Below are 57,173 nucleotides of genomic sequence, written 5' to 3' on the forward strand. Positions count from 1 at the left end.
AAGTGCGTCGTCATGCCGCCGGTGATGTCGAGGCGGCGATGGTGCGCGAGCAGGTCGTGTCCGTCGTGCACGAAGACCTCGCCGTCGAGCGGGAGGTGCAACGCACTGCGCGGCGTGAAGTCCTTCGGCGCGATGCGCAGTTCGACGCGCGTTTCTGCGCCATCGTCGTCGCGGGCCGGGCGGAACGTCGCGACATAACGCAGGTCGCCGAGCCAGGCGTCCGCGGAAAACGATGCGAACGGATTGAACACGACCAGCCTGCCCTTCGCCGGCAACGTGCGATTCGGCAAGGTGGCCAGCGACATCGTCGTCGAGTCGCCATTGCGATCGAGCCGCCGCTGCGAGAAGAAGCGGCCCTCGCGATCGAACAGCGTGAGTTCGAGCCCCGTCAGTTCCAGCGCCACGTCGCCGTCGTTGGCGAACACCAGGTCGAAGTTCAGATGCCGCGCATCGCGCATGCGTTCGACCAGCGGCTGCGACGGCAGCGTGGTGACGGTCGGTGCGGCGGCGGCCAGCGGCGCCACGCCCAGCAAACAAAACAGCAGCCAAACGCGCATGCGGACGCTCCTTCGACGGGTTCCCAGCGGATACGGCCGCGCGGCGCGCGGTTGCAGGCTTGCGGCGCTCCGGGACGCCGGCCGCACGATTCACGCAAGCCGGTCTAGGATGGCGGCCTGCGTCGAACCTTCCGGGCGACGCGGGCCATCCACGACCATCCCACGCGTGCAAGCCCCGACCATGCCCGACCGCATCGTTTCGCGATTCGCCATGTTGCTCCTCGCCGGCCTGCTCCTGGCGAGCGTGCCGTCGTTGCCGGCGCACGCCGAGGAGACGACGTACGCGCTCGACCCCGTGCACACGCGCGTGATGGTCGCGGTGAGCCACGCCGGCTTCTCCAACCCGATGGGCACGGTGTCCGGTTCGACCGGCACGTTCGTGTTCGACCCCGAGGACTGGTCGAAGGCGCGCGTCGAAGCGAAGGTACCGATCGACCGCCTCGACTTCGGCGACAAGAAGTGGAACGACGCCGTGCTCGGCCACAACTTCCTCGATGCGAAGGACCACCCCGAGGCGACGTTCGTGTCCACGCGCATCGAACCGATCGATGCGACGCATGCGACCGTGTTCGGCAACCTCACCCTGCGCGGCGTGACGCGCGAGGTGAAGCTGGATGTCGTGTTCCACCAGGCCAAGCGCCATCCGATGCCGCCGTTCCGCCGCACCGCGGGCTTCTCCGCGACCGGCACGCTGAGCCGCCGCGTGTTCGCGATCACCGCGTATCCGAACGTGGTCGGCGACGAAGTGGAACTGCGCATCGAAGCCGAAGGCGCGCGCACGCGCGACGGGATGCAGGAACCCGCGGCGCCTTCGAGCGTCCCATCTGCAACGAGCGTCGCGCCGCCGTCGAGTGTCGCGTTGCCCTCGCCCGCGACGGTCGCACCCGCGCCCGACATCGACACGCGACCGTAAACTCGCCACGATCCCGCACATGAGCGCCGCGATGCCCCTCGATCCGTCCCCCCGCCGGTACCGCAACGTCGAACGTTGGGGTCCGGTCAGCCAGGCGTTCCACTGGCTCATCGTCATCGGCATCGTCGTCATGGCGATCGTCGGCCTGACGATGACCGGAATGCGCACCAGCCCCGACAAGGTGCAGCTGTATGCGCTGCACAAGTCGATCGGCCTGACGATTCTCGCACTCGTTGCGCTGCGCGTGGTGTGGCGCCTGTTCGCCGGCGCGCCGCCACGCATCGAAACGATCCCCACGTGGCAGCACCGCATCGCCACGCTCGCGCACTTCGGGCTGTACGTGTTGTTGTTCGCGGTGCCGATCAGCGGGTGGGTGATGAACTCCGCGTCGGGCTTTCCGTTGTGGTGGTTCGGCCTGCTCCGCGTGCCCGCGATCGCCGGCAAGGACCACGACCTGCACGAACTCTCCGAGGACGTGCACGAGCTGTTGTTCTGGGCGCTGATCGCGCTCGCGCTCGTGCATGCGTCGGCCGCGATCTACCATCACCTGTTCCAGCGCGATGCCACGCTCGAGCGCATGTTGCCGCGCGGGTGGCTGCGCGTGACGGAGGACTCCCGCGATGTCTAAGTCCGTTCTTCGTCCGCTGCTGCTCGCGTGCGCGCTGGCCGCCGCGTCCTTCGGTGCGTTCGCCGGCGACTGGACGCAGGCCGCGGGTTCGAAGCTCGAATTCGCCGGCACGTACCAGGGCGATGCGTTCTCGGGCAGCTTCCCCGGCTTCGCCACGCGCATGCGCTTCGATCCGCAGCAACTCGCGGGTGCGCGCCTCGATGTCGTGATCCCGATGGTCAACGCGACGACCGGCACCGAGGATTACGACGTCGAAATGCGGGGCGCCGAGTTCTTCGACAGCGCCAGGTTTCCGCAGGCGCGCTACACCGCAACGAAATTCCGCGCCCTCGGCGGCAATCGCTTCGCCGCCGACGGCACGCTGTCGCTGCACGGCGTGAGCAAACCAGTGACGCTGACATTCACGTGGACGCCGGGCGCGAAGCCCGTGCTCGACGGCAAGGCCACGGTGAAGCGCCTCGACTTCGGCATCGGCGCGGGCGAATGGGCCGACACTGATTTGCTGCCCGATCCCATCACCGTGACGACGAAGGTCGTTTTCACGCCGAAGGGGTGACGGCGGAAAAAGGGGTCGAAAAAGGGGGTCAGAGCACCTTTTCCGTGAAAAGGTGCTCTGACCCCTTTTTCACGCGAGGAAGGCGCGGACCTTGTCTGCGTCAAAGGGCCAGTCGAGCTCAGCGTCGCGCGCCTCATCGCGCAGGACCGGCACGCGCGCGCCGTAGCGCGCTTCCAGCGCTTCGTCGTCGTCGATCCACACGGATTCGAAATCGGGCGTGCGGGCGGCGGCGAGGACCGCGAGGGCCTGGTCGCAAAGCGGGCAATCGTCGCGCTGGAACAGACGGATGCGCATGGTGCTGGCAGCAAGCTTCGGTTGGACGAGGGGCATAGAATAGGGATCTCTCCGCAGTCCCGCAGTCAGCACGCCCATGGCCGTCAGCACCTTCGACCTCTTCAAGATCGGCGTCGGACCGAGTTCCTCGCACACGGTCGGCCCGATGCGCGCGGCGTGCCGCTTCGCCGAGAAGTGGCTGGATGCGTCCGGCAAGTTGTCGCAGGTGGCGCGCGTGCGCTCGGAAGTGTTCGGCTCGCTCGCGCTCACCGGGCGCGGCCACGGCACCGACAAGGCGGTGCTGATGGGGCTGGAAGGCCACATGCCGAACCTGATCGACCCCGACATCATTCCGCCCGCGCTCGAGCGCATCCGCGGCACGAAGACGCTGCGCCTCCTGGGCAAGCACGAGGTCGCCTTCGACGAGAAGCAGGACCTGGTGATGAACAAGCGCCAGAAGCTGCCGTTCCACACCAACGGCATGCGCTTCTCCGCGTTCGACGCGGAAGGCAACGTGCTCGCCACGCGCGACTACTACTCGGTCGGCGGCGGCTTCGTCGTCAACCAGGATGAAGCAGCGGAAGACCGCATCGTCGCGGACACGACCGAGCTCGCGCATCCCTTCCACAGCGGCGCCGAGTTGCTCGCGCAGGCGGAAGCGACGGGGCTCAGCTTCGCGCAGCTGATGTTCGCCAACGAACACGCGTGGCGCGAAGGCGACGAGATCCGCGAAGGCCTGCGCGAACTCTGGCGCGCGATGCAATCGTGCGTGCAGCGCGGCATCCGCGAGAGCGGCACGCTGCCGGGCGGCCTTCACGTCGCGCGACGGGCGCCGGCTTTGCACGCGGAGTTGTCGTCGCGACCCGAGGCGGCGATGCGCGATCCGCTGACCGTGCTCGACTGGGTCAACCTCTACGCGCTCGCGGTGAATGAAGAGAACGCCGCGGGCGGTCGCGTGGTCACCGCGCCCACCAACGGTGCGGCGGGCATCATTCCCGCGGTGCTGCACTACTACGATCGTTTCTGCCCCGGCGCGACCGAACAGGGCGTGTTCGACTTCCTGCTCACCGCGGCCGCGGTCGGCATCCTCTACAAGGAGAACGCGTCGATCAGCGGCGCGGAAGTCGGCTGCCAGGGCGAAGTGGGCGTCGCGTGCTCGATGGCGGCCGCGGGCCTCACCGCCGCGCTCGGCGGCACGCCGGGCCAGATCGAGAACGCGGCCGAGATCGGCATGGAGCACAACCTCGGCCTCACGTGCGACCCGATCGGCGGCCTCGTGCAGATTCCCTGCATCGAGCGCAACGCGATGGGCGCTGTGAAGGCGATCAACGCCTCGCGCATGGCGCTGCGCGGCGACGGCAAGCACAAGGTATCGCTCGACAAGGTCATCAAGACCATGCGCGACACCGGGCGCGACATGCAGGACAAGTACAAGGAAACCTCGCGCGGCGGCCTCGCGGTGAATGTCATCGAGTGCTGATGTAACGACGGGGAAACGGGAAACTCGGGAACCGGGAAATCGGCCTTCACTTCGGCCGACGGACCCGTCGGCCGAAGTGGCCTGTCCCTCCCGTTTCCCGTGTTTCCCGTTTCCCGCTTTCCACCGCTTTGGCCCTACACTCGCCCCATGGCAGACGCCCTGGGGACGCTTCGCCGATTCCTGCTGCTGACCGGTCTCTATTACGCCGGCGCGGTCATGGCGTCGCTGTACCTGCGCACCCCCGAAGACATCACGCTGTTCTGGCCGAGCGCCGGCATCGGGTTCGCCCTCGTCGTCAGCTGGGGCAAGCGCTGGGCGGTGGTCGTGCCCTTCGCGGTCATCGCGCTGCATCTCACGGTCCTTCCGGTCCCCGAGACCTTCCTGCCCTATTCGATCGCGAGCAACACGATCGCGGCGCTCGTCGCCGGTTGGTACGCCGAACGCGCGCGACGCGGCGACGGCCTGCACCTGCGCACCGCGGACGGATTGATGTTGCTGCGCGGCGGCCTGCTGCTCGCCGCGACCAGCGCGACCATCGGCACCGCGGGCCTGCTGCACGCGGGCATCGTCGATCCCTCCCACACGTTGCGCGCCTGGGTGTTGTGGGCGATGGGCGACGCACTCGGCATCACGACATTCACGCCGGCCTTCTCGGTGCTGCTCGCCGACGGCGGATTGCGTGAAGGCCTGTGGCGCGATCGCGTCGGTCGCCGCGAACAGGTCGCGTGGGGCCTCGGCCTGATCCTCTCGCTCGCGGGCATCGTCACCGCGGGCAACAGCGGCAACCTCTACGCGCTCGGCCTCGTGAGCCTGCCGCTCGCGCTGCTGTTGTGGGCCGCGGTGCGGTTCTCGCCGCTGACCACGATGGTGGGCACGATCCTCGTCGTCACCTTCATCAGCCTGCTCACCGGGCTCGGGCTCGGCGGCTTCACCCGTCCGCTGACGCTGCTCGATTCGTCGGTGCTGATGCTGCTGCTGATCCTGATCTCCGTGATCCCGGTCCTGCTCGCGATCGCGACGTACGAACAACGCCACACCGCGATCGCGCTGTACACGCGCGCCACGCGCGATCCGCTCACCGGCTTGCTCAACCGCAGCACGTTCGAGGAGCGCGCGCGCGAAAAGCTCGCGGGCGATGCGCATCGCGACCTGAGCCTGCTGTACCTGGACCTCGACCACTTCAAGCTCGTCAACGATTCGGCGAGCCACGTCGCGGGCGACGACATGATCCGCACGGTGGGCGGGCTCGTGTCCGCGGAGTTCGGCGACGACGCGCTCGTCGCGCGCACCGGCGGCGACGAATTCGCGGTGCTCGTGCCGGTGACCGAATCGGCTGCGATCACCTGCGGGCGTCGCCTGCTCGCTTCGATCGACGGCCTGCGCATCGCGTGGCAGGACCAGATGCTCACCGCCGCGGCGAGCATCGGCATCGCGCACAGCCGCGCGCCGCACGGCGACTTCGACACGTTGCTCTCGCACGCCGACGCCGCGTGTTTCGCGGCGAAGGAATACGGCGGCAACCGCCTGGTCGCGGCCTCGCGCGAAGGCGACGAACTGAAGGTGCGCACCGCGTCGATGCGGTCGGCGCTGCAGGTGCGCGAAGCGCTCGACCAGCGTCGCTTCACGCTGTACTGCCAGCCCATCGTGCCGCTGGATCCGCTGGCGACGACGAAGCGCAACTTCGAGATCCTGCTGCGCTGGACCGATGCCGACGGCGCGCCGCGCGCACCGGCGGAACTGATCGCCGCCGCCGAACGCTATCGCCTCGGGCCGCGCCTGGATCGCTACGTGGTCGATGCGGTGCTGCACTGGCTCGAAACGCATCCCGAGTACGCGGACACCATCCACCACTGCGGCATCAACCTCGGCGGCGGCACGCTCGTGGACGAAGAATTCAGCGATTACTTCGCCGCACGCCTGCGCCGCAGCAGCGTACCCGCCGAACGCCTGTGCCTGGAAATCACCGAAACGAACGTCGTGCGCGATCGCACGCGCGCGCAGCGGTTCATCAAGCGCATGCGCGACCTCGGTTGCCGCTTCGCGCTGGACGACTTCGGCACCGGCTTCTGTTCGTTCGGCTACCTGCAGCACCTCGACGTCGACTATTTGAAGATCGACGGCAGCTTCGTGCGCGACCTCGGCAACTCGGAACTGGCGGAAGCGGTCGTGCGTTCGATCACGGAGATCGCGCACGTGCTCGACAAGCGCACCGTCGCCGAGCAGGCCGAAACCCGCGCGCAGCTCGACAGCCTGCGCGCGATGGGCGTGGATTACGCGCAGGGTTACGCGATCAGCCGGCCCCAGCCGATCGATGCGTTCTTCGAGGACGTCGCGACGCTGCGGATCGCCTGAGCGCCACGCAGCGCGTCGCGGATCGCCAGCACGTCGTCGAGCATCGCGGCCGCGGTGACGTCGGCGCCCGCGCCCGGGCCCTGGATGACGAGCGGCTGCCCGGCGTAGCGCGCGGAGCGGATCGCGACGCGGTTGTCGGTGCCCCCGCCTGCCGCGAGCGGATGGCCGGCCACGAGTGTTTCGAGGCCGACGCGTGCGACGCCGTCGTGCCAGCGCGCGACGAAATGCAGGCGGGCGCCGGTTTCGCGCGCGGCATCGAGGAGCGACTGCATCGGCGCATCGAGTGTCGCGAGCTGTTCGTCGATCGCATCCAGGTCGGCAGCCGCGAGTGCATCGGGCACCAGCGATTCGACCTGCACGGTGTCGGCCTCGAGCGCGACGCCCGCGGCACGCGCGAGGATCAGCAACTTGCGCCGCACGTCTTCGCCGGACAGGTCGATGCGCGGATCCGGTTCGGTGTAGCCGGCGGCGCGCGCTTCGCGCACGAGCGTCGAGAACGGCACGCGACCGTCGAAGTGCGCGAACAGCCACGCGAGCGAACCGGACAACACGCCCGCCACGCCGTGGATCGCATCGCCGCCCGCCCGCAGCGCGCGCAGGCTGCGCAGCAACGGCAGGCCCGCGCCGACGGTCGCGGCGTCGCCGTAGCGTGCGCCGCTGGCGATGCACGCCTGTTCGATCGCATCGGCGCGCGCGAGCGAGGCGCCGCGTCCGAGCTTGTTCGCCGTCACCACGTGCACGCCGCGCGCGAGCCACTCGGCGTGGCGCGCCGCGACGGTGTCGCTCGCGGTTGCGTCGAGGACGATCTGCGCCGCGTCCGCATCGAGGTCGCTCCATTCGTGGCGCGAGTTCTCCACGTGCACGACGACAAGCGACGCGTCGGCGAAGCGTTCGAGCCGCGCGAGCACCGCGCGACCCACCTGCCCCGTGCCGTACAGCGCGATGGGCAGCGGCGCGCTCACGTCGCGACCTCGCGGCGCGCTTCGCGCACCACCGCGTGCGCGCGTTCGAGCGCATCGCTGATGTCGGCGAGGAGGTCGTCCGCGTGTTCGATGCCCACCGACAGGCGCAGCAGGCCATCGCCGATGCCGGCGTTCGCGCGCGCTTCGGCCGACATCGCCGCATGCGTCATCGTGGCCGGATGCGCGACGAGGCTTTCGACGCCGCCGAGCGATTCGGCCAGCGTGAAGCAGCGCAGGCCGTCGAGGAACGCACGCACCGCATCGACGCCGCCATCGAGTTCGAGCGACAGCATCGCGCCGAACCCCGACTGCTGCCGCTTCGCGAGCGCATGGCCCGGATGGCGCGACAGGCCCGGATAGTGCACGGCGCGTACCGCCGGGTGATCGTCGAGCAATGCGGCGATCGCCTGCGCATTCTCCTGGTGCACGCGCAGGCGCGCGCCCAGCGTGCGCAGCCCGCGCAGAGTGAGGAAGCTGTCGAACGGCGCACCGGTCAAACCGAGCGCGTTGGCCCACCACGTCAGTTGCTGGTGGTCTTCCTGCGAACGCGCGACCACCGCGCCGCCGACGACGTCGCTGTGTCCGTTGATGTACTTCGTCGTCGAATGCACGACGACATCCGCGCCGAACGCGATCGGTTGCTGCAGCGCGGGCGACAGGAACGTGTTGTCGACCACCGCGCGCGCGCCGGCGCCGTGCGCGGCGTCGATCGCGAAGCGCAGGTCGGTGATGCGCAGCAGCGGATTGGAGGGCGTTTCGATCCACACCAGCGCCGGCTTGCGATCCAGTGCGGCGGTCAGCGCACGCGGGTCGGAGAGATCGGCGAGCACGAGTTCGAAGTGGCCCTTGCGTGCGAGCGCGTCGAACAGGCGCCAGCTGCCGCCGTATGCGTCATGCGTCGCGACGAGCACGTCGCCGGGGCGCAGGAACGCATGCAACACGAGCGTGATCGCGGCCATGCCGGTCGAAGTGACGACGCCGCCCGCCCCGCCTTCGAGCTCGGCGAGCGCGTCGGCGAGCAGGTCGCGCGTCGGATTGCCGCTGCGCGTGTAGTCGTAGCGACGCTTGTCGTCGAAGCCGGCGAAGCTGAAGTTCGACGACAGCACGAGCGGCGGCACGACCGCACCGAAGGCCTCGTCGCGATCGATGCCCGCGCGCACTGCCGCGGTGCTCGGATGCAGGGTGTGCAGATTCTGCCCGTCCGGAGGCAACGCGCTCATGCGCACACCTCCCGCTTTCCATCGAGCGCACCGACATCGAGCGCACGCGCGAGCACCTGCGCGATCGCGTCAGGCTCCTTGAGGAACCCGTCGTGCCCGTACTGCGAATGCAACACCTGCAGGCGCACCGGCGCGGCGATGCCGGCGGCGAGCGTACGGATGTCGTCGGGCGGGACCAGCTGGTCCTCGGCGAAGGCGACGAGCGTCGTCGGAATGCGCACCGCCGGGGGAGGGATGGCGTGCAGATCGATCGACTCCGACAGGCGCACGAACGCCGTCGCCGAGGTGCGGTTTGCCCAGGACGCGCCGCGTTCGGCGAGCCAGGCTTCGGAGGCGCAGCGTGCGCTGCCGCCGTCCAGGATGGGGGTGGCGTCGAAGCGCGCGCCGAATTCCTCCGGCGTGCGGTAGCTCAGCATCGCGATCTGGCGCGCGATCGACAGGCCCTGCGCTTCGTCGCACTGCAACTGGCCGAGCGCAACGACGCTGCGCTGCAGCGCGCGCCATGCGCTCGCGAAAGGATGCGGGCGATGCGCGCCGGCGATGGCGACGAGCTTTTGCACGCGCGAGGGATGCGCGACCGCGAACGCGAGGCCGACCATCGCGCCGTACGAGCAGCCGACGATCGCGTCGAGCGCATCGATATCGAGCGCGTCGAGCACCGCCGCGAGCGCCGCGGCCTGGTCGGCGGTGTCGATCGGCACGTCGAGCGCACCGTCGCTGCCGAGCCAGTCGATCGACAACACGCGGTGCGTCGCGAGCCAGCGTGCATCGGCCTGTGCGTCCCACCAGCCGCGTTCGCAGAACGCATCGCTCGCGGCGACGTGGCGATGCGCGGAGATGCCGCCGAGCACGGCGACGATGGGCAGGTGCGCGGCGCCGCGCACTTCCCAGCGCACGACGACGCGCTGCACGCCGGCATGGCGGAACGCGAGGGTCAGCGGGAACTCGCCGCGACACGCATCGGGCGTGTCGCCCGCGGCATCGACGTGGCGAACGGAAGGGAGAACTTCGAAGGATCGGGCAGCGGCGGCGGGCATCTCGCACTCCATGGTCGGTGGGCCGCCATCGAGCGCGCTGCGGGGGTTTCGTCAGATGCGAATCGAGCGCCGCGCAACGTCGCGCGGAATTCGATCCATCTGCCGGTGGGCACGGGGCCCCCGCAGGATTTGGCACCAATCGCCATCGCTTGCGCGATGTCGCGGTTGCCCCGGCGTCTGCGGGCCTGTCCCTCAGCCGGTCTCGATGGATGGCCGCAGGATGCCGCCGACCCGGCGGCTTGTCAATCGCTTTATCCGGATGAAGCGATTCGTTGTTGGGTGGGCGCGGTCCGCCCCCCATGTGCGCGGGTCGTGAGCACTCCGCATTCACGCTCGCGCATACTTGGCGCCATGCCATCCCACATCCGATTCCTCCCCCTGCTCCTGGGTTCGCTGCTGGCCGCTTCGTGCGCCACCGCGCCCGCCCCCGAAACCCCCGCTCCTTCCGCACCCGCACAGGCCTCCGCGCCTGAACCGGTGACCGTGGCCGAGCGATACATCACCGTGGAAACGCCCGCCGAAGAGCTCGATTCGCTCGCCACCTGGCTCGCCGACGACGGCATGACGTGGCTGATCGCGACGGGCAAGTCGTCGCATCGCCTCACCGTCTACGACGCCGAGGACGGCACGCGCCTGCGCGAATTCGGCGGCGAAGGCAGCGGCCCCGGCCAGTTCAATCGCCCCAACGGCATCGCGGTGTACGGCGACCACCTGTTCGTCGTCGAGCGCGACAACCATCGCGTGCAGGTGCTCAAGCTCCCCGACTTCCAGTTCGTCGGCACGTTCGGCGAGGAACAACTGCGCAGCCCCTACGGTCTGTGGGTCAACGAAACCGAACCGGGCGAACTCGAGGTCTACGTGACCGACAGTTTCATGTACGGCAAGCAGTTCGACGAAGTGCCGCCGCTCGACGAGTTGAGCCAGCGCGTGCGTCGTTATCGCGTGCAGTTCGACCAGGCCGGCCAGCTCCGCGCCAACTATGGCGGTGCGTTCGGCGACACGAAGGCCGACAGCGCGCTGCGCATGGTCGAATCGATCGCCGGCGACCGCGCGAACGACCGCCTGCTGATCGCCGACGAAGACCGTCGCCACGAATCGACGCTGCGCGAATACAGTTTCTCCGGCCAGTACACCGGCCGCAGCCTGCCGCAGGACAGCTTCGGCGCCGAGGCCGAGGGCGTGGTGCTGTGGACCTGCCCCGACGGCGGCGGTTACTGGATCGCGGTCGACCAGCTCGCGCCGCTGACGTTGTTCCACCTGTTCGATCGCGTGACGCTCGAACCGCGCGGCACGTTCCGCGGCAGCACCACCGCGCACACCGACGGCGTCGCGTTGCATGCCGCGTCGATGCCGCACTTCCCGGGCGGCGCGCTATTTGCGGTGCACGACGACAAGGCGGTGGCGGCGTTCGACCTGCGCGACGTCGCGAATGCGTTGAACCTGTCGAAGGATTGCGTCGACTGACTATGCGCGCTCACGTGCGATGGCTGGCGGTGGCTTGCGTGGCGCTCGCATGCGTCGCAATGGGCGCGCACGCGGGCAAGGTGTATCGGTGGGTCGACAAGAACGGCGTCGTGCACTACGGCGACCGTCCGCCGCCCGATGCGAAGCTCGAAGGCCAGCAGGTCCGCGTGATTCCCGTGCGCGCCGAGCCCGGCGCGATGGCGCGCCTGCGCCTGGAACGCGAGGAAGGCATGTCGCTCGCCTTCGCCGACAACGCGATCGCCGGCCCGGTCGAAGTGCTGCTGAAGTTCACCAAGTCGGTCAACACGCGCGGCGAACCCGAACTTCCCGCACGCGCCACCGTGCCGGCCAACGGGTCGGTACTGCTCGCGCGCCTGATGCCGGTTCGCGCGGGCGCCGGCGAGTTCGGCCTGGCGATGGAAGTGGTGCCCGGCGATCCGCGCGCGACGCCGGACGACATCGTGTACGGCCTGCCGATCCCGCGCGAGAAGCTGCGCGTCGAACAGGGCTTCAACGGCCGCTTCAGCCACACCGACACGCAGAACCAGTACGCGATCGATTTCCGCGCCGCGCAGGGCACGCCGGTGTTGGCCGCGCGCGCGGGCACGGTGATGCAGGTCGAGTCCGACTTCGACAAGGCCGGCCTGGACCTGGAGAAATACGGTGGCCGCGCCAACTACGTGCGCGTCCTCCACGACGACGGCACGATGGCCCTGTACGCGCACCTGCGCGAGGAAGGCGTGCTGGTCCGCGTCGGCCAGCGCGTGCGCACCGGGCAGCGCATCGGCCTGTCGGGCAACACCGGCTTCACCAGCGGGCCGCACCTGCATTTCGCGGTGCAGGTGAACCGGGGCATGAAGCTGGTCTCGATCCCCTTCCGCATGACGGGCGTGACGGATCGGCCCTGACCCGCCCGGTCCCGGCGTCCCGGGTTAAAATCGCCGCCTTTCCGACTCCCCCCGTGCGCGTTCGCGCACCGTCGCCATGTCCGATGTCTCCCTCGAAGCCGCGCGCCGGCGCACCTTCGCCATCGTGTCGCACCCCGACGCCGGCAAGACCACGCTGACCGAAAAGCTGCTGCTGTTCGGCGGCGCGATCCAGATGGCCGGTTCGGTGAAGGGCCGCAAGGCCGCGCGCCATGCGACGTCCGACTGGATGGCGCTGGAAAAGGAACGCGGCATCTCGGTCACCTCGTCGGTGATGCAGTTCCCGTACGAAGGCCGCATCGTCAACCTGCTCGACACGCCGGGCCACGCCGACTTCGGCGAGGACACCTACCGCGTGCTCACCGCGGTCGACTCCGCGCTGATGGTCATCGACGTCGCCAAGGGCGTCGAGGAACGCACGATCAAGCTGATGGAAGTCTGTCGCCTGCGCGACACGCCGATCATGACCTTCATCAACAAGCTCGATCGCGAAGGCAAGCCGCCGATCGACCTGCTCGACGAAGTGGAATCGGTGCTCGGCATCCAGTGCGCGCCGGTGACGTGGCCGATCGGCATGGGCCAGCGTCTGAAGGGCGTCGTGCACCTGGTCACCGGCGAAGTGCATCTGTACGAACCGGGCCGCAACTTCACGCGCCAGGATTCGACGATCTTCCCCTCGCTCGACGATCCGGGCGTGGCCGAGCGCCTCGGCGACGCGATGCTCTCCGAACTGCGCGACGAACTCGAACTCGTGCAGGGCGCTTCGCACCCCTTCGATCCGGCCGCGTATCTCGCCGGCAAGCAGACGCCGGTGTTCTTCGGCTCGGCCGTCAACAACTTCGGCGTGCAGTTGCTGCTCGACTTCTTCGTCGAACACGCGCCGCCGCCGAAGCCGCGCGCCACCACCACGCGCGAAGTGGGCCCGTACGAATCGCACCTGTCGGGCTTCGTGTTCAAGATCCAGGCGAACATGGACCCGCAGCATCGCGATCGCGTGGCGTTCATGCGCATCTGCTCGGGCAAGTTCACCGCGGGCATGAAGGCGATGCAGAACCGCACCGGCAAGGAAGTGAAGCTCGCCAATGCGCTGACCTTCATGGCGAGCGATCGCGAGATCGTCGAGACCGCGTATCCGGGCGACGTCATCGGCATCCACAACCACGGCACGATCTCGATCGGCGACAGCTTCAGCGAAGGCGAGGCGCTGTCGTTCACCGGCATCCCGAACTTCGCGCCGGAATTGTTCCGCCGTGCGCGCCTGCGCGATCCGCTCAAGCTCAAGCAGCTGCAGAAGGGCCTGGCGCAGTTGTCGGAGGAAGGCGCGACGCAGTTCTTCCGCCCGCTGATGTCCAACGATCTCATCCTCGGTGCGGTGGGCACGCTGCAGTTCGACGTGGTCGCCTATCGCCTGAAGGACGAGTACGGCGTGGACGCGACCTTCGAGCAGGTGCAGGTCGCGACCGCGCGCTGGATCCGCTGCGACGACGCGAAGAAGCTCGAGGAGTTCCGCGAGAAGAACGCGCTCAACCTCTCGCTCGACGCGGCCGGCCAGCTGGTCTACCTCGCGCCGACGCGCGTCAATCTGCAGCTGGCGATGGAACGCGCGCCGGCGGTGCAGTTCCTGGCCACGCGCGAGCACGCGCATGCGGTCGCCATCGACTGAAGCAAAAGCTCCAGTCGATGAGGGGATGCTCGGCGACATGCAGCCCGCCGAGCTCGCCCCCGACGTTCACGCGCGTGCCGTGCTCGCCGCCCGCGAAGAACGGGCCAGCGCGCTGACCCACGGCTTCGGCGCGGTCGCGGCGCTGGCCGGCGGCATCGTGATGATCACGCTCGCCGCACTGCGCGGCGATGGCTGGCAACTCGCCGCGGCCATCGTGTTCTCGGCGTCGATGCTGCTGCTCTACGTCGCCTCGACGCTCTACCACGCGGCTTCGCACCCGGGCACCAAGGCGCGCCTGAAGGTCTTCGACCACTGTGCGATCTACCTGTTGATCGCAGGCACCTACACGCCGTTCACGCTCATCGGCCTGCGTGGCGACATCGGGCGCAACCTCTTCATCGCGATCTGGTCGCTCGCCGCGGCGGGCATCGTGTTCAAGCTCTTCTTCACCGGGCGCTTCAAGCTGGTGTCGACGCTCGTGTATGTCGCCATGGGATGGCTGATCATCGTCGCGATCAAGCCGGTGTGGGCGGCGCTGGACGCCTGGACGCTCGGCTGGCTCTTCGCCGGCGGCCTCTCGTACACGCTCGGCACGGTGTTCTACCACCGGCCTTCGATGCGCTACTCGCACGCGGTGTGGCACGTGTTCGTCATCGCCGGCACGCTGTGTCATTACGTCGCGGTGATGGCGCAGGTGCTGCACACCGCGTGAGCGTGTCTTCACGTTCGCGTCGCTGAACCCCGCGCAACGCATTCACCGCGTTTCGACCGCGTCGCCGCAATCGTCGCGGGATGGAAGAGCCGCGCACACCGGCAACGCAACGCACGCGCCCCGAAGCGGTGGCCGTGCTCGCGCGGCATCCGTGGTGGACGACGCTCGGCGTTTTCGTACTCGCGATCGTCGTGTTGCTCGCGTTTTGGGACTGGAACTGGTTCAAGCCGCTGGTCGAGCGCCAGGTGGAAGCGCGCACCGGCCGCAGCTTCGAGATCACCGGCAACCTCGATGTCGACCGCTTCGGCTGGACGCCGCTCGTGCAGATCGGCGGCTTCCGTTTCGGCAACGCCACGTGGGCGAAGGAACCGACGATGGCGTCGGCCGACTGCCTGCAGATCGCGATCGAGCTCAAGCCCCTGCTCTTCCATCGCGAAGTGCGCATCCCCGAGATCCGCTTGCGCAAGCCACGCTTGCGCCTGGAATACGGCCCGCAGCGTGAAGGCAACTGGACGTTCGGCGAACCGTCCACGGGCACCACGCAGTACGGCGCGCTGTGGATCGACGATGGCCGCGTGCGTTTCATCGATGCCGCGAAGAAGACCGATATCGATGTCGCCGTGCGCAGCGACCTGCGCGATCCGACGTCGCAGGCACCGCCCATCCTCGCCAACGGCGGCGGCCGATGGGAAGGCCGCAAGTTCACGATGCACGGCCGCGGCGAATCGCCGATCGCATTGAAGGAAACCACGCGCCCGTATCGCATCGACGTGCACGCCACCGCGGGAAGCACCAAGGGCCACGTGCGAGGAACATTGCTCGATCCGTTCCGCATGCGCGGCTTCGACGTGAAGCTCGCATTGTCGGGACGCAACCTCGCCGAGTTGTATCCGCTGCTCGGCATCGCCGCGCCGGACTCGCCGCCGTACGCGTTCGACGGACGCCTCACGCGCGAGATCACGCCGACCGCGCGCACCGGCACCGACGAGACGGGCGACATCTGGCATTACGACGATTTCACCGGGCGCCTCGGCGACAGCGACCTGTCGGGCGACGCGAGTTTCGAGACCGGGCGCAAGCGCCCCATCCTCGTGGCGAACCTCGTCTCGAAGCGGCTCGACTTCGACGACCTCGCGGGCTTCGTCGGCAAGCCGCCGCAAGCCGGCGCGGGTGAATCGGCGACGCCGGAACAACGCACCGCGGCCGCGCGCGAAAACGCGCGCACGCGCCTGCTGCCCGATCATCCCTACGAACTCGACAAGCTGCGTTCGATGGACGCCGACGTGCGCTGGAAGGCGCAACGGATCAACGCACCGAAGCTCCCGCTCGACGACATGGACGCGCACTTGTTCCTCGATGCGGGATTGCTGCGCCTGGATCCGCTGAACTTCGGCGTCGCCGGCGGCGACGTCCGCTCGACCATCCGCATGGACGCGCGCGAATCGCCGATCCGCACGCGCGCCGACATCCGCGCGCGCGGGCTCGATCTCGGCAAGCTCATCCCGGAACCGGAGGTGATGAAGGACGCGATCGGCCGCATCGGCGGCGACGTTCGCCTCACGGGGACGGGCAACTCGATCGCGCGCATGCTCGGCACGTCGAACGGCGACGCGCAGCTCGGCATGGGCAAGGGTCAGGTCAGCAACCTGCTGATGGAATTCGCGGGCATCGACATCGCCGAAGCGCTCAAATTCCTGGTGCAGGGCGACAAGCGCATCCCGATCCGCTGCGCGTTCGGCGACTTCGCGGTGAAGGATGGCGTGATGACGGCGCGCTCGCTCGCGTTCGACACGACCGACACGCTCATCGTCGGCGAAGGCAACGTCAGCCTGCGCGACGAAACGCTCGACCTGAAACTGCGGCCGCGCCCGAAGGACCGCAGCCTGTTCTCCTTCCGCGCACCGCTCCTCGTCGACGGCACGTTCAAGGACCCGTCGTTCCGCCCCGACATGGGCCGCGTGACCTTGCGCGCGGCGCTCGCGTTCACGCTCGGCAGCATCGCCCCGCCCGCGGCGCTGCTCGCGACGCTCGAACTCGGCCCGGGCGACGACGCGCAGTGCGGCGGCAAATACGCGAAGTAGCCTCTCTGGCGAAGTGGCCTCTCTGGTGGAGTAGCCCCTTTTAGTAAAAGGGGCGCGCGTCAGCGGGGGATATTGGCATGCATGCCTCGGGGCCCGAAGTTTGCGTAGCAAACTTTGGGCAGCAGCGGTACATCGCGTCGATTACGACGCGATGTACCGCTGCAGCTGGTCGATTTCTATTTGCTGATCTTCGATCACGGCCTTGACCAGGTCGCCGATCGAGATCACGCCCAGCACCGCATCGCCATCCACCACCGGCAGGTGGCGGATGCGCTTGTCGGTGACGATCTGCATGCAGTGGTCGGCGGTGTCGGCGAGGCCGACGCGCACGACGTCGCTGGTCATGATGTCGGCGACGGGCGTGCTCGCGGACGAGCGTCCCTGCAGCACGACCTTCCGCGCGTAATCGCGTTCGGAAATGATTCCGACGAGCTTGCCGGCCTGCATCACCAGCAGTGCGCCGATGCGTTTCTCGGCCATCAGCTTGATCGCATCGAGGACCGGCTGGTCGGGCCCGATCGCGAAGACTTCAGGCGCTTTCGATTCGAGCAGGTGGCGTACCGTGCGCATCGTCGTGTCCCTCCGCCGTTGCCTGCGCCGAGGATACTCCGGTCGCGGGGCGCCAGGCGTCCACGAGGTAGAGGGGGCGCTGCTTGGCCTCCTCGTACAGGCGGCCCAGGTACTCGCCGATGGTGCCCAGCGCGATCAGCTGCACGCCGCCGAGGAACAGGATCACCGCCATCATCGTCGGCCAGCCCGCGACCGGGTCGCCCCAGGCGACCGCCTTCACGATGATCCAGGCGGCGTAGAGGAAGGCCAGCAACGCGGTGACCAGGCCCACGTAGGTGGCCACGCGCAACGGTGCGGTCGAGAAGCCGGTGATGCCCTCGATCGCGAAGTTCCAGAGCTTCCAGAAGTTGAACTTGCTGGTGCCCGCGGCGCGCGGCGCCCGGTGGTACGGCACCGACACCTGGCGGAAGCCGACCCAGCCGAACAGGCCCTTCATGAAGCGATTGCGCTCGCGCAACTGTCGCAACGCGGCGACGGCGCGCGGCGACAGCAGGCGGAAGTCGCCGGTGTCGGCCGGCACCGGCGTGCGCGAGAGGCGGCCGATCACGCGATAGAACGCGTGCGCGGTCGCGCGCTTGAGCCAGGTCTCGCCTTCGCGCGCCAGGCGCGTGCCGTGCACGTCGTCGAAGCCTTCGCGCCAGCGTGCGACGAATTCGGGGATCAGTTCCGGCGGATCCTGTCCATCGGCGTCGAGGATCAGCACCGCATCGTCGCCCACGTGGTCGAGCCCCGCGGTGAGCGCCGCCTCCTTGCCGAAGTTGCGCGACAGGCGCAGCACGGCGACGCGGGGATCGGCATCGGCCATCGACTGCAGCACGGACCAGGTCGCATCGCGGCTGCCGTCGTCGACGTAGAGCACGCGAGAAGCGAGTCCGTCGCGCGCCAGGTCGTCGAGCACGGCGGCCAGGCGCGGCTGCAGCAGCGGCAAGGCGTCGGCTTCGTTGTAGGCGGCGACGAGCACGGTCAGGCCGGGCGCGTTGCGGATGGGCTTGTCGGGTCGGTGTGCGTCCATGCGGCGATGTTAGAGCAGCGGGATCAGTCGAGTGCGCGCAACCATGCAGAACCGCCGAGATGGTTTGCCTGGCGCTGGATGGCCGCGCTGCGTTTCTGGACGTACGGGCCGGGGTGGCCGGCGTCGTAACGGCGCGGGTTGGGAAGCACGGCGGCGAGGCGCGCGGCCTGCGCGGGCGTCAGCTTGTCGGCGTTGCGGTTGAAGAAGCGCACCGCGGCCGCCTGCGCGCCGTAGGTGCCGTCGCCGAACTCGGCGACGTTCGCGTAGACCTCGAGGATGCGGTGCTTCGACCACAACGTTTCGATCAGCACCGTGTACCAGGCCTCGAGTCCCTTGCGCATCCAGCTGCGGCCGCGCCACAGGAACATGTTCTTGGCGGTCTGCTGCGAGATCGTGCTCGCGCCGCGCAGGCGCTTCACCGGCGTGCCGCGCTTCGCCGCGCGTTCGAGCATGCGCTGGTTGTGCGCGCGCGCCTTCTCGATCGCCTTGAAATCGAAACCGTGGTGCGAAGCGAAGTTCTGGTCTTCCGCCGCGACCAGCGAGACGGGCAGCGCGGGCGCGATCGCTTCGAGGTCGCGCCACGCGTAATGCGTGCGATACGACCAGTCGCCCGCGCCGATCGCTTCGATGTGGCGGCCGACCATGAACGCGCTCATCGGTGGATCGATGAAGCGCAACGACAACACCTGCAACACCGTCAGCAACGCGAACAGCAGCGGCGCGATCAGCAGCCACCGCAACAGGCGTCGCCGGCGCGGCCGCGCTTGCATCCGGCGCTTGCCGGCCCCATCTGCCCCTGTTCCCGATGCCACGATTTGCCCCAGTCGTGCGTGCGGCGCGCATTATCCGCGACCACGCGGGGCGTGCGAGCGCAGCCTCACGACCGGGCGACACCCACCACGATCATGATGACCACGACGACCATGCCCGACGCTTCCGCCACCGGCCACGACGACCGCCTGACGCGCTTCCTGCTGCCCGAAGCGGGCGTGCGCGGCGTTCGCGTGCACCTCGACGAAACCTGGCGCCAGATCCGCTCGCGGGCCGAGTATCCGGAAGGCATCGCGCGCCTGCTGGGCGAAGCGGTCGCCGCCGCGGCGCTGTTCACCGGCCATGCGAAGGTCGACGGCCGGCTGTCCGTGCAGCTGCGCGGGCGCGGTGCGCTGCGCACGCTGTTCGCCGAATGCACGGCGGCCGGGACGCTGCGCGGCATCGCCCAGCTCGCCGAGGACATGCCCGCGCCGCAGGGCCTGGCCGATCTCGGACCCGATCCGATCCTGGCCATCACGATCGAGAACCCGTCGCCGCACGGCCGCGATCCGCAGCGCTACCAGGGCCTCGTGCCGCTGGAAGGCGGCAACCTTCGCACCGCGTTCGAGCACTACTTCGTGCAGTCCGAGCAGCTGCCGACCCGCCTCCTGCTGGCGGCGGACGGCGACCGCGCCGCCGGCCTGATGTTGCAGAAGCTCCCCGGCGACGGCGGCGACGCGGACGGCTGGACCCGGGCCTGCGCGCTCTTCGAAACCCTCACGCCCGAGGAGCTGCTCGACCTGCCGCGCGGCACGCTGGTCCACCGCCTGTTCCACGAGGAATCGCCGGAATTGCTGGCCGACAAGCCGTTGCAGTTCGGCTGCTCCTGCTCGCGGGAACGGGTCGAGGCGATGCTCCAGTCGCTCGGCCAGGAAGAGGCCGAAGCGGCGCTGGCCGATGACGTTGCCCGGGTGCGTTGCGAGTTTTGTGGGCAGGGCTACGATTTCACGCCGGCCGACATCGCGGGCCTTTTCGCCCCCGGGTCGACGGCCGCCATGCCGGCTCCCGAGCGCATGCAGTAAACGGGATGGATTGCCCGGTCCGGGGGTCTTTTTTGCCTCAGGATGATTGTTAAATAAACATAAACGGAATAGGATTCCCGCAAAGCCGCCTCAGGAACTTGGACCGGTCTGCCGGGTCAACAAAGCCGCCATGCAACGCTCGCTTCGCCAGCGCTTCTGCCTCGCCTTGATCGCCCTCGCGATCGGCACGGCCGCGCATGCGCAGACGCGCAACGCGGACGGCACGGTGGAGCTTCCGGTCTGGAACCAGGCGAGCGGCAAGGTCGAAGCGGTGCTGCTGCTCGAGCCAACGCAAACCTCGGTCGGCGTGCGCAAGCCCTTCAGCGAAGGTGCGCTCGACCTGGCCTTCGGCCTCAACGCCGGCGACGAACTCGGCCTGCTGTGCGATCGCAAGACCGGCGTGTCGAGTGCGATCGCCAACCTCGCCGGCCACTGCCTGCTCGCGTCGCTCGATGACCAGTCGTCGACCGACAGCCGCCACTTCAACGCGACCACCGCCTTCAGCCGCGATGGCGGCCGCGTGGGCCTGAGTCTCGGCACCGGGCAGGAAACGCTGCCTGCGTGGCTGAGCCCGAATGCACGTTCGAAGGTCGAACAGCACGACGTCACCGTGTTCGGCCAGAAGAACATCGGCCGCGAAGCCTTCATCACCATCGGCGGCACGGTCGCGAAAGCGCGCCTGGTGTCGGCGGCGGACGTGCCGGAACTCGCCGATCGCTGGAACACCCGCAGCTTCAGCCTCGGTGGCGGCTACGGCGCCTTCAGCGGCAACATCATCGGTCGCGTCATCGACGTGCCGGGCGAAGCCGGCAACTACCAGAACCTCGGCGTCGGTTTCACCTGGCGCACGCCGTGGAGCGGCCAGCTCACGGTCGGCGCGGAAAACGTGGTGACCCGCGGCAAGAACCCCTTCGCGCTGCCCGCGGGCGAAGACGACGGCACCGTGCCGTACGTGCGCTACGAGCAGGACCTGTAAGGTCCGACGCAACTTCCGGACAACGTTCCGCCCGCAGCCGCGTCAGCGCTGCAACGCTTCGATCATCGGCTTGAGCGGCTCCGCGTACGGCGCCCACTTCGGGACTTCGCGCGCCACCACGCCTTCGCGCACCTGCACTGCGCTCGCGGTCGCCACGCCGCGTTCGCGCGAGGCGAGTTCGAGCATGCGCGGTTCGAACTCCAGCCCGCAGAACGTCGCGACGCGACGCAGCACGTTTTCCGTATCGCGCGTCAGCTCCGCGTAGTCGACATCGAGGATGCGATCCGGATACGCCGCGCGCCAATGCGCCATGAGGCGTTCGTACTGGCGGTAGTAGTCGGCGAGCTCGAGCGGGTCGTACGAATACGGGTTCGCGTCGGAGAACAGCTCGCGCAGGTTGGAGAAGCATGTCTCCACCGGGTCGCGCACCATGTGCAGGATCTTCGCCTGCGGCAGCGCGCGACAGATGAAACCGATGTTGAGGAAATTCGACGGCAGCTTGTCGGTGAAGCAGCGCTCGCCGCGCAGCCGCCATTCCATGCCCGCGAGATAGCCCGCGCCCACTTCGGCGAAATCGGCCTGCGATGCGAGCTGCACGATCGTCGTGTCGATCACGCCGCGGCAATGGTGGTCGGTCGCGTAGCGCATGCGGCTGGTGAAGTCGTACAACTCGCCGACGCCGTGCACCTGCGAGTGACCGTCGAGCAGCTGTTCGAGCAGCGTCGTGCCCGATCGGTGCATGCCGACGATGAAGATCGGCGTGCGCGTATCGGCGATCGGCGCCACGGGCGCTTCGACCGGCATCGCGATGAGCGCGTCGATCAACGCGTGCGTTTGCGCAGGCTGGTAATCGAGCGTCGAGCGCTTGGCATTGCATGCGTGCACCAGCGCATTCCACGCGCCGACGTGGTCGCCGAGATCGTCGAGTTCCTTGTGCAGCGCGAAGGCCAGCAACGCGACCTCGTCGGGCCTGCGCTGGCCGGTGGAGAGCATCCGGCGCAGACGGTCGACGTGGTTGGCGTTCGGCTTCTGCTTCTTCAACCGCGAGAGGAACCAGTGCGCCTGCGCGATTTCCGGCGCGCGTGCGATGCACGCTTCCAGGTCCTTCGCGGCATCGTCGAAGCGGCCGAGATAGGTCAGCACCTGCCCGCGCGCGAGCAAGGTCGGCGGATAGCGCGGATCGCCGCGCACCGCTTCGTCGAGATAGCGCAGCGCCGCGTCTTGTTCGTTGAGGTAGCTCAGTTGCGCGGCGGCGACGATCAGCAGCGGGATCGGCAGCTGCGCAGGCGGGCCCAGGCGCGCGAGCAGGTCGTGCAGCGCCTGCGCTTCGTTGAACGTGCGCAGGCGGGCCATGAGTTCGCGCAACGTGTCGGCGTCGCGCGGCTTCGACTCGTGCGCGGCGAGCGCATGCGCGCGCGAGGCGCGGTAACGGCCCGCGAGCGATTCGATGTACGACAACTGCAGGTGCACCGTCGCATTGGCCGGATCGGCGACCAGCGCGCTTTCGAGCGCATTGCGCGCCTGCACCCAGTCGCGGCGGGATGCGTGCGCTTCGGCCTGGCGAAGCAGTTCGTTCGTCGCGGATTTCATCGCGTGGATTGTTGCAGAAAAAAAGCGGCCGCCCGAAGGCGGCCGCTCTCTTGTCGCGTTGCTTCTAAAGGATCTTAGAAGTCGTACTGGACCATGAAGCGGACCGAACGCGGTTCCTGCCAGCCCGTGGCGGCCTGGTAGACCTCCGGCTGCGGGTTACCCGCACCGTCTTCGCCGAACTCGTTGACCGTGACGGCGTCGCGGCTGTTGAGCACGTTGAACACGTCGACCTTGAACTGCAGGCCTTCCATCCAAGCCGGAGCGTACGCGACGTTCAGGTCGAGGGTGGTCGTCCACGGCAGGCGGCCCGAGGTACCACGCGGCACAACGGTCGTGCCGTTGTTGCCCGAACCGTCACCCGGGATACCGACCGGACCCGGATCGCACGAGAAGTACGAGTTCGCGTAGTGCGACGTGGCCGAGCCACCGAGGAAGCCGAAGCAGTTAATCGGACGGCCCGACTGCACCAGCATGTTCGCACCGACCGACCACTCGTCCGTCAGCTCGTAGTTACCGAAGAGCTTCAGGCTGTGGCGACGATCGTTCGGCAGGTAGCCGTACGAACCGATGGCGAGTTCGGGGTAGTCGAAGTCCTGCGTCGTGCCGGTGTCGTCCTGGCCGATGTCCGACTTCACGCCGCCTTCGGTGTTACCGATCGAGCGAGCGTAGGTGTACGAACCCTGGATGAAGAACTTGTCCCAGTCACCCTGCCAGAAGATTTCCAGCGCGGTGTACTTGCGCTTGGCTTCCGGACCGAGGACGTCGGCCGGAATCGGAATCGTCTCGAGCACGCCGTCGCCGTTGACGTCCATCTGGAAGATGCCGTCGGAGCCCGGGTTGTAGAGGCGGCAGAACGGGAAGCCGGCGTTGTAAACGGCAACGTCGGTCGGGTTCGCCGGATCCGGTTCCTGGAAGCCGCCGGTGTCCGGGTTGAACGTGAAGCCGTTCTCTTCCGCCCACGCGAGGATCGGACGGTAATCGCACTGGTCGTCGATCGCGCGCTTCAGGTCGCGGTAGATACCGCGAACGCCCATGGAGAAGTTATCCGTGAGCTGCTTCTGGAAGCCCAGGATGTACTCGTCCTGGTACATCGGCTCGAGGTTCTGCGAGGCGATCGTGTTCGGGTCCTTGCCGACGCCGAACTCGTTGTTCAGGTAGCGGATCGCACGACCGTTGTTCGGGTTGTCGACCAGCTCGATGCCGGTCGGTGCGCCCGTCGAGGGATCCACGCCCGTGAAGGTGTAGAACTCTTCCGAGAACAGCGAGGCCGAAGCACCGCGGACGGCCACGTTGCCGGTGAGCGGCAGCGCGTAACGACCGGCGTTGGCGAACACCTTGAACGTCGAGTCACCGAAGACGTCCCACGAGAAGCCGAGGCGCGGGGCGAACTGGTTGTCGATCTTCGCGTAGGTCTCGCCCACGCCGTTCTTGTTTTCGAAGGTATCCCAGCGCAGGCCGAGGTACGCGACGAAGTTGTCGGTGATGTTCCAGCTGTCTTCGATGTAGAACGCGGTCTGGTCGACCTGCACGGTCGCGCCCGACTGGAACACGCGCTTGCGCACGATGCCGTCGGCCAGCGACGGATCATCGCTCGGGTCGCCGTTGCCGTTCAGGTCAACCTGGTAACGGCCATAGCGCCACACGATGCCGCCCGAGTACGACTCACCGGCGACCGACTCGTAGTTGTCGATATCGACACCACCACGGATCAGGTGGTCGCCCAGCTGCCATTCGGCGTCGATACGGAACTGGTCACGCGAGTCCTTCGCGTCCGGACGGCCGAGGAACTGTGCGAGTTCGCAACCAACGCGCGACGGGATGAGGCCGTTGATGGCCGCAGCGCGCGCGTCGACGATGACCGGGCAGCCCGAAGCGCCCTGGCCGACCGCACCCTGGTACGAGTTCATCAGGCCGTTGGCCGAGACCGACCAGTTTTCGCGAGCCGACTCACCGGTACCGGCGAGCACCGACAGGGTGAAGGTGTCGGTCAGGTAGCCCGTGTACTTCAGGATGTAGCTTTCGCCACCGAAGTTGTCGAACGCCGTGCCCTGGTAGTAACCACGCGTGGCGTCGGTTTCGTACGGCTCGACGCGGTAGTACGCGGTTTCGAACTCACGCTTGTCGGACAGCGCGGTGAATTCGAGGATGTTGCTGTCGTTGATGTTCCAGTCCGCCTTCAACAGCCACTTCGGCTCGTCGGACTTGGCCTGCGTGCTCGAGCCGCCACCGACGGTGGGGTCGAGGCGCGCGCCCGTGTGGCCGTATTCGTACAGGCCATACAGGAACAGCTTGTCCTTGATCAGCGCGCCCGAAGCCCACACGGCGGCACGCATTTCATAGTCTTTCTGCTGCGAGTTGTCGGCGATCAGCGTGCCGAGGTTGTTGAACTGGTTCGGGTTCGACTCGTCCAGTTCTTCCGGCTGCCAGAAGATGTTGCCACCGGCGTGGAACTCATTCGAACCGCGCTTCGAGATCTGGTTGATCACGCCGCCGGTCGAACGACCGAATTCCGCACCGTAACCACCCGTCTTGACCTGCTGTTCGGCGATGCCTTCGAACGGCACCTGCACGAAGTTGAGGTTCTGGAAGGTGTTGGTGATGTTGAAGCCGTTGAAGAAGTACTGGTTTTCGGCAACGGACGCGCCGCCGAACGAAGCCAGGTTACCGAACGCCGCGTCGCCGCGGACGGTACCCGGGGCCAGCAGGGCCACGTTGGTCGTGTCGCGCGAGACCGGGATCTTGTTGATCTGTTCGGCCGTCAGGATCGTGGTCGACTCGACCGACGAGACGTCGATCGGGTTGATCGCACCGGTACCGACGACTTCAACCGTGCCGAGTTCCTGCGGACCGGCGGCGGTCTGCGAAACGAAGTCGATGTTGGCGGCGGTGCCGACATTGACCGTCACGTTGCGCGGCGAGCCGTTGTTGCGCGAGATCTGGTACTGACCAGTCGGCAGCTGCGAGAAGCGGTAGGAACCGTCGGCGCCCACGGTGATCGTGCGCGAGAAGCCGGTCGACGGATTGGTGATGGTGATCGTGTCACCGGACGCGGCCTGACCGGTCACCGCACCCGCGGTGTTGGTCTGAGCCTGCACGCCGCCCACGAAGCACAGACCGAGAGCAACGGTCAGCGCGCTTCGCTTCAGGCCTTTGGCGAATTGCTTAGAAGCCATTTTTTTGAACCCCCATAGGGACGGATGGACCATGTACGTCAAAGCCGTTAATGGCATGACCGGCCGACTATAGATCGGCAACAAATCCTTAACAAGACCCTTCTCGAATCTAATCGAGCCGTTTCTCAACTTGCCGCCGAACGGCAGTTGGCGATGCCTCGATCCATCTTCTATGTGATTGAAAGAAATCGTTTTTTGAAACATACGTGCGCGGATGCACTTGACGTGCAAAATTTGCTGCGGCGCAGCAGAAATCGTGCGATTCGTTAGGACACCGCTATTTAGGAAAGCGGGTTCCGCGAAACCGGAAACGAAAACGGGCCCGCGAGGGCCCGTTTCGTTGGTACGGCGAGGCTCGCAGGGAGCCCGGAAGGATCAGCCGGCGCGGAGTTCCTTCGCGATCCGCCCCTGCTCCTGCTTGAGCGCATCGGGCACGCGGTCGCCGAACTCGCCCAGGAAGCCTTCGAGGCTGTCGATCTCCGCCTGCCAGCCAGCGCGATCGAAGTGGAACAGCACGCGACGCGCTTCGTCGGACAGGGTCACGCCTTCCATCCGGATGTCCTCGACCTTCGGCAATGCGCCGATCGGCGTTTCGGTCGCCGAGGCGCTGCCTTCGACGCGACCGATCATCCACTCGAGCACGCGCAGGTTCTCGCCGAAGCCCGGCCACAGGAACTTGCCGTCGTCGCCCTTGCGGAACCAGTTGACGTGGAAGACCTTCGGCAACTGCGCACCGGGCTTGTCGAACGACAGCCAGTGCGCGAAGTAGTCGGCGAAGTTGTAGCCGCAGAACGGCTTCATCGCCATCGGGTCGCGACGCATCACGCCGACCGCGCCGGTCGCCGCCGCGGTCGTTTCCGAACCCATCGCCGCGCCCACGAGCACGCCGTGCGTCCAGTCGCGCGCTTCGAACACGAGCGGCACGAGCGACGCGCGGCGACCGCCGAACACGATCGCGGAAATCGGCACGCCCTGCGCGTCTTCCGCCTTCGGCGACCAGCTCGGGCACTGCCGCGCGGACACGGTGAAACGCGAATTCGGATGCGCCGCGGGCGCATTGAAATCGTATGCATTTCCACGCCAATCAATGGCGGGCTTGCGGTCGTCGAGGCCCTCCCACCACGGCTGGCCGTCTTCGGTCAGGCCGACATTGGTGAAGATGGTGTCGTGCTGGATCGACGCGAGCGCATTCGGATTCGACTTCGCGGACGTGCCGGGCGCGACGCCGAAGAAACCGGCTTCCGGGTTGATCGCATACATGCGGCCATCGGCGCCCGGGCGCATCCAGCAGATGTCGTCGCCGACGGTCCACACCTTCCAGCCTTCGCGGCGATAGCCTTCCGGCGGAATCAGCATCGCGAGGTTGGTCTTGCCGCACGCCGACGGGAACGCCGCGGCGATGTAATGCGTTTCGCCCTTCGGGTTTTCGACGCCGAGGATCAGCATGTGCTCGGCGAGCCAGCCTTCCTTGCGCGCCTGATGCGAGGCGATGCGCAACGCATGGCACTTCTTGCCGAGCAGCGCGTTGCCGCCATAGCCCGAACCGAACGACTTGATCGTCAGCTCTTCCGGGAAATGCATGATGAAGCGGCGTTCCGGATCGAGTTCGCCGATCGAATGCAGGCCGCGCACGAACTGCTTCTCGCGTTCGATGCGCGCGAGCGCCGCCGCGCCCATGCGCGTCATGATGCGCATGTTCGCCACGACGTACGGCGAGTCGGTGATTTCCACGCCGCAACGCGCGAGCGGCGAATCGATCGGGCCCATGCAGTACGGGATGACGTACATCGTGCGGCCGCGCATGCAACCGGCGAACAACGCGTCCATCTTCGCGTGCGCGTCGGCCGGCGCCATCCAGTGGTTGTTCGGGCCGGCGTCTTCGCGCTCGCTCGTGCACACGAACGTGAGGTGCTCCACGCGCGCCACGTCGTCCGGGTGCGAGCGATGCAGCCAGCTGTTCGGGTGGGTTTCGGAATTGAGCGGCAACAACGTGCCGTCGGCTTCCATCTGCTTCACGAGTTCGGCGAACTCGCTGTCGCTGCCGTCGCACCAGTGGATGCGGTCCGGCTGCGTCAGCCGTGCCATGTCCATGACCCACTGGTTCAACGCATCCAACTGGCTGCCCATTGCGGTGTTCTCGACTTCAAGGGAATTGGGGGAATCAAGCTGCGCGGCCATGGCGATCCTGTGTCAGGCCTGGGGGATGAGGGTCGACATCATGTGCTCGACGTAGGCTTCGAACTCGTCGTGCTGCATGTTCATCTGGTGCAGCTGCAGGTTGAGTTGCAGGAAGCCGACGTAGGCCGAATACAGAAGGCGCGCGCGATGCTGTGCATCCGTGCGCGACAGGCCGGCCTGGCGGAACGATGCGGTGAGGTAATCGAGGCGTCGCTCGGACACGCGCACGATCACCGGCTGTACGGCCGGATGATCCATCGCCTTCAGCAACTCGGAATAAATGATGTGCGACTTCGCTTCGTGCGCGACCAGCTGGAACAGCTTGCGCAGGCGTTCTCGGGGATCGGGGATGGGTTCGAGCGAGCCGAACACGGTCTCCTGCTCGACCTTCTCCCAGCGCTCCAGCGCGGCGACCAGCAGTGCTTCGCGCGACGGGAAATGCCAGTAGAAGCTGCCCTTGGTGACGCCGAGGCGTCGGGCCAGGGGTTCGACGGCGACGGAGGCGACGCCCTGTTCCGCGATCTGGTCCAGGGCCGCCTGCGCCCAATCTTCTGCACTGAGGCGCGCGGTGCGTTCGTTGCGGGCGGCGGTTTCGGTCATGGCGCGCAGTTTACCGTACGGTTCCATTCGTCCGAGTATGCGCTCCGCTGAGGGCGACAGACTGTTGACCTGCGGGCGCGTTGACAGCGCTTGGAAGCGCTGACCATACTTTGACGTATGGTGCCTCCGGGCACCGTTCGAATCAACCAATACGTGCGAGCGCCATGCGTTCGCCGGAGGCGCAGATGAGCATCGTGGTCCCCTTCCTCCTGTTGTTGCTCGCGGGCGGTGTCGCGTCTTATCACCGCATGCGGCTTGCCTACTGGGCCGCGGTGACCGCGACCCTGCTGGTCGTCGCCTGGCTGTTCGGCGCGAACGGCGTCGCGACGATCGTCGCCGCCCTGGTGGTTGCGCTGATCGCGATCCCGCTGCTCGTGCCCTCGTTCCGCAAGGCGCGCATCACGACGCCCCTGCTCGGCTTCTACACGAAGATCCTGCCCCCGCTGTCCGACACCGAGCGCACCGCGCTCGAGGCGGGCACGGTCGGCTTCGAAGGCGAACTGTTCTCCGGCAAGCCCGATTGGGACCAGTTGCTCTCGCTGCCCAAGCCGCAGCTCAGCGCGGAAGAACAGGCGTTCCTCGATGGTCCGTGCGAAGAGTTGTGCCGCATGACCAACGATTGGGACATCACCCACGTGCGCGCGGACCTGCCGCCGGAGATGTGGGAGTACGTCAAGAAGCACAAGTTCTTCGGCCTCAACATCCCGAAGGAATACGGCGGCCTCGGCTTCTCGGCGCTGATGAACCACAAGGTCATCCAGAAGCTCGCCTCGATCTCCGCGGTCGTGTCGTCGACCGTCGGCGTGCCGAACTCGCTCGGCCCCGCCGAACTGCTGATGCACTACGGCACCGAGGAACAGAAGCGCGAATACCTGCCGCGCCTGGCCGACGGCCGCGAAGTGCCGTGCTTCGCGCTGACCGGTCCCTTCGCCGGTTCGGATGCCACGTCGATCCCCGACTTCGGCATCGTGTCGATGGGCGAATGGAACGGCGCCAACGTCCTCGGCGTGCGCCTCACGCTCAACAAGCGCTACATCACGCTGGCCCCGGTCGCCACGCTGATCGGCGTCGCGTTCCGCATGTACGACCCCGAAGGCCTGCTCGGCGACAAGCGCGACATCGGCATTTCGCTCGCGCTCGTGCCGCGCGAAACGCCCGGGCTCGAAATCGGTCGTCGCCACTTCCCGTTGAACTCGCCGTTCCAGAACGGCCCGATCCACGGCAAGGATGTGTTCGTGCCGCTCTCGCAGCTGATCGGCGGCGAGGACTACGCGGGCAAGGGCTGGCAGATGCTGATGGAGTGCCTGTCGATCGGCCGCTCGATCACCCTGCCCTCCACCGCGAGCGGCGGCGCGAAGCTCGCGGCCGTCGTCACCGGTGCGTATGCGCGCATCCGCAAGCAGTTCGGCTTGTCGGTCGGTCGCTTCGAAGGCGTCGAGGAAGCGCTCGCCCGCATCGCCGGTCGCGCGTATGCGATCAGCGCGCTCTCGCAGGCCACCGCGGCCGCGGTCGCGCGCGGCGAAAACCCCGCGGTGCCTTCGACGATCGCGAAGTACCACTGCACGCAGATGGGCCGCGACGTCGTCATCGATGCGATGGACGTGCACGGCGGCAAGGGCATCATCCTCGGCCCGCGCAACTACCTCGGCCGCGCGTGGCAGGCCACGCCGATCAGCATCACGGTGGAAGGCGCGAACATCATGACGCGCTCGCTGATGATCTTCGGCCAGGGCGCGATCCTGTGCCATCCGTGGGTGATGAAGGAAATGAAGTCGGCGCAGCTGGCCGATCCGGTCGAGCGCATCGACAGGTTCGACGACGCGCTGTTCGGCCACATCGGCTTCGCGATCTCCAACGCGGTGCGCAGCCTGTGGTTCGGCCTGAGCGCTTCGAAGATCGGCGCCGCGCCCGGCGACGACTACACGCGTCGCTTCTATCGCAAGCTCAATCGCTACTCGGCGAACCTCGCGCTGATGGCCGACACCTCGATGCTGCTGCTCGGCGGCAAGCTCAAGTTCAAGGAATCGCTGTCGGGCCGCCTCGGCGACGTGCTGTCGCAGTTGTACATCTGCAGCAGCATGCTCAAGCGTTACGAGGACGAAGGCCGCCCGGTCGGCGACCAGCCGCTGCTCGCGTGGGCCGTGCACGATTCGGTCAACAAGATCGAGAGCGCGTTGTCGGGTGCGCTGCGCAACTTCCCGATCCGTCCGGTCGGCTGGTTGCTGTGGGCGTTGATCTTCCCGTGGGGCCGCCGCGCGCAGGCGCCGAGCGATCGCCTCGGCCATCGCGCCGCCTCGCTGCTGATGACGCCGTGCGATGCGCGCCAGCGCCTGGCCGACGGCGTGTTCACCGCGCCGACGCCGAACAACCCCGCCGGCCGCATCGACAGCTACCTGCCGAAGGTGATCCTCGCCGAGCCGGTGGAACGCAAGTTCCTCAAGGCGCTCAAGAACAGCGACATCGAAGCGCTCGACTTCGCATCGCAGCTCGACGAAGGCGTGCGCGAAGGCTGGATCACCGCCGACGAACGCAAGCAGCTCGAGGAACTGCGCGCGATGACGCTCGACGCGATCACCGTCGACGACTTCGAAGCGTGGGAACTGCGCTCGGCCGCCTACGAGCGCGAACACGGCGCCGACCACTCGCGCTTCGCCGCGTAACGTGTCGGTGCTCGCGCTCTACCGCCGGATCACGCGCTGGCCCGGCGGTCACTGGATATTCGCGCGCGCCGTGTGCTGGCGCGCGCCGTATTTCGCCAGCATCGCGCCGCGCATCGCGGTGCTGGAACCGGGGCGGTGCGAAGCGTCGATCGCGCACCGCCGCCGCGTCACCAACCACATCGGCACGGTGCACGCGATCGCGCTGTGCAACCTCGCCGAGTTCGCCGGCGGATTGATGACCGACGCCTCGATCCCCGCGTCGATGCGCTGGATCCCCAAGGGCATGCAGGTCGAATATCTCGGCAAGGCGAACGGCACGATGCGCGCCGTCGCCACGCCCGACATCGCGCCGCGCGAATCGACGCAGGGCTACGAACTTCCGGTCACCGTGATCGTCACCGATCCGTCCGATGCGCCGGTGTTCCGCGCGCGCATCGCGATGTGGGTGGCGCCGAAGCGTTAGCGCACGCGACTCAACCCCAGCTCACCAGCATCATGGCGGCGATGGCCGGCAGTGCCTGGATGAAGAAGATGCGCTTGTTCACCGTCAGTGCGCCGTATGCGCCGGCGATGATCACGAACGCGAGGAACAGCAGCACGATCTCGCGCGAGTGCATGCAGAGCCCGTAGACCAGCCCCGCCGCGAGGAAGCCGTTGTACAGGCCCTGGTTCGCCGCCAGCGTGCGCGAGCGCTCCGCGAACTCCGGCGTGAGCTTGAACGTGCGCATGCCGATCGGCTTCGTCCACAGGAACATCTCGAGCACGAGGAACCACGCGTGCAACAAGGCGACCAGTGCGACGACGACGATGGCGGCGTTGGACATGTCAGCGCTTCTTTTTCTTCTTCTTCGAAGTGGACTTCTTCTTCGCCGGCGCCTTCTTCGGCTTCGGCGGTTCGAGCGACTTGTGCCAGGCCTGCAGCACTTCGGCTTCGCGCACCATCGACAGGCCGGCCTTCGGATTCGCGCGACGATCGGCAGGCAGCGCACGCCAGTACGCGAGCGTGTCCGCAGCGGTGACGTCGAGCGGTCGATAGGTCAGCCCAGCGGCCTGCGCCTTGGTGCTGCTCACGCGCCCGAAGCCCGCGTATTCGCCGGTCGGCGGAATCCACACCGGCATGTCCTGCCACGCCGACACCTGGTGCTTCTCGAGGAAATCCGCGGGCACCCACGTCACGGTCGATGTCTTGCCCGCCGCGCGCTGGCTCGCCGCGAGCAGCTCGCCCATCGTCAGCTTGCCCGCGGGCGCGTCGGCGTTGAACGTGCCGAAGCTGCGCATGTCGAGCAGGTGCAGCAGGAACGCCGCGAGGTCGCGCACGTCGATGAACTGCGTCGGATCCACCGCGCTGCCGGGCGCGAGGATCTCGCCGCCGCGATCGGCGCGCGCGGGCCAGTAGGTGAAGCGATCGGTGTTGTCGCCGGGGCCGACGATCAAACCGGGGCGCACCACCGTCACCTTGCCCGGCATCTGCGCTTCCGCCGCCTTCTCGCACAGCGCCTTCAGGCCGCCGTAGGTGTCGCCGGTGACTTCGGTGACGTTCGGATTCGCGAGCGCGATGAGCGGCGCCGTCTCGTCCTGGCCCGGCATGTCCATCTTCGCGTAGACCGAAATGGTCGACACCAGCAGGTACTGGCCGACGCGGTCGGCGAGCAGCTTCGTCGATCGCGTGACGTCGGCGGGAATGTAGGCGGAGGTGTCGAGCACCGCGTCCCACTTGCGGCGGCCCTCCAGCGCGCGCAGGTCGGTCTTGCGATCGCCCTGCAGTTGTTCGATGTCGTCGAACTGATCGCCCGCGAAACGTTCCGGGTTGGTCTTGCCGCGATTGAACAACGTCAGCTTGTGGCCCTTCGCACGCGCGGCTTCGACGAAATGCGGACCGAGGAACCCGGTCCCGCCCAATACCAGGATCGACATCGGATCCCCCGGCTTGCGTTCGACGGGTTTGCGTTGCCTGCGCGCGGCGCTTGCGGGCAGCGCGGCAAGGCTGGCGGCGGCGAGCGTGGCTGCGAGGAAATCGCGGCGGGTCGTCATGGACGCGTGTCTCCTGGTTTCGATGCGCCCGGGAGTGTGCCTTGCAGGCGCACGACGCGCCATGCGCCGAGAGTGAACATGCCCGCGATGAAGACGCCCGCGAGGAACACGACCTGGGACCCGAACAGGGCCAGCGCCTTGTGCAGCCAGACGAACGTGACGTCGCCGGTGCGATAGACGAAGGTGTCGATCGCGGCCTTGGCCTTGTAGCGCCATTCACGTTCGACGCGCGTGTAGATCGTCTCGCGGCCGGGCTTGCCCAGGCCGAATTCGCCGCCGCGCGTGGCCACCTGCACCGCCGCCACCAGCATCGGGAACGGCGAGGCCGCCAGCATGCAGAAGCCGAGCAGCACCGCGAAACCGGGGATCAGCAGCGCGGGCCCGACGCCGAAGCGTCGCAGCAACCAGCGCGTGACGAACAACTGCAGCGTGATCGCGAACAGGTTGATCGCGAGGTCGATGTTCGCGAAGTACGTCGTCGCGCCCGCCGCATCCGCACCGAAGGCGTTGCGGACGATCTTCGCCTGCTCGTTGTACAGCAGCGTGCCCACGCCCACGCCGAAGAACATCAGCATCGCCATCGCGCGCATCAGCGGCACGCGCGCGACCAGGCGCAGGCCCGCCCACACCGAACCACCCATCGCGCGTTCGCCGCTCGCCTCGCCGCGCTCGTGTTCGCGCTTGAGCGCCCACGGACGCAACTTGAAGATGCAGAACAGGCACACGCACAGGAAGCCGATCGACACCAGCATGAGATTCGCCACGCCGACGCGTTCCGCGAACACGCGCGTGATCGTCGGACCCACCAGCGCGCCGACCGTGCCGCCCGCGCCGATGTAACCGTAAATCCCCTTCGCGTGCGCGTTGTCGAACACGTCCGCCATGAAGCTCCAGAACACCGTGACCGCGAACAGGTTGAACACCGCGGTCCAGATGAAGAACACGATCCCGCGCCCCGCCACCTGGTAGTGGAACGCCAGGAAGAACGCGAACAGGCACGCGATGAAGATCGCGTACACCGCGGGCAGGAACACGCGCCGCGGGAAGCGCGCGACGAGCGCGCCGTACAACGGCTGCAGCACCAGCATCACCAGGAACGTGCCGGTGAACAGCACCTGCAGCGTGAAGTCGCCGATGTCCTGGCCGCGCGCTTCCACCCACGCCACCCACGCGCGCGGGAACACCGCGACCGCGTCGCTCGAGGCGCCCATCGCGTCGCGCACCGGGCGCAGCACGTAGTAGCCCGTGAGCAGGCTGAAGAAATAGAGGATCGACCACCACAACGGCGGCGACTCGGCGAGTGCGGCGCGCAGGCCGGGGCGGTCGGTGGGGTCAGCCATCGCCGGCACGTTAGCCCATGGCGCGCGCGGACCGCTACCATCGACACGCTCCCCGTTCGCAGGACCGCAAGTGCACGCTTTCGACTACATCATCATCGGCGCGGGTTCGGCCGGCTGCGTGCTCGCCAACAGGCTGTCCGCGGACCCGAAGGTGCGCGTGCTCCTGCTCGAAGCGGGCCCGCGCGACTGGCACCCCTTCATCCACATGCCCGCGGGCCTGGCCAAGCTGTCGGGGATGAAGCGCGTCAACTGGGACTACGACACCGCGCCCGAACCGGAGCTCGACAACCGCAACCTGTGGTGGCCGCGCGGCAAGGTGCTCGGCGGATCCAGTTCGATCAACGCGATGTGCTACGCCCGCGGCCATGCGCGCGACTACGACGACTGGGCCGCGCAGGGCGCGACCGGTTGGGACTGGGCGACGGTGCTGCCCTATTTCAAGCGCAACGAAGGCAACCGCCGCGGGCGCGATTCGCTGCACGGCGAACTCGGGCCGCTCGCGGTGTCCGACCTGCGTCATGTCAATCCGTTGTCGCGCGTGTTCATCGATGCGGCGGAACAGGCGGGCTATCCGCGCAACGACGATTTCAACGGACCGCGCCAGGAAGGCGTCGGCCTGTACCAGGTGACGCAGAAGAACGGCGCGCGCTGTTCGGCCGCGGTCGCCTACCTGCATCCGGTGATGCATCGCAAGAACCTCGTGGTGCGGACCGATTCGTCGGTTTCGCGCATCACGTTCGCCAACGGTCGCGCGAACGGCGTGACCTGCGCGTCGCGCGGGTTGGCGTACCACTTCGAATGCACGCGCGAAGTGCTGCTGTCGGGCGGCGCGATCAATTCGCCGCAGTTGCTGATGCTGTCGGGCATCGGTCCCGCGGCGCACCTGCGGCAGCACGACATCGCGGTCGTGCACGACGCGCCGCAGGTCGGCGAGAACCTGCAGGACCATCTCGACATCTGCACGCTGCGCCACTCGACGCAACCGATCACCTACGACCGCCTGAGCGACGTGAAGGTCGCGTTCGACTACTTCCTGCGCGGCCACCGCGGCGCGGGCAGCAGTAACATCGCCGAGGCCGGCGGCTTCCTGCGTTCAGCGCTCGCACCCGACGATCGTCCCGACATCCAGTTGCACTTCCTGCCCGCGATGCTCGACGACCACGGGCGCCACCGCCTGGAAGGCGACGGCTACACCATCCACGCGTGCTTCCTGCGCCCGCGCAGCCGCGGCCGCGTTTCGCTGACGAGCCACCACGCCCGTGCGAAGCCGCGCATCGAGGCGCGCTATCTCACCGATCCGGAAGGCTTCGACCTGCGCATGATGCTCGAATGCGCGAAGGTGTCGCGCGCGATCTTCGCCCAGCCCGCATTCGATGCGTATCGCGGCGCACCGATCTTCCCCGCGCGCGACGACCTCGACGACAGCGGACTCGAAGCCTTCATCCGCGCGAAGGCGGAAACCGTCTACCACCCCGTCGGCACCTGCCGCATGGGCAGCGACGCGGCGTCGGTGGTCGATCCGCAATTGCGCGTGCGCGGCGTGGAAGGCCTGCGCGTGATCGACGCGAGCGTGATGCCGACGCTGATCGGCGGCAACACCAACGCGCCGACGATGATGATCGCCGAGCGTGCGGCGGATTTGATCGTGGGGGCGTGAGGCTCAGAGCCAGAGCGGGAAAAGGGAAACGAAAAGCGGGAAACGGGAGACAAGGTCTCGTCGCGCTTTGGCTGTCGATGAGCCGAAGGGCGATCTTCGGCTCATCGAAAACAGACTCGTTGCGAATCTGCCGTTCCCGTTTCCCGCTTCTTGTTTCCCGCTCTTCGTTTCCCGCCCCCCGCTCTCCTGCTAGGCGCGCTCCAGCATCGGCGGCAGCGGGCAATGCAGCACCGCACAGATCGTGCGGAGCAGTTCCGCTTCCGCCACCGTCACCTGGTTGTCGTGGCCGATCGTCGCGACGAGGCCTTCGACGACCGCCTGTTTCGCCAGCGGATCGAGCGCGTCGAGCGGCGCCCACACCGCGTCGAGCGCGAGCACGCCCTCCTTGCGCGGCAGGTACGGCAAGTGGTCGTGCTGCAACACGCGCTCGATGCCCTTGAGATAGGCCGCGCGCGCATCGCCTTCGTTGTCGTGGCCGCACTGCGCGACGACGCACAGCAAGGTCGCGACTTCACGCTTCACGCCGGTGAGCTTGGTGCGCCCGAAACGCGCGTGGCGCGAAGGATCGAGCGATTCGCGCACCTGCACCTGCAGCAGGCGCGCGAGGCAGAACTCGAACAGCGACACCTGGCCGTCGGTGTGCACCACCGCTTCCACGGTATCGAGGAACACGTCGAGTTCCGGGCGCGGGCGCAGGCGCAATTCCGGGAAGGCGATCGACGCGAGCGGCAGGCGCAGCGCGGCGTGCAAGTCGGCCAGGTGCTGCGCGCGCAGTTGCGATGCATCCTCGGCCATCGCAAGACCGAGGCGCGCGGCGATCTCTTCGCGCTGCAGCGTGCGCAGGCGCTTGTCGTCGTCGAGCAGCAGGGCGAGCAGCAGCGGCATCACCGTGTCGCGGCGACGCGCGAGCGCGCGCACCTCGGCGGGGATCGTCCCGACGATCGCGTCGGCGCGCTTGTAGTCGTCGGGCGCCGGATGCGCGACCTGCGCGACCACCATCGGCGGCGTCACCGCGAAGGTCGTAGTCTCCGAAGGCAATCGCCCCGCGCCCTTCGGTGCGAGCCCGAGTTGCACGTCTTCCTCCAGCCCGTTCGGCGGCACGTCCATCCACTTGCGGTGCAGCGTTTCGAGTTGCTCGGAACGGAAGCCCGGCTCGAGCGCCTGGATGCGTTCGAGCAGCGGCGGATGCGTCGCGAACAGGCCGGAGAACCCGACGCCATCGCCGAACAACATGTGGCTCACTTCCTCGGCGTCGTTGCGATCGGCCAGGCGCGCGCCTTCGTCGAGTCCGCCGATCTTCTTCAGCGCACCGGCGAGGCCGTCGGTCTGGCGCGTGAACTGCACCGCCGACGCATCGGCGAGGCGTTCGCGTTCGCGGCTCAGCCCCGCCTTGATCATGCGACCGAAGAACAGGCCGATGTAGCCGATCACCATCGCGACGAGCGCGGCGACGAGGATCGCGCCCGCGCCCCTGCCCCGCCCGCTGCCGTGCAGGAGGATCTTCCGTCCGATCAGCCCGATCATCAGGATGCCGAACAATACGCCCATCAGGCGGATGTTGAGGCGCATGTCGCCGTTGAGGATGTGGCTGAACTCGTGCGCGACGACGCCCTGCAATTCGTCGCGATTGAGTTTGTCGAGCGCGCCGCGCGTCACCGCGACCACCGCGTCCGACGGCGAGTAGCCCGCGGCGAACGCGTTGATGCCCGCTTCGTGTTCGAGCACGTAGATCTTCGGCACCGGCACGCCGGAGGCGATCGCGATTTCCTCGACGACGTTGCGCAGGCGACGCAGGTTGAAGTCCTGCGTGTCCGCCGACACCGGCACGCCGCCGAGTTGCAGCGCGACGGTCTCGCCGCCGCCGCGCAACGAGGCGATGCGATACAGCGAACCGAGCCCGATCACGCCGAGCGTGAGCACCGTCGTCGTGAACAACAGCGCCGCGCGCTCGCCGGGCAACGGGTCTTCGCCGATGCCGTAGACGAGGTACGCGGCGAAGTCGACCGCGAACACGATGCCCAGCACCGCGAGCCCGAACAGCACGACCAGGCGCGACGAGCTCCGGCGCGCCGCCGCCTGGCGTTCGAAGAAGTTCATGCGGACCCTGCCGTCAGGTCAGAACTGCACCTTCGGCGCGGCGCGCACTTGCGCCTGCTCCGCGGCCGGGATCTCGAGCGACGCGGCGGGCTGGAAGTTGAACATCCCGGCGAAGATCGAGGACGGGAACACTTCGCGCTTGTTGTTGTAGCCCATCACCGAATCGTTGAAGGCCTGGCGCGCGAAGGCGACCTTGTTTTCGGTCGAGGTCAGCTCCTCGGTGAGCTGCATCATGTTCTGGTTGGCCTTGAGGTCCGGGTAGGCCTCGGCCACCGCGAGCAGGCGGCCCAGCGCACTATTGAGCGCACCCTCCGAGCTTCCCAGTTCGGCCATCGCCGACGGGTCGCCCGGGCTGGCCTTGGCGGCCGACAGGCCCGCCATCGCGGCCCCGCGCGCGGCGATGACCGCCTCCATCGTCCCCCGCTCATGGGCGAGGTACCCCTTCACGGTCTCCACCAGGTTGGGGATCAGGTCGAATCGGCGCTGCAGCTGCACGTCGATCTGCGCAAAGGCGTTCTTGTAAGCGTTCCGGGCCGTGACCAGCCCGTTGAAAATGCCGACCCCCCACATCACCAGCACGACCAGAATTGCGAGCAGGATCAGGAAAATCCACATCACACTTCCCCTTGTTCATGCAAAGCGCGGAACTGGCGCTATGATCGGCCAGCAATTCGCAGCATACGCAGGGGGCAAGCCCGATGAAAGGCGCGACGGATCGGGGTGCAACGAAGCGTGACGCCTCTGGCGAACCGCAAGGCCAGCGCGTAGCCGGCCACCGCGCCTGGCGCGCGACGCTGGTCGGCCTCCTGCTTCCCATCGCCGTCGGCTCCGCGGCACAGACCCCGCCGCCGGCGAGCGCGCCCGTCGCATCGGTGCCCGCCGTTGCGGTGAAGCCCGCGCAGGCCGTTCCGGCCACCGGCGTGCAACTCGCTTCCGTCCTCGTGCCCAACCCGACGCCCGTCGCCAGCGGTTTCGACGTGCGCGTGTACGAAGACATGGCGCAGCAGCTCGTCGCCGACCAGCGCATCCCCGGCATGGCGATGGCGATCGTGAAGAACGGACGCATCGTGTCGATGCGCGGCTACGGCATCACCGACACGCGCGCGGCCGAACCGATCGACTCGCACACCGTGTTCCGCCTCGCGTCGTTGTCGAAGTCGTTCGCGGGCACGATGACCGGCCTGCTCGTCAACGACGGCGTGATCCGCTGGGACAGCCGCGTCAACGACTACCTGCCCGAGTTCCGCCTGCAGAACGAATACGCGACGCAGCGCCTCACCGTCGCCGACGTGCTGAGCCATCGCACGGGCCTGTCGCACAACGCGTTCGATCGCGACCTCGAAGGCAACGTCGACTACCGCACGCTGACGCAGAAGCTCGCCTACGCGCCGGCCAAGTGCCTGCCGGGCGACTGCTACGGTTACCAAAACATCGCCTTCAGCCTGATCGGCGACGTGGTGTTCGCGGCGACCGGCGCGTTCTATCCGCAGGAAGTCGAACGTCGCATCTTCAAGCCGCTCGGCATGAACGATGCGAGCCTCGGCCTCGAAGGCATCGAAGCGAGCCCGCGCTGGGCGAAGCCGCACGTGCGCGGCCGCGGCGGCTGGGTGTCGCTGATGCCCAAGCCTTCCTACTACCGCGTCGCGCCGGCCGCCGGCGTCAACGCGAGCATCTCCGACATGGCGCAGTGGTTGCTCGCGCATGGCGGCCACCGTCCCGACGTGCTGTCGGCGCCGCTGCTCGCGACGCTGCATGCACCGCTGGTGTCGACGCCGGGCGAGATGCGCGGCTCCTGGCGCCGCGCACGCCTCAACGCCGCGAGCTACGCGCTCGGCTGGCGCGTGTACGACTACTCCGGCCACCAGCTCGTCTTCCACGCCGGCGCCGTGCAGGGCTATCGCGGAATGATGGCGCTGCTGCCGGAACGCGATGTCGGCATCGCGATCCTCTGGAACAGCGAGAGTTCGCTGCCCACCGGCCTGCTGCCGACGATCCTCGACGGCGCGATCGGCATGCCGTCGCAGCGCTGGCTCGATGTCGCGCCGTTCGACGAAGGCCTGTACGCCTCGCGCAACCAGCAGCCGACCGACGACGCCGGCGCCGACGCATCGACCGCGACCGCCGCGCCGCGTTGATCGCACGCGAGGCGCGCATCGCGCCTCGCCGAAAGAATCCCGCCCAATAAAAAACCCCACCCCGCCTGGGCACGCGGGATGGGGCTCGATTACGGCTTCGGGGTTTCTTACATCATCGGCATGACGGGCGCCGGCATGTTCACCGGGGCCGCCTTGCGCGACGACTTGCGGGCTTTCTTCGCTGCCGGCTTCTTGGCGGCCTTCTTGGCAGCGCGCTTCTTGGTGGCCTTCTTCGCGGCCTTCTTGGCAGGACGCTTGGCGGCCTTGCGGGCCGTCTTCTTCGCTGCGCCCTTGCGCGCCGTCTTCTTGGCAGTCTTGCGAGCAGTCTTCTTGGCAGCCTTCTTCGCGGTCTTGCGGACGGCCTTCTTCGCAGTCTTGCGCGCGGTCTTCTTCGCGGCGGACTTGCGGACGGTCTTCTTCGCAGCCTTCTTGGCGGTCTTCTTGGCGGTCTTCTTGGCGGCCTTCTTGGCGCCGGCCTTGCGGACAGCCTTCTTCGCGCCCTTGCGAGCGGTCTTCTTCGTCGCCTTCTTGGCGGACTTCTTCGCAGCTTTCTTCATGGCCATGGGATGGCTCCTCGTCAGTGGACTTGCTTGGCTAGTACTGCTGCCCAGTTCGAAGCGACATCGCGGGAGTCGGACCCGCGATCAACCGCCGACGCGCCAGGCGCGCCGGGACGGATTCGGCTTGCCGCGAGCCTGCTCGCGGCAATAAAAAACCCGCGGCGCAACGCATCGCGGGTCTCGTTGATTCTGGTCTTCTGCGTTTTCGCGAGGGAAACGAAGCCTGCGTCCACCGTCATGAAGATCCGGGCGGAGGTCCGTTTTGTCTTGCTCGTTGTCGTGTTGTATTGACTCACTCGCTACCGCAGGGTGGCTGCTTGCGGCGAAACCTAATTACGGTTTTTTTCTTTGTCAACAACCCCCTACGATTTTTTTCCTCGCGCTCAGGGGCGCAAGTGGGTAGCGGGCGGGCGACGAACGGTCATGCGCGGTGTCGCGAACAGTGCATCGATCGGTCGATCGCGCATGTCACTGTTGCAAAAAACATCTTGTTTTACGCATTCGAAGAAAAACGCGAAGCGTTGCGTGCGATCTCGCGCACGTCGTCGCGTCGGTGCGCGTCGCGGGTGTCCGAAGGGGCAACGCGGGTCGCGCGACGACCCGAAAATATTTTTCGCAATGACGCATCGCAGCACCCGATTCGAGGCGAACTGCGCAAACTTTCGACGCCTTCCGAAACGATTCCGGCCGCACGAGGCGGCCGGATCGAAGTGCCGCGACATGCGCGGCGAAGGTTGTCGCGAACGACTCAGTGGTCTTCTTCCTCGAGCAGTTCGGCGTAGTCGTCGGGACCGAGGAGTTCGTTGAGCTGCTCCGGTTCTTCGGCTTCGACGACGAACAGCCAGCCATCGCCGTAGGCGTCTTCGTTGATCGTTTCCGGCTTGTCGGCGAGCGCCGCGTTGACCTCGACGATCTTGCCGGTGACCGGCGTGTACACGTCCGACGCCGCCTTCACCGACTCGACGACGGCAACGGCGTTGCCGGCTTCGACGCGGTCGCCGACGTTCGGAAGTTCGACGTACACCAGGTCGCCGAGCAGGCCCTGCGCGTGGTCGGAAATGCCGATGGTGACTTTGCCGTCGCCTTCGACGCGCGCCCATTCGTGGGACTTCATGAACTTCAGGTCGCCGGGGATCTCGTTCATCGGGGGGTGCTCCGTGCTGCGTCGTTCGTGGGGTTGGGGTGGGCAGATTCTAATCAGATTTCTTCGGGCGCAATCAGATGCCGGGCTGCGGCTTGCCGTCGCGCACGAAGGGGAACTTCACGATGCGCACCGGCACTTCGCGGCCGCGGATGTCGACGCGCACGGCGGCGCCTTCGAGGTCGCCGGCCGGGACGCGCGCGAAGGCGATCGCCTTGCCGAGCGTCGGCGAGAACGTGCCCGACAGGATCTCGCCTTCGCCGTGCGGCGTCAGCACCTTCTGTCCGTGGCGCAGCACGCCCTTCTCGTCCATCACCAGGCCGATCATCTGTCGCGGCACGCCGTTTGCTTTCTGCGCTTCGAGCGCGGCACGGCCGGTGAAGTCGCGGCCTTCGTCGAGCGCGACGGTCCAGGCGAGCGCCGCTTCGAACGGCGTGACGGTGTCGTCCATGTCCTGGCCGTAGAGATTCATGCCCGCTTCCAGGCGCAGCGTGTCGCGCGCGCCGAGGCCCGCGGGCTTCACGCCGGCGTCGAGCAACGCGTTCCAGAACCCGACCGTGCGTTCCTGCGGCACGAGGATCTCGAAGCCGTCTTCGCCGGTGTAACCCGTGCGCGCGACGAACAGCGGCACGCCGTCCTTCGACGTCGCTTCGGCAGCGGCGAAGCGCGCGAGCTTGCCGGCTTTTTCCGCCGACGCCGCGTCGAGCAGGCCGAGCACGCGCTCGCGCGCGGTCGGACCCTGCACGGCGACGATGCCGAGTTCGGGGCGCTCGACGACAGCGACGTCGAACGCCTTCGCTTCCTGGCCGATCCACTGCAGGTCCTTGTCGCGCGTCGCCGCGTTGACGACGAGGCGGAACCACTGCTCGCCCATGAAGTACACGATCAGGTCGTCGATCACGCCGCCCTGCGGATTGAGCATCGCCGTGTACAGCGCCTTGCCCGGCGCCTTGAGCTTGTCGACCGAGTTGGCGACGAGGTTGCGCAGGAAGTCGCGCACGCGTTCGCCCTTCAGGTCGACGACCGTCATGTGCGAGACGTCGAACATGCCGGCGTCCTGGCGCACGAGGTGGTGTTCGTCCACCTGCGAGCCGTAATGCAACGGCATGTCCCAGCCGCCGAAGTCGACCATCTTTGCGCCGAGCGCGCGGTGGGTGTCGTTGAGGATGGTCTTGCTCGTCATCGCGTGCTCCGAAAGCGAAGGCCGCGTGGGGCGGCCGGAAGCCCGCGATTATCGCACTACCGCCAAGCTCAGCCGGCCCGCACTCAGCCGGCCGCGTCGCCCCGCACCGCGTCCACGCGCAGCGTCATGCCGTCGGCCGAGACCACGCGGACCGGCGTGCCCGCGGGCAGGTCGGGGCCGGAGACGTCCCAGAACGCATCGGCGATCTGCACGCGCCCGTGGCCGTCGACGATCGCGCGGTCGAGCGGGACCACGCGACCGATCAGCGCGGCCGTGCGGCGGTTGAGGATCGGGTCGCCGCCCGCGAGTGCGCGCCTGCCGCGGAACCAGCGCCGCCACACGAAGATCGAGACGAAGGCGAGCGCCGCAAACAGGCACGCCTGCACGAGCACCGACAGCCCGGGCACCACGAGCACGATGAGCAGCACCGCGGTCGCCGCGAAGCCGAGCCACAACATGAAGGCGCCGGGCGCCAGCACCTCGCCCGCGAACAGCAGCAGCGCGATCGCCGCCCACCAGAACACGTCGCCGCGCATGGGTCAGCCTCCCGTGCGCGGCGAAGCGCCGGCGGCCGGTGCAGCGACGCGCGGGGCCTGGCGTTCGAACGCTTCGCGCGCGAGTTCCGCGATGCCGCCGATCGAACCGATCACGCCCGCCGACTCCATCGGCATCAGCACGAACTTCTGGTTCGGCGCCTCGGCCAGCGACTTGAACGCCTCGATGTATTTCTGCGCGACGAAGTAGTTGATCGCGTTGACGTTGCCGCCCGCGATCGCGTCCGAGACCATTTGCGTCGCCTTCGCTTCGGCTTCGGCAAGTCGCTCGCGCGCTTCGGCCTGGCGGAACGCGGCTTCCTTCTGGCCTTCGGCTTCGAGGATCGCGGCCTGCTTGTCGCCTTCGGCGCGCAGGATCTCGGAGGCGCGATGGCCTTCGGCTTCCAGGATGTTCGCGCGCTTCTCGCGCTCGGCCTTCATCTGGCGCGCCATCGAGTCGACGAGGTCGCGCGGCGGCTGGATGTCCTTCAACTCGATGCGGTTGACCTTGACGCCCCACGGATGGGTCGCCTGGTCGACGGCCACCAGCACCTTCGCGTTGATCTCGTCGCGCTTGGACAGCGACTCGTCGAGGTCCATCGAACCGATCGCGGTACGGATGTTGGTCATCACCAGGTTGAGGATCGCGACTTCGAGTTGCGCGACTTCGTAGGCGGCCTTCGCCGCGTCGAGCACCTGGAAGAACACGATGCCGTCGACCTTCACGACCGCGTTGTCCTTGGTGATGACGTCCTGGCTCGGCACGTCCATCACCTGTTCCATCATGTTGATCTTGCGCCCGATGCCCTGGTAGACCGGCACCAGGAAGTGCAGGCCGGGCGACAGCGTGTGGGTGTAGCGGCCGAAGGCTTCGACGGTCCACTCGAAGCCCTGCGGCACCATGCGGACGGCCTTCATCACCATCACCAGGCCGAAAAAGACGACTACCGCGCTCAGGATCCAGCTCAACGACATCGCGACGCTCCCCATTCCATGTCTGGCCGGAGTATAGGGTCGGTCCGTGCCACCGGCATTGCGACGCTTTCCCGCCCTCCGGCATCCACGTCTGTCAGATGACCGACCAACCCCCGAATCCCGCGCGATCGAGTTTCGCCATCGACGTCCCCGACGCCCTGCTCGCCCGGGCACGGGCCGGGGATCGCGCGGCGTTCGAACAGCTCTACCGTTGGTTCGAGCGTCCGGTGTTCACCCTGGCGCTGCGCATCGGCGGCGACCGGGAGGAGGCGCGCGACGTGTTGCAGGAGACGATGCTCAAGGTGATCGGCCGCATCGGCGAGTTCCGCGGCAGCAACGGCAGCCCGTTCTGGGGCTGGCTGCGGCAGATCGCGATCAACGAAGCGCTGATGCGCCTGCGCCGCGACAAGCGCCTGGCGCAGGAGGTCGGCATCGACGACACCGACGTCTTCTCCGAGGACACGGCGCCGCCCCCGCCCGCCGCGGCCGACGCCGCGCTGCTGCAACGCGCGATGGCGAACCTGCCCGCGGCGACGCGCAGCGTGCTGTGGCTCTATCACGCCGAGGGTTACACGCACGAGGAGATCGCCGGCCTCATGCAACGCACCCCCAGTTTTTCGAAATCGCAACTCGCGCGCGGCACCCGGAAGCTCCGGACCGCGCTCGCGATCGAGGAGGATCTCCATGCCTGACGACACCCGCAACCACGACGGCCGCGTGCCCGGCGACTGGAACGCCGCGTTCGCCGCCATGCCGCTCGAACGCCCCGAAACCGACGCGTGGGCCGACATCGCCGCGCGCATGCCTGCATCGCGCAAGGCATCGCCGTGGATCGCGCGCATCGCCATCGCCGCGGCGCTCGCGCTTGCGGTGGTGGTGCCGCTGCGCATGCTCGATCCCGCGACGCCCGCCTCCGTCGATGCGCGAGGGGTGCAGGTCGCATCGGCGACGTCGACGTCGACGTCGACATCGACGCAAGCGCCGACGCCCGCCGGCGATTCGCTCGAAACGCTGTACGCGCAGTCCGCGCAACTCGAAGGCCTGCTTGCCCTGGCGCGCGACGAGAACGTCGCGACGGGTGCGGCGATCGAAGTCGGCGCCGACCTCGACAACGAACTTGCGCGCATCGATGCGCAGCTTCGCGAGCCCGGCCTGGATCCGACGCGCCAGCTCGCGCTGTGGCGCGCGCGCGTCGACACACTGCGCTCGGCGGTGAGCTTCGAATCGACGCGCCGCTGGCTCGCCGCGAACGGCGAACGCTACGACGGCGCACTCGTGCAGGTCGATTGAATTTTTCCCGGGCATGGCCTGCGACGCTTTCACGCACCGCCACATCCATGCCATCGGACCCACACACGCAACCCCTGAGGACCGCATGAAGACCACTCGTTCCACCGCGCTGCTCGGCGCCTGCATCGCACTCGCGCTGGCCGGCACCGCCGCCGCGCAGACCCCTGCGCCGAAGGTGAAGGTGTCGGTGAAGCCCGACGCCGCGGAGCAGGCGCAGCTCGAAACCGCGCGCAAGGACATGGAGCGCGCCGCGAAGCGCTACGCCGAACTGCAGGTGAAGTACGGCGAAGAAGTCCGGGACGTGCACGTGTTCCAGCGCCACATGGCGAACAAGCCGGTGATCGGCGTCGTGCTCGCGCCGGATGCGCAGGGCGGCGTGCGCGTGGCCGGCGTGACGCCGGACAGCGGCGCGGCGAAGGCCGGCCTCAAACCGGGCGATCGCATCACCGCGGTCGGCGGCACGCAGGTGCTCGGCAACAGCGGCGACCTGCGCCTCGCGAACGCGCGCAAGTTGTTCGCCGGCCTCGGCGAAGGCAAGCCCGTGCGCATCGACTACGTGCGCGCCGGCAAGACAGCGAGCACCAACGTCACGCCGAAGCTCGAACAGAACGTGTTCTGGGTCGGCGCACCGGGCGAAGGCGGCCCCGGCATCCGTCGCATCCAGGTGCCAGGCGTCGACGACGGCCTGCGCCAGGAAATCGTGCGCATCCAGGGGCCGTGCAGGGGCAAGGATTGCAAGGTCCCGATGATGGCCGAAGCCTTCCGCTGGAGCGGCCTCAACCTCGCGTCCGTCGATGCGAAGCTCGGTCGCTACTTCGGCACCGACCGCGGCGTGCTGGTCATCAGCGCCGGCAAGGAACTCGAAGGCCTGCAGGCCGGCGACGTCATCCAGAAGATCGACGGCAAGACCGTCGGCACGCCGCGCGAAGCGATGGATGCGTTGCGCGCGAAGGACGCCAACCAGATGGCGCTCGTCGAATACCTGCGCGACAAGCGCACTGCAAGCACGCGCGTGAAGGTGCCGGAAGCCGGCGTCTTCATGGTGCCGCCGCCTCCGCCCGCGCCGCCGGCGCCGCCGTCGCTGCCGCGCATGAAGGCGCCGCCCGCACCGCCGGCCCCGCCCCCGGCACCGGCCGCGGCGTTCATCGACGACGACGGCAAGGTCACGACGTTCAAGGACGCGCGCATCGCGTACGCATACACCGCGGGCAACGGCGCGGAGATCGAACTCGTCGAAACGCTGCCGCCGGCGGAAGGGTCGTACTCGTGGACGACCGAGGACGGCGCGGACGTGATCCGCAACGTTCGCATCGAAACGATCGAGAAGGTCGACGCGAAGTAACGCTTACGAGGTCGCGGCCTCGAGCCGCGACCACGTCGCATCGTCGAAGCGTTCGGCCAGGTCGAGCGCTTCGAGGTTCTGCAGCAGTTGCGCGACCTTGGTCGCGCCCAGCATCACGGTCGACACGTGCGGATTGTGCAGGCACCACGCGATCGCCAGCGGCGCGGGCGCAACGCCGAGTTCCTCGGCCACCTTCGTGAAGCGTTGCGCGCGTTCGACGCGCTTCGCTTCCGGATCGCTCAGCAATGCGTCGCGCAGCCACGCATAGCTGCCTTGGGCGAGCCGCGAATCCACCGGCACGCCCTTGTTGTACTTGCCCGTCAGCAGGCCGGAGGCGAGCGGCGACCAGATCGTGGTGCCGAGGCCGAGTTCCGAATACAGCGGCGCGTATTCGAGTTCGACGCGTTCGCGATGCAGCAGGTTGTACTGCGGCTGCTCCATCGTCGGCGCGACCAGGTGGTGCGCGCGCGCGACCTTGTGCGCTTCGCGGATCGCCTGCGCCGGCCATTCCGACGTGCCCCAGTACAGCACCTTGCCCTGGCGCACGAGCGTGTCCATCGCCCACACCGTTTCCGCGATCGGCGTGTCCGGATCGGGGCGATGGCAGAAGAACAGGTCGAGGTAATCCACGCGCAGGCGACGCAACGCTTCGTGGCAGGCGTCGTGCACGTGCTTGCGCGACAGGCCGCGTTGCGTCGGCGCCGGGCGATCGACCGCGCCGAAGTACACCTTGCTCGACACGCACCAGCTGTCGCGCGGCAGGCGCAGGTCGGCGAGCGCGTCGCCCATCACCCGCTCGGCCTCGCCGTTGGCGTAGGTCTCGGCGTTGTCGAAGAAGTTGATGCCGTGGTCCCAGGCCGCGGCGAGCAGTTCGCGCGCCTCCCCTCGCCCGACCTGGTTGCCGAAGGTCACCCATGCGCCGAAGGACAGCGCGGAGAGTTGCAGGCCGGAAGCGCCGAGGCGGCGGTACTGCATCGATGCACCTGTTCAGGACACGGGGCGGTCGAGGATACGACTTTTGTTTGCGGTGTATCCTCGCGCCGGGGAAGAAGGGGAGCAGGATGCGTTCGACGACAGCCGGCCGCCGTTTCAGCGAGATGCTCGAACAACTCGTCTCGCGGCCCGACGAAGTGATGCTCGAAGTCGGTGCGGGCGGCGAGTTGCTCGTCGCGCGCCTGCGCGTCGCGGTCGCCGCGATGCTGCTCCTGTTGCCGCTCGCCAACGCGATGACCGGCGGGCAGTTCAGCGAAACGCTCATCGGCCTCGCCGGCGCGGTGTTCGTCAACGTGTTCTCGCAGTTGTGGCTCGCGCTGGCGCGGCACGGACGGCGATTCCGCTGGCTGCCGTTCGCCTCGGGCGCGTTCGACGTCACCGCGACGACGCTGGTGCTCCTGCTGCTCGCCTGGAACCACCTGCCCTCCGGCCTCAACAGCATGATCGTGTGGTGCGGCTACCTGCTCGCGATCGCGCTGACCGCGCTGCGCAACGACGGTCGCGTGACGTTGTTCGTCGGCGCCCTCGCCCTGGTGGAGTACGCGCTGCTCACCGCCGGCGTGTTCGCGATCGCCACGCCCGACCAACTGGTCTCCAGCGACTACGGCACGGTGACGCTGGGCAACCAGTTGCAGCGCATGGTGCTGCTCGTGGCGTCCACCCTGATCACCGCGGTGGTCGTCTATCGCATGCAGCGCCTGGTGGAGATGTCGGGCACCGACGGTCTGACCTCGCTGCCGAACCGCACGTGGCTGCTGCATCGCTTCCCGCGCCTGCTCGACGCCGCGCGCCGCGACGGCGTGAGCCTGTGCGTGGCGCTCATCGACCTCGACCACTTCAAGCGCATCAACGACGAGATCGGTCATCACGCGGGCGATCGCGCGCTGTTGCACGTGGTCGACCTCGTGCGCGATTCGATGGAGGAAGGCGAATGGTTCGCGCGCCTGGGCGGCGAGGAATTCGTGCTCGTGTTGCGCAAGCCGCTCGGGACTTCGTGGGAACGCGTCGATGGTTTGCGCCGCGCGTTGTTCTCGCGGCGCTTCGTGCCCGACCAGGGCGCCGATCCGATCCTCGTCACCTTCAGCGCCGGCGTCGCGAGCTTCCCGCACGAAGCCAGCGACCTGTCGGGACTGCTGCGGCGCGCCGACCTGCGCCTCAATTCGGCCAAGGCCGCGGGCCGCAACAGAGTGCTCGCGCGCGACGCGTGAGGACTTCGCGCCGATAGCTTCGGCTTCCTGAACGCGCGAGGCGGGCCGTTTCGGTTGCCCGCCCGCACCCCCTGCCCCAAGATGCGCCGTCGGCCGAGACGGCCATGGGGGTTTCATCAGATGGAAGCATTGGCCCGGATCGGCTTCGGCCTGTTCGGCCTCGCGGTGCTCGTGGGCATCGCATGGCTGTTCTCGAACAACAAGAAGGCGGTCGACTGGCGCCTGGTGCTCACGGGCGTTGCGCTGCAGATCGGCTTCGCGGCGCTCGTGTTGCTGGTGCCCGGCGCGCGCACCGTCTTCCAGGGCCTGGGCGACGGGTTCGTCGCGATCCTCGCGTTCGTCGGCGAGGGATCCAAGTTCATCTTCGGCTCGTTGATGGACACCTCGAAGTTCGGGTTCATCTTCGCCTTCCAGGTGCTGCCGACGATCATCTTCTTCGCCTCGCTGATGGGCGTGCTCTACCACCTCGGCGTGATGCAGGCGGTCGTGCGCGGCATGGCGTGGGGCATCACCAAGGTGATGCGCGTGTCGGGCGCGGAGACGACCTCGGTGTGCGCGAGCGTCTTCATCGGCCAGACCGAAGCGCCGCTGACGGTGCGTCCGTACATCCCGCGCATGACCGAGTCGGAACTGATCACGATGATGATCGGCGGCATGGCGCACATCGCCGGCGGCGTGCTCGCCGCGTACGTCGGCATGCTCGGCGGCGGCGACCCGGTGCAGGGCGCGTTCTACGCCAAGCACCTGCTGGCCGCTTCGATCATGGCCGCGCCCGCCACGCTCGTCATCGCCAAGATCCTCATCCCCGAAACCGGTGCGCCGCTCACGCGCGGCACGGTGAAGATGGAAGTCGAGAAGACCGCGAGCAACGTCATCGACGCGGCGGCCGCGGGCGCCGGCGACGGCCTGCGCCTGGCGCTGAACATCGGCGCGATGCTGCTCGCCTTCATCGCGTTGATCGCGCTGATCAATTGGCCGCTGACCTGGATCGGCGAGGCCACCGGCCTGCAGGCCATGCTCGGCCGGCCCACCGACATCGCGACGATCCTCGGCTACGTCATGTCGCCGATCGCGTGGGTGATCGGCGTGCCGTGGGCCGATGCGACGACGGTGGGTTCGCTGATCGGCCAGAAGATCGTCATCAACGAGTTCGTCGCGTACCTGCAACTGGCCGACATCGTGAACGGCAAGGTCGCGGGCGTCGTCCTCACCGACCAGGGCAAGCTGATCGCGACGTATGCGCTGTGCGGCTTCGCGAACTTCTCCTCGATCGCGATCCAGATCGGCGGCATCGGCGGCCTCGCGCCGGAACGCCGCGGCGACCTCGCGCGCTTCGGGCTTCGCGCGGTGCTCGGCGGTTCGATCGCGACCTTCATGACCGCGACGATCGCGGGCGTGCTCACGTTCCTCGGAAGCTGACCCGCATGCCGGACGTCGCCGTCGTCGGTTCGTTCAACGTCGACCACGTGTGGCGCTGCGACGTGTTGCCGCAGCACGGCGAAACGCGCATCGGCACGTATTCGACCGGCCCCGGCGGCAAGGGCTTCAACCAGGCGATCGCCTCCGCACGCGCGGGCGCGTCGACGAGCTTCCTCTGCGCGCTCGGCGACGACGTCGGCGCGCAACTCGCGCGCGCACTCGCCGACGCCGACGGCATCGCGCTCGTGGACCAGCGCAGCGAGCATGCGACCGGCACCGCCGGCATCTACGTCGACGCACACGGCCGCAACGCGATCGTGATCGGCGGCGGCGCGAACGGCGACCTGCGCGACAGCTTCGTGCAATCGCAATGGGTCGTGCTCGCGCAGGCGCGCGTGGTGCTCGTGCAGCGCGAATCGCCGGCGGAGGCGGTCACGGCCGCGTTGCGCATCGGCCGCGAAGTCGGTGCGACCACGATGCTCAATCCCGCGCCCGTGAACGCGGACGTCGACGCCGACCTGCTCGCGCTCGCCGACATCCTCACGCCCAACGAAACCGAATTCGCCGCCCTGCTCGCCACGCATGGCGGCACGACGATCGCGCCCGACGCCGTCGTGAACACCGACGACGCGACGCTGCACGCGCACTGCCGCCGCCTGTTGCCGCACGGCACGGTGGTAGTGACGCTCGGCGCGGCTGGCGCATTCGTTTCGCATCCCTCCGATGCACTGCGCGGCGATGCGGTCGCGATGTACAGCGTCCCCGCCTACCCCGCGACGCCGATCGACACGACCGGCGCCGGCGATGCGTTCAGCGGCGCGCTCGCCGCTTCGATCTCGCAACTCGACCAGCCCTTCGCCGAACACGTGCGCTTCGCCGCGCGTTACGCGGCGCGATCGACCGAAGTCGCCGGCGCGGCGACGTCGATGCCGAGGCTGGCGCCGCTCGGCGCGTGACGTCTCGCGGCGGCGCCACGCGCTAAAATCCGCCCCGTCATGCAGATCGGACCGCACGCCGTCACCCCGAAAGTCATCCTCGCGCCCATGGCCGGCGTGACGGATAAACCGTTCCGCGTGTTGTGCAAGCAGCTGGGCGCGGGCCTGTGCGTGTCGGAGATGACGACGTCGGACCCGCGCTTCTGGAAGACCGCGAAGTCCCTGCATCGCATGGACCACGACGGCGAGCCTGCGCCGATCAGCGTGCAGATCGCCGGCACGGTGCCGGAAGTGATGGCCGAGGCCGCGCGTCACAACGTCGACCACGGCGCGCAGCTCATCGACATCAACATGGGGTGCCCGGCGAAGAAGGTGTGCAACGCGTGGGCGGGCTCGGCGCTGATGCGCGACGAAGGCCTGGTCGCGCGCATCCTCGAAGCGGTGGTCGCCGCGGTCGACGTGCCGGTGACGCTGAAGATCCGCACGGGGTGGGCCGCCGATCGCCGCAATGCGCCGACGATCGCGCGCATCGCGCAGGACAGCGGCATCGCGGCGCTCGCGGTGCATGGCCGCACGCGCGACCAGCAATACGGCGGCGTCGCGGAGTACGACACCATCGCGGAGATCAAGGCGATGCTGTCGATCCCCGTGATCGCCAACGGCGATGTCGATTCGCCGGAGAAGGCCGCGCACGTGCTCGCGGCGACGGGCTGCGATGCGGTGATGATCGGTCGCGCGGCGCAGGGTCGGCCGTGGATCTTCCGCGAAGTCGCGCATTACCTCGCGACCGGCGAGCGACTCGCGCCGCCATCGCTCGTAGAAGTACGCGACGTGTTGCTCGGCCACCTGCAGGCGCTGCATGCGTTCTACGGCGAGCTGTCGGGCGTGCGCATCGCACGCAAGCATTTGGGGTGGTATGCCAAGGATCGACCGGAGAACCACGCGTTCCGCCACGTCGTCAACCGCGCTGAGACCGCGGAGATGCAGCTCGCATTGACGAAGGATTACTTCGATGCGCTGATCGCGGGCGTGCCGACCGGGTTGCCCGTCGCGGCCTGATCACGCGGTTGTTCATCAGCGAATGTGGTGGCGTCGTGCGCGACGTCCGATACATCTTGGAGTCACAGGTCTTTGCAGGGGAATTGTGCGTCGGCGCGTCTCACGACGGGCTGCTGCACACGACGATCACCACGGCGCGAGTCTGCAAAACCCTCCACCGCGATGTCTGCGCGATCCATCCCGCCGACCCGGCGAAGTCTCTGCCACCCCGGCGCATCGGCATCAAAAGGAAACGTTGCGCCTACAGGCCGGGGTCCGCGGGGGCATGCCAGATGCGCGTCCACATCGCGCCGAGCCGGCGCGAGGCCTCCCACGGCCACTCCAGCTGCCGTGCGGGGATCGGACGCCATCCTTCCCCGTCGTGTTCGGCCACCGCGAAACGAAAGCTGTAATCCGGTTCCGCGCCCATGCGCAGGTCGGTGAGCACGAGCTGCCCGTCGCGCACCTGCGCCTTCGTGAAGTGATGGTTGAACCACAACAGGCGCGCGACCTGCGGTTGCCCGCGCACTGCATCGAGCGCCTCGATATCCGAGGGATGATGCGTGAAGCGGATCGGCCCGCGATCGGCGACGATCGAACGCTCGCCTTCGACGAACCCGTCCGGCGTCATCGCGACGACGCGCCACAACAACGTGTTGAACGGCATCGGCACGGTGAAGCGCGGCGCATCGGCGAGCCCGATCGCGGCGAGCGAGCGCTCGGCCTCGCGCTCGACGATCGACTTCGCCACCAGCGACCAGCCCAGGTACACGCCGACGAAGGCGAGCGACGCCACCACCGCGCGCTTCGCGCCGGGTCGCGCACCGAGCCATGCGGCGACGACGCACCCGAGGACCAGCGGCAAGGTGATCAGCGGGTCGATGATGAAGACGCTCGACCACATCGTCGGCGGCACCGGCAACGGCCAGAACAACTGCGTGCCGTAGATGGTGAAGGCGTCGAACAGCGGATGCGAAAGCAGGCACGCCTGGAAGATCCAGAACCACGCACGCGGCGCCTGCGCCACGCGCCCGCCCCGCGAGCGGAACCACGCCCACAACGCCAGCGCCACGAGCGGCAGCACGAGCAGCGAATGCGTGGCCGCGCGATGCCAGGTCATGCGGACGATCGGGTCGTCGCTCAGCAGCAGCGGCAGCACGTCGAGATCGGGCAGCGTGTTGAGCGCGGCGCCGGCCAGGATCGCGGCCCGGCGATGGCCGGCGGGCGCGATGGCGGCCGCGATGGCGCCGCCGATGAAGAGATGGGTGAACGAGTCCATACCCCAATTTGCCATCCCGAAGGCGCAAGATGCGCAATCCTGCCGGCGGCCTGTACAATACCCGGCCATCCTTTCATCCGAATCAAAGGATATAAGATCCGATGACCAGCTCCAGCTACCTCTTCACCTCCGAATCGGTGTCGGAAGGCCACCCGGACAAGATCGCCGACCAGATCTCGGACGCGGTCCTCGACGCCATCCTCGCCCAGGACAAGCGCGCGCGCGTGGCCTGCGAAACCATGGTGAAGACCGGCGCGGCCATCGTCGCCGGCGAAGTCACGACCACCGCGTGGGTCGACATCGAAGGACTCGCGCGCAAGGTCATCAACGACATCGGCTACAACAACTCCGACGTCGGCTTCGACGGCCACACCTGCGCGATCATCAACATGCTCGGCAAGCAGTCGCCGGATATCGCCGCGGGCGTGGATCGCAAGAAGCCGGAAGAACAGGGCGCTGGCGACCAGGGCCTGATGTTCGGCTATGCCTGCAACGAAGCGCCGGAATTCATGCCCGCGCCGATCTACTACTCGCATCGCCTCGTCGAACAGCAGGCGAAGGTGCGCAAGGCGAAGAACAGCAAGCTGCCGTGGCTGCGCCCCGATGCGAAGTCGCAGGTCACGCTGCGCTATGAAGGCGACAAGATCGCCGGCCTCGACGCGGTCGTGCTCTCGACGCAGCACGATCCGGGCATCAAGCAGAAGGACCTCGTCGAGGGCGTGTACGAGCACATCCTCAAGCCGGTGCTGCCGAAGAACTGGCTCGACAAGCTCCCGAAGAACAAGGTGCACATCAACCCGACCGGCATCTTCGTGATCGGTGGTCCCGTGGGCGACTGCGGCCTGACCGGCCGCAAGATCATCGTCGACAGCTACGGCGGCATGGCCCGCCACGGCGGCGGCGCGTTCTCGGGCAAGGATCCGTCGAAGGTCGACCGCTCGGCCGCGTACGCCGCGCGTTACGTCGCGAAGAACATCGTCGCCGCGGGCCTGGCCGACAAGTGCGAAGTGCAGGTCTCCTACGCGATCGGCGTAGCGGAACCGACTTCGATCTCGGTCACCACGTTCGGCACCGGCAAGATCTCCGACGACAAGATCGAGAAGCTGATCCGCAAGCACTTCGACCTGCGTCCGTACGGCATCGTGAAGATGCTCGACCTGATCCACCCGGTGTACCAGGCGACCGCCTCGTACGGCCACTTCGGCCGCAAGCCGAAAGAAGTGGAATACGTCGACGCCGCCGGCAAGAAGCACAAGGCCACCGCCTTCTCGTGGGAGAAGACGGACAAGGCCGACGACCTGCGTAAGGATGCGGGCCTGAAGAAGTAAGGCCGCACTGCAACCGCGAAATGAAACGGGCCCTCAGGGGCCCGTTTTCTTTTTTGCCTTTTGCGTTCCGACGATTTCGCGCTCGAATCGATCGAGGATGTCGCGATGCAGGGCCGGCGTTGTCGCCAGCGAAGCCTTCGCTCGCTTCGTCCAGCCGCTCCCCTTGTTCGCCAGATCTTCCCACGCGTCGCGCAACGCATGTGGTGCGCGCTCCAGGTGCCACTCGATCAGCGCGAGTGCCTGCAACACGTCCTTGTCGTGCTTGCGATCCTTTGCGCCGCGCTCGAATGCGACGATGAGTTTGTGCAGTCCGTAGCGCGCCGGATCCGGCAGGTTGACCAGCGCCGCGTCGGCGCGGTCGAGCACGACGGCCTGGCCTGGACGCTCGATCAGATAGTCGAGGAACTTCAGCGGCGTGAGCGCAATGCCAAGTTCCTTCGCCTGCACGTCGCTTTGTCCGCGGCGTGCCGGCGTGAGGAAATCCACGCGCAGGTCGGGCTCCTTGTCGCTGTAGTACTGGCTCGCCAACCCCTTGCTTCCACCCAGCGACGGCAGGAATCCCATTTCGAGCGACGACAGCGCGTCGTTCGCATTGGCGTGCAGGTCGGCGGGAAGTGCGACGTCGACATTGCCACCCGGTCCTGCATGCGCGAATTCCAGGTCGAGCGTGCGCGTGCCGCTTCCCCACGCTACGCCGAGCAGATTGCCCATCGCGACAAAGGCGTGCGTGCCGATCATCAGCCCGCCAGCCCGGAAGAATTGGTAGTCGGCCAAGCGCTTCACGATACGGAAGTGCTTGGGCGGTGTTACCGCGCAGCCCTGCGCAGTCGCGGCAGCGGCTTGACGCGCGAGCGCGTCGAGTGCGGGCGCGCCTTCAGCGCGCGCGCGTTCGATCGCTGCGATCGCAGGACCATCGGGGCCGAGGTAATACTCGCGCTTGCGCCCGTCGAATTCCTTGAAGGCCCAGTAGGCGTAACGCGAACCCTTGACGGTCTTGTAGGCGATCTTGCCGGTCAGGAAAGCCGGGGAACGCGATGCCTCGGCGACCTGGGCGAGCTCCTGCAGTTCCGCATAGGCTGTCTGCGCAGACACCGGTAATTCACGGCTGAGCTTCATGGTTGCCCCCTGTTTCCGGCGAGTTATACCACCAGAAAAAAACGAGTGGTATAACTTCAGCGTCAGCAAGCGGCTATTCATCCCTCTATCGCGATAGAGGTAGAGGCAGCACTTGTCATAGAATGCGCACCTCTCGCCGAGGGGCGCTGCAAGTCCGG

Annotated in this window: 49 protein-coding genes and 2 riboswitches (2 of these 51 cut by a window edge); of the genes, 24 read left to right on the plus strand and 25 right to left on the minus strand. The window is 67.6% G+C overall.

Annotated features, from left to right (window positions below; genetic code table 11):
• Positions 1 to 557 carry the 5' portion of a M23 family metallopeptidase gene (locus LK996_RS12995; RefSeq protein WP_230527785.1) on the minus strand. It extends 529 nt beyond the left edge of the window, so 557 of the gene's 1,086 nt are visible here — the first part of the coding sequence; it begins with the start codon at positions 555 to 557; the stop codon falls past the left edge of the window.
• 211 nt (positions 558 to 768) lie between these two features.
• Between LK996_RS12995 and LK996_RS13000 the strand changes: the two genes are divergently transcribed.
• The 3 genes from LK996_RS13000 to LK996_RS13010 are packed head-to-tail and all read left to right on the plus strand — an operon-like array spanning position 769 to position 2,654.
• Positions 769 to 1,470, plus strand: a complete 702-nt coding sequence (locus LK996_RS13000) for a YceI family protein (RefSeq protein WP_230527786.1) — start codon at positions 769 to 771, stop codon at positions 1,468 to 1,470.
• Between the two features lie 19 nt (positions 1,471 to 1,489).
• Entirely contained in the window at positions 1,490 to 2,098 is a 609-nt protein-coding gene (locus tag LK996_RS13005) for a cytochrome b (protein ID WP_230527787.1), read from the plus strand.
• Positions 2,091 to 2,654, plus strand: a complete 564-nt coding sequence (locus LK996_RS13010; protein WP_230527788.1) for a YceI family protein — start codon at positions 2,091 to 2,093, stop codon at positions 2,652 to 2,654. The genes LK996_RS13005 and LK996_RS13010 overlap by 8 nt, the downstream gene beginning before the upstream one ends.
• A 69-nt stretch (positions 2,655 to 2,723) precedes the next feature.
• Here LK996_RS13010 and LK996_RS13015 read toward each other — a convergent pair whose 3' ends face one another.
• Complete coding sequence (locus LK996_RS13015) at positions 2,724 to 2,948, minus strand: glutaredoxin family protein (RefSeq protein ID WP_230527985.1); 225 nt, start codon at positions 2,946 to 2,948, stop codon at positions 2,724 to 2,726.
• A gap of 76 nt (positions 2,949 to 3,024) precedes the next feature.
• On the opposite strand from LK996_RS13015, the gene LK996_RS13020 reads away from it, so the two are divergent.
• Positions 3,025 to 4,407, plus strand: coding sequence for an L-serine ammonia-lyase (locus LK996_RS13020; protein WP_230527789.1), 1,383 nt, complete (start codon positions 3,025 to 3,027; stop codon positions 4,405 to 4,407).
• A 147-nt stretch (positions 4,408 to 4,554) separates the two neighbouring features.
• Positions 4,555 to 6,759, plus strand: coding sequence for a putative bifunctional diguanylate cyclase/phosphodiesterase (locus tag LK996_RS13025; protein WP_230527790.1), 2,205 nt, complete (start codon positions 4,555 to 4,557; stop codon positions 6,757 to 6,759).
• Here LK996_RS13025 and LK996_RS13030 read toward each other — a convergent pair.
• The 3 genes from LK996_RS13030 to metX form a co-directional block, all read right to left on the minus strand.
• Entirely contained in the window at positions 6,690 to 7,622 is a 933-nt protein-coding gene (locus LK996_RS13030; RefSeq protein WP_425493785.1) for a homoserine dehydrogenase family protein, read from the minus strand. The genes LK996_RS13025 and LK996_RS13030 overlap by 70 nt on opposite strands.
• Before the next feature lie 95 nt (positions 7,623 to 7,717).
• A complete protein-coding gene (metB, locus tag LK996_RS13035; protein ID WP_230527792.1) occupies positions 7,718 to 8,941 on the minus strand; it encodes a cystathionine gamma-synthase in 1,224 nt (407 codons plus the stop codon).
• Complete coding sequence (metX, locus tag LK996_RS13040; protein WP_230527793.1) at positions 8,938 to 9,978, minus strand: homoserine O-succinyltransferase MetX; 1,041 nt, start codon at positions 9,976 to 9,978, stop codon at positions 8,938 to 8,940. Before metX ends, metB begins: the two co-directional genes overlap by 4 nt.
• Positions 9,979 to 10,070: 92 nt before the next feature.
• Positions 10,071 to 10,190: riboswitch (SAM riboswitch) on the minus strand.
• A gap of 139 nt (positions 10,191 to 10,329) precedes the next feature.
• Between metX and LK996_RS13045 the strand changes: the two genes are divergently transcribed.
• The 5 genes from LK996_RS13045 to LK996_RS13065 all read left to right on the plus strand — a co-directional run bounded on the left by LK996_RS13045 (position 10,330) and on the right by LK996_RS13065 (position 16,824).
• Positions 10,330 to 11,442, plus strand: a complete 1,113-nt coding sequence (locus tag LK996_RS13045; RefSeq protein ID WP_230527794.1) for an NHL repeat-containing protein — start codon at positions 10,330 to 10,332, stop codon at positions 11,440 to 11,442.
• Positions 11,443 to 11,444: 2 nt separating this feature from the next.
• Positions 11,445 to 12,350 carry a peptidoglycan DD-metalloendopeptidase family protein gene (locus LK996_RS13050; RefSeq protein WP_230527795.1) on the plus strand — a complete coding sequence of 302 codons (906 nt, stop codon included), beginning with the start codon at positions 11,445 to 11,447 and terminating at the stop codon, positions 12,348 to 12,350.
• 76 nt (positions 12,351 to 12,426) lie between these two features.
• The gene (locus LK996_RS13055; RefSeq protein ID WP_230527796.1) at positions 12,427 to 14,031 is read left to right on the plus strand and encodes a peptide chain release factor 3; all 1,605 of its coding nucleotides are present in this window, start codon (positions 12,427 to 12,429) and stop codon (positions 14,029 to 14,031) included.
• 37 nt (positions 14,032 to 14,068) lie between these two features.
• Positions 14,069 to 14,743 carry a PAQR family membrane homeostasis protein TrhA gene (gene trhA / locus LK996_RS13060; protein ID WP_230527797.1) on the plus strand — a complete coding sequence of 225 codons (675 nt, stop codon included), beginning with the start codon at positions 14,069 to 14,071 and terminating at the stop codon, positions 14,741 to 14,743.
• 80 nt (positions 14,744 to 14,823) lie between these two features.
• Positions 14,824 to 16,824 (plus strand): AsmA family protein, encoded by a 2,001-nt coding sequence (locus LK996_RS13065; RefSeq protein ID WP_230527798.1) that lies wholly within the window; start codon positions 14,824 to 14,826, stop codon positions 16,822 to 16,824.
• A 141-nt stretch (positions 16,825 to 16,965) separates the two neighbouring features.
• Here the strand turns inward: LK996_RS13065 and LK996_RS13070 are convergent, their stop codons facing one another.
• From LK996_RS13070 to mtgA, 3 genes are read right to left on the minus strand one after another with little or no spacing between them, the layout of a single operon-like run.
• Positions 16,966 to 17,394, minus strand: a complete 429-nt coding sequence (locus tag LK996_RS13070; protein WP_230527799.1) for a CBS domain-containing protein — start codon at positions 17,392 to 17,394, stop codon at positions 16,966 to 16,968.
• Positions 17,354 to 18,406: a glycosyltransferase family 2 protein gene (locus LK996_RS13075; protein WP_230527800.1), complete on the minus strand. Its 1,053-nt coding sequence runs from the start codon at positions 18,404 to 18,406 to the stop codon at positions 17,354 to 17,356. Before LK996_RS13075 ends, LK996_RS13070 begins: the two co-directional genes overlap by 41 nt.
• Before the next feature lie 23 nt (positions 18,407 to 18,429).
• On the minus strand, positions 18,430 to 19,176 hold the full coding sequence (mtgA, locus tag LK996_RS13080) for a monofunctional biosynthetic peptidoglycan transglycosylase (RefSeq protein WP_230527801.1): 747 nt from the start codon (positions 19,174 to 19,176) through the stop codon (positions 18,430 to 18,432).
• A gap of 138 nt (positions 19,177 to 19,314) precedes the next feature.
• Between mtgA and hslO the strand changes: the two genes are divergently transcribed.
• Positions 19,315 to 20,238 carry an Hsp33 family molecular chaperone HslO gene (hslO, locus tag LK996_RS13085; RefSeq protein WP_230527802.1) on the plus strand — a complete coding sequence of 308 codons (924 nt, stop codon included), beginning with the start codon at positions 19,315 to 19,317 and terminating at the stop codon, positions 20,236 to 20,238.
• A 166-nt stretch (positions 20,239 to 20,404) separates the two neighbouring features.
• Entirely contained in the window at positions 20,405 to 21,214 is an 810-nt protein-coding gene (locus LK996_RS13090; protein ID WP_425493786.1) for an XOO1806 family protein, read from the plus strand.
• A gap of 42 nt (positions 21,215 to 21,256) precedes the next feature.
• On the opposite strand, the gene LK996_RS13095 is transcribed toward LK996_RS13090, so the two are convergent.
• The 4 genes from LK996_RS13095 to LK996_RS13110 all read right to left on the minus strand — a co-directional run bounded on the left by LK996_RS13095 (position 21,257) and on the right by LK996_RS13110 (position 28,755).
• Complete coding sequence (locus tag LK996_RS13095) at positions 21,257 to 22,804, minus strand: tetratricopeptide repeat-containing sulfotransferase family protein (protein WP_230527804.1); 1,548 nt, start codon at positions 22,802 to 22,804, stop codon at positions 21,257 to 21,259.
• Positions 22,805 to 22,878: 74 nt separating this feature from the next.
• Positions 22,879 to 25,899, minus strand: a complete 3,021-nt coding sequence (locus LK996_RS13100) for a TonB-dependent receptor (protein ID WP_230527805.1) — start codon at positions 25,897 to 25,899, stop codon at positions 22,879 to 22,881.
• Between the two features lie 453 nt (positions 25,900 to 26,352).
• Positions 26,353 to 28,104: a phosphoenolpyruvate carboxykinase (GTP) gene (locus LK996_RS13105; protein WP_230527986.1), complete on the minus strand. Its 1,752-nt coding sequence runs from the start codon at positions 28,102 to 28,104 to the stop codon at positions 26,353 to 26,355.
• Positions 28,105 to 28,167: 63 nt separating this feature from the next.
• Positions 28,168 to 28,755, minus strand: coding sequence for a TetR/AcrR family transcriptional regulator (locus LK996_RS13110; RefSeq protein ID WP_230527806.1), 588 nt, complete (start codon positions 28,753 to 28,755; stop codon positions 28,168 to 28,170).
• A 185-nt stretch (positions 28,756 to 28,940) separates the two neighbouring features.
• On the opposite strand from LK996_RS13110, the gene LK996_RS13115 reads away from it, so the two are divergent.
• The gene (locus LK996_RS13115; RefSeq protein WP_230527807.1) at positions 28,941 to 31,415 is read left to right on the plus strand and encodes an acyl-CoA dehydrogenase; all 2,475 of its coding nucleotides are present in this window, start codon (positions 28,941 to 28,943) and stop codon (positions 31,413 to 31,415) included.
• 1 nt (position 31,416) lies between these two features.
• A complete protein-coding gene (locus LK996_RS13120; RefSeq protein WP_230527808.1) occupies positions 31,417 to 31,878 on the plus strand; it encodes a hotdog fold domain-containing protein in 462 nt (153 codons plus the stop codon).
• 10 nt (positions 31,879 to 31,888) lie between these two features.
• Here LK996_RS13120 and LK996_RS13125 read toward each other — a convergent pair whose 3' ends face one another.
• From LK996_RS13125 to LK996_RS13135, 3 genes are read right to left on the minus strand one after another with little or no spacing between them, the layout of a single operon-like run.
• A complete protein-coding gene (locus LK996_RS13125; RefSeq protein ID WP_230527809.1) occupies positions 31,889 to 32,239 on the minus strand; it encodes a DUF1304 domain-containing protein in 351 nt (116 codons plus the stop codon).
• Position 32,240: 1 nt separating this feature from the next.
• Positions 32,241 to 33,446, minus strand: a complete 1,206-nt coding sequence (locus tag LK996_RS13130) for an NAD-dependent epimerase/dehydratase family protein (RefSeq protein ID WP_230527810.1) — start codon at positions 33,444 to 33,446, stop codon at positions 32,241 to 32,243.
• Positions 33,443 to 34,795, minus strand: a complete 1,353-nt coding sequence (locus LK996_RS13135; protein ID WP_425493776.1) for an NTP/NDP exchange transporter — start codon at positions 34,793 to 34,795, stop codon at positions 33,443 to 33,445. The genes LK996_RS13130 and LK996_RS13135 overlap by 4 nt, the downstream gene beginning before the upstream one ends.
• Positions 34,796 to 34,856: 61 nt before the next feature.
• Between LK996_RS13135 and LK996_RS13140 the strand changes: the two genes are divergently transcribed.
• Positions 34,857 to 36,443 carry a GMC family oxidoreductase gene (locus LK996_RS13140; protein ID WP_230527812.1) on the plus strand — a complete coding sequence of 529 codons (1,587 nt, stop codon included), beginning with the start codon at positions 34,857 to 34,859 and terminating at the stop codon, positions 36,441 to 36,443.
• 189 nt (positions 36,444 to 36,632) lie between these two features.
• Here LK996_RS13140 and LK996_RS13145 read toward each other — a convergent pair whose 3' ends face one another.
• Both LK996_RS13145 and LK996_RS13150 read right to left on the minus strand, forming a co-directional pair.
• Complete coding sequence (locus LK996_RS13145) at positions 36,633 to 38,540, minus strand: M48 family metallopeptidase (protein WP_230527813.1); 1,908 nt, start codon at positions 38,538 to 38,540, stop codon at positions 36,633 to 36,635.
• Between the two features lie 18 nt (positions 38,541 to 38,558).
• Complete coding sequence (locus LK996_RS13150) at positions 38,559 to 39,155, minus strand: LemA family protein (protein ID WP_230527814.1); 597 nt, start codon at positions 39,153 to 39,155, stop codon at positions 38,559 to 38,561.
• A gap of 83 nt (positions 39,156 to 39,238) precedes the next feature.
• On the opposite strand from LK996_RS13150, the gene LK996_RS13155 reads away from it, so the two are divergent.
• Entirely contained in the window at positions 39,239 to 40,675 is a 1,437-nt protein-coding gene (locus LK996_RS13155) for a serine hydrolase domain-containing protein (protein ID WP_230527815.1), read from the plus strand.
• A 107-nt stretch (positions 40,676 to 40,782) separates the two neighbouring features.
• Here LK996_RS13155 and LK996_RS16785 read toward each other — a convergent pair whose 3' ends face one another.
• The 5 genes from LK996_RS16785 to LK996_RS13180 form a co-directional block, all read right to left on the minus strand.
• The gene (locus LK996_RS16785; RefSeq protein ID WP_230527816.1) at positions 40,783 to 41,238 is read right to left on the minus strand and encodes a hypothetical protein; all 456 of its coding nucleotides are present in this window, start codon (positions 41,236 to 41,238) and stop codon (positions 40,783 to 40,785) included.
• A 745-nt stretch (positions 41,239 to 41,983) separates the two neighbouring features.
• Positions 41,984 to 42,379: a glycine cleavage system protein GcvH gene (gene gcvH, locus LK996_RS13165; protein ID WP_230527817.1), complete on the minus strand. Its 396-nt coding sequence runs from the start codon at positions 42,377 to 42,379 to the stop codon at positions 41,984 to 41,986.
• A 73-nt stretch (positions 42,380 to 42,452) separates the two neighbouring features.
• Entirely contained in the window at positions 42,453 to 43,559 is a 1,107-nt protein-coding gene (gene gcvT, locus LK996_RS13170) for a glycine cleavage system aminomethyltransferase GcvT (RefSeq protein ID WP_230527818.1), read from the minus strand.
• Between the two features lie 83 nt (positions 43,560 to 43,642).
• A complete protein-coding gene (locus LK996_RS13175) occupies positions 43,643 to 44,095 on the minus strand; it encodes an NfeD family protein (RefSeq protein WP_230527819.1) in 453 nt (150 codons plus the stop codon).
• A gap of 3 nt (positions 44,096 to 44,098) precedes the next feature.
• Entirely contained in the window at positions 44,099 to 45,067 is a 969-nt protein-coding gene (locus LK996_RS13180; RefSeq protein WP_230527820.1) for an SPFH domain-containing protein, read from the minus strand.
• Between the two features lie 98 nt (positions 45,068 to 45,165).
• Here LK996_RS13180 and LK996_RS13185 point away from each other — a divergent pair, with 98 nt between their 5' ends.
• From LK996_RS13185 to LK996_RS13195, 3 genes are all read left to right on the plus strand, one after another.
• On the plus strand, positions 45,166 to 45,759 hold the full coding sequence (locus LK996_RS13185) for an RNA polymerase sigma factor (RefSeq protein ID WP_230527821.1): 594 nt from the start codon (positions 45,166 to 45,168) through the stop codon (positions 45,757 to 45,759).
• Positions 45,752 to 46,357, plus strand: coding sequence for a hypothetical protein (locus LK996_RS13190; RefSeq protein WP_230527822.1), 606 nt, complete (start codon positions 45,752 to 45,754; stop codon positions 46,355 to 46,357). The genes LK996_RS13185 and LK996_RS13190 overlap by 8 nt, the downstream gene beginning before the upstream one ends.
• Positions 46,358 to 46,442: 85 nt before the next feature.
• Complete coding sequence (locus tag LK996_RS13195; RefSeq protein ID WP_230527823.1) at positions 46,443 to 47,699, plus strand: PDZ domain-containing protein; 1,257 nt, start codon at positions 46,443 to 46,445, stop codon at positions 47,697 to 47,699.
• A 3-nt stretch (positions 47,700 to 47,702) separates the two neighbouring features.
• Here LK996_RS13195 and LK996_RS13200 read toward each other — a convergent pair whose 3' ends face one another.
• Positions 47,703 to 48,674, minus strand: a complete 972-nt coding sequence (locus LK996_RS13200) for a potassium channel beta subunit family protein (protein ID WP_230527824.1) — start codon at positions 48,672 to 48,674, stop codon at positions 47,703 to 47,705.
• An 86-nt stretch (positions 48,675 to 48,760) separates the two neighbouring features.
• On the opposite strand from LK996_RS13200, the gene LK996_RS13205 reads away from it, so the two are divergent.
• The 4 genes from LK996_RS13205 to dusB all read left to right on the plus strand — a co-directional run bounded on the left by LK996_RS13205 (position 48,761) and on the right by dusB (position 53,313).
• Positions 48,761 to 49,900, plus strand: coding sequence for a GGDEF domain-containing protein (locus tag LK996_RS13205; RefSeq protein ID WP_230527825.1), 1,140 nt, complete (start codon positions 48,761 to 48,763; stop codon positions 49,898 to 49,900).
• 120 nt (positions 49,901 to 50,020) lie between these two features.
• Positions 50,021 to 51,319, plus strand: a complete 1,299-nt coding sequence (locus LK996_RS13210) for a NupC/NupG family nucleoside CNT transporter (protein WP_230527826.1) — start codon at positions 50,021 to 50,023, stop codon at positions 51,317 to 51,319.
• 5 nt (positions 51,320 to 51,324) lie between these two features.
• Complete coding sequence (locus LK996_RS13215; protein ID WP_230527827.1) at positions 51,325 to 52,275, plus strand: ribokinase; 951 nt, start codon at positions 51,325 to 51,327, stop codon at positions 52,273 to 52,275.
• A gap of 39 nt (positions 52,276 to 52,314) precedes the next feature.
• Positions 52,315 to 53,313, plus strand: coding sequence for a tRNA dihydrouridine synthase DusB (gene dusB, locus LK996_RS13220; RefSeq protein WP_230527828.1), 999 nt, complete (start codon positions 52,315 to 52,317; stop codon positions 53,311 to 53,313).
• Positions 53,314 to 53,554: 241 nt separating this feature from the next.
• On the opposite strand, the gene LK996_RS13225 is transcribed toward dusB, so the two are convergent.
• Complete coding sequence (locus LK996_RS13225; RefSeq protein WP_230527829.1) at positions 53,555 to 54,571, minus strand: metal-dependent hydrolase; 1,017 nt, start codon at positions 54,569 to 54,571, stop codon at positions 53,555 to 53,557.
• A gap of 101 nt (positions 54,572 to 54,672) precedes the next feature.
• On the opposite strand from LK996_RS13225, the gene metK reads away from it, so the two are divergent.
• Positions 54,673 to 55,899: a methionine adenosyltransferase gene (metK, locus tag LK996_RS13230; RefSeq protein ID WP_230527830.1), complete on the plus strand. Its 1,227-nt coding sequence runs from the start codon at positions 54,673 to 54,675 to the stop codon at positions 55,897 to 55,899.
• A gap of 33 nt (positions 55,900 to 55,932) precedes the next feature.
• Here the strand turns inward: metK and LK996_RS13235 are convergent, their stop codons facing one another.
• Positions 55,933 to 57,084, minus strand: coding sequence for a GSU2403 family nucleotidyltransferase fold protein (locus LK996_RS13235; protein ID WP_230527831.1), 1,152 nt, complete (start codon positions 57,082 to 57,084; stop codon positions 55,933 to 55,935).
• Positions 57,085 to 57,147: 63 nt separating this feature from the next.
• Positions 57,148 to 57,173: riboswitch (S-adenosyl-L-homocysteine riboswitch) on the plus strand (it continues 51 nt past the right edge of the window).

Origin of the sequence: Noviluteimonas lactosilytica (genome assembly GCF_020866925.1) — a bacterium.
Taxonomy (GTDB): Bacteria; Pseudomonadota; Gammaproteobacteria; order Xanthomonadales; family Xanthomonadaceae; genus Noviluteimonas; species Noviluteimonas lactosilytica.

Bases quoted from the DNA above. Each gene is read 5' to 3' on its own strand.
- LK996_RS13000 (WP_230527786.1), top strand. From the start codon at position 769: ATGTTGCTCCTCGCCGGCCTGCTCCTGGCGAGCGTGCCGTCGTTGCCG.
- LK996_RS13005 (WP_230527787.1), top strand. From the start codon at position 1,490: ATGAGCGCCGCGATGCCCCTCGATCCGTCCCCCCGCCGGTACCGCAAC.
- LK996_RS13010 (WP_230527788.1), top strand. From the start codon at position 2,091: ATGTCTAAGTCCGTTCTTCGTCCGCTGCTGCTCGCGTGCGCGCTGGCC.
- LK996_RS13015 (WP_230527985.1), bottom strand. From the start codon at position 2,948: ATGCGCATCCGTCTGTTCCAGCGCGACGATTGCCCGCTTTGCGACCAG.
- LK996_RS13020 (WP_230527789.1), top strand. From the start codon at position 3,025: ATGGCCGTCAGCACCTTCGACCTCTTCAAGATCGGCGTCGGACCGAGT.
- LK996_RS13025 (WP_230527790.1), top strand. From the start codon at position 4,555: ATGGCAGACGCCCTGGGGACGCTTCGCCGATTCCTGCTGCTGACCGGT.
- metB (WP_230527792.1), bottom strand. From the start codon at position 8,941: ATGAGCGCGTTGCCTCCGGACGGGCAGAATCTGCACACCCTGCATCCG.
- metX (WP_230527793.1), bottom strand. From the start codon at position 9,978: ATGCCCGCCGCCGCTGCCCGATCCTTCGAAGTTCTCCCTTCCGTTCGC.
- LK996_RS13045 (WP_230527794.1), top strand. From the start codon at position 10,330: ATGCCATCCCACATCCGATTCCTCCCCCTGCTCCTGGGTTCGCTGCTG.
- LK996_RS13050 (WP_230527795.1), top strand. From the start codon at position 11,445: ATGCGCGCTCACGTGCGATGGCTGGCGGTGGCTTGCGTGGCGCTCGCA.
- LK996_RS13055 (WP_230527796.1), top strand. From the start codon at position 12,427: ATGTCCGATGTCTCCCTCGAAGCCGCGCGCCGGCGCACCTTCGCCATC.
- trhA (WP_230527797.1), top strand. From the start codon at position 14,069: ATGCAGCCCGCCGAGCTCGCCCCCGACGTTCACGCGCGTGCCGTGCTC.
- LK996_RS13065 (WP_230527798.1), top strand. From the start codon at position 14,824: ATGGAAGAGCCGCGCACACCGGCAACGCAACGCACGCGCCCCGAAGCG.
- LK996_RS13070 (WP_230527799.1), bottom strand. From the start codon at position 17,394: ATGCGCACGGTACGCCACCTGCTCGAATCGAAAGCGCCTGAAGTCTTC.
- LK996_RS13075 (WP_230527800.1), bottom strand. From the start codon at position 18,406: ATGGACGCACACCGACCCGACAAGCCCATCCGCAACGCGCCCGGCCTG.
- mtgA (WP_230527801.1), bottom strand. From the start codon at position 19,176: ATGCAAGCGCGGCCGCGCCGGCGACGCCTGTTGCGGTGGCTGCTGATC.
- hslO (WP_230527802.1), top strand. From the start codon at position 19,315: ATGACCACGACGACCATGCCCGACGCTTCCGCCACCGGCCACGACGAC.
- LK996_RS13095 (WP_230527804.1), bottom strand. From the start codon at position 22,804: ATGAAATCCGCGACGAACGAACTGCTTCGCCAGGCCGAAGCGCACGCA.
- LK996_RS13105 (WP_230527986.1), bottom strand. From the start codon at position 28,104: ATGGGCAGCCAGTTGGATGCGTTGAACCAGTGGGTCATGGACATGGCA.
- LK996_RS13110 (WP_230527806.1), bottom strand. From the start codon at position 28,755: ATGACCGAAACCGCCGCCCGCAACGAACGCACCGCGCGCCTCAGTGCA.
- LK996_RS13115 (WP_230527807.1), top strand. From the start codon at position 28,941: ATGAGCATCGTGGTCCCCTTCCTCCTGTTGTTGCTCGCGGGCGGTGTC.
- LK996_RS13125 (WP_230527809.1), bottom strand. From the start codon at position 32,239: ATGTCCAACGCCGCCATCGTCGTCGTCGCACTGGTCGCCTTGTTGCAC.
- LK996_RS13130 (WP_230527810.1), bottom strand. From the start codon at position 33,446: ATGACGACCCGCCGCGATTTCCTCGCAGCCACGCTCGCCGCCGCCAGC.
- LK996_RS13145 (WP_230527813.1), bottom strand. From the start codon at position 38,540: ATGAACTTCTTCGAACGCCAGGCGGCGGCGCGCCGGAGCTCGTCGCGC.
- LK996_RS13150 (WP_230527814.1), bottom strand. From the start codon at position 39,155: ATGTGGATTTTCCTGATCCTGCTCGCAATTCTGGTCGTGCTGGTGATG.
- LK996_RS13155 (WP_230527815.1), top strand. From the start codon at position 39,239: ATGAAAGGCGCGACGGATCGGGGTGCAACGAAGCGTGACGCCTCTGGC.
- LK996_RS16785 (WP_230527816.1), bottom strand. From the start codon at position 41,238: ATGGCCATGAAGAAAGCTGCGAAGAAGTCCGCCAAGAAGGCGACGAAG.
- gcvH (WP_230527817.1), bottom strand. From the start codon at position 42,379: ATGAACGAGATCCCCGGCGACCTGAAGTTCATGAAGTCCCACGAATGG.
- gcvT (WP_230527818.1), bottom strand. From the start codon at position 43,559: ATGACGAGCAAGACCATCCTCAACGACACCCACCGCGCGCTCGGCGCA.
- LK996_RS13175 (WP_230527819.1), bottom strand. From the start codon at position 44,095: ATGCGCGGCGACGTGTTCTGGTGGGCGGCGATCGCGCTGCTGCTGTTC.
- LK996_RS13180 (WP_230527820.1), bottom strand. From the start codon at position 45,067: ATGTCGTTGAGCTGGATCCTGAGCGCGGTAGTCGTCTTTTTCGGCCTG.
- LK996_RS13185 (WP_230527821.1), top strand. From the start codon at position 45,166: ATGACCGACCAACCCCCGAATCCCGCGCGATCGAGTTTCGCCATCGAC.
- LK996_RS13190 (WP_230527822.1), top strand. From the start codon at position 45,752: ATGCCTGACGACACCCGCAACCACGACGGCCGCGTGCCCGGCGACTGG.
- LK996_RS13195 (WP_230527823.1), top strand. From the start codon at position 46,443: ATGAAGACCACTCGTTCCACCGCGCTGCTCGGCGCCTGCATCGCACTC.
- LK996_RS13200 (WP_230527824.1), bottom strand. From the start codon at position 48,674: ATGCAGTACCGCCGCCTCGGCGCTTCCGGCCTGCAACTCTCCGCGCTG.
- LK996_RS13205 (WP_230527825.1), top strand. From the start codon at position 48,761: ATGCGTTCGACGACAGCCGGCCGCCGTTTCAGCGAGATGCTCGAACAA.
- LK996_RS13210 (WP_230527826.1), top strand. From the start codon at position 50,021: ATGGAAGCATTGGCCCGGATCGGCTTCGGCCTGTTCGGCCTCGCGGTG.
- LK996_RS13215 (WP_230527827.1), top strand. From the start codon at position 51,325: ATGCCGGACGTCGCCGTCGTCGGTTCGTTCAACGTCGACCACGTGTGG.
- dusB (WP_230527828.1), top strand. From the start codon at position 52,315: ATGCAGATCGGACCGCACGCCGTCACCCCGAAAGTCATCCTCGCGCCC.
- LK996_RS13225 (WP_230527829.1), bottom strand. From the start codon at position 54,571: ATGGACTCGTTCACCCATCTCTTCATCGGCGGCGCCATCGCGGCCGCC.
- metK (WP_230527830.1), top strand. From the start codon at position 54,673: ATGACCAGCTCCAGCTACCTCTTCACCTCCGAATCGGTGTCGGAAGGC.